Genomic DNA, 57671 nt, shown 5'->3' on the forward strand with positions numbered 1-57671 from the left:
CAGCCACAACGTGGGCCGGAACCGTAAAAGTATTGCCGACGCACTAAAATTAATAACGGCAAATACTTTGGTAATCGGGATAGAAAATGACGTTTTGTTTCCTTTATCAGAGCAAAAATACCTGGCCGATCATATCCCTGGAGCAGAATTTAGTGCCTTACATTCAGATTATGGTCATGATGGATTTTTAATCGAAACAGATGCTTTAACTAATGTAATTGGAAACTTTATTAAGGAAAGCCGTAATAAAAAAATAATCAAATTGCAGCATACCGCTTAAAAAGGTATAAGGTAGACGGTGTAAAGGTTGAAGGTGAAAACTGGATAACAAAATAAAATTTAAAACAAATCACAAAAAATAAGAACAGCTATATCGGTGCAATCCATTTATCTGTGTAATCACTTTAAGAAATGAGTAAGAATTTAAAAATCGGTTTATTTGGTTTTGGTGTTGTAGGACAAGGTTTATTGGATATTATCCAAAGCCAGAACCTAAACCTGGAGATCATTAAAATCGCGATAAAAGACCCAAGAAAGAAGCGTACTCTTAATAAGGATCTATTTACCACTGATCGCAACGAGATACTGAACAATACAGAGATCAATACCATTGTAGAATTAATTAACGATGCCGATGCTGCATACGAAATTGTAACCACTGCATTAAAAAATGGTAAAAATGTAGTTTCTGCCAATAAAAAAATGATCGCCACACACTTAAAAGAACTGGTAGATTTACAACAAGCGCATGGTACTTCCTTATTGTACGAAGGAGCCGTTTGTGGTAGTATTCCAATTATCCGTAACCTGGAAGAATATTACGACAATGAATTATTCCATGCTTTGAGTGGGATTTTTAATGGCTCATCTAATTACATTTTGTCGAAAATATTTAATGAGAACCAAAGTTACGACTCGGCTTTAAAAGAAGCGCAAGATTTAGGTTTCGCAGAAACCGATCCAATTTTAGACGTTGGTGGTTACGATCCGAAATATAAACTGGCCATTGCTACCGCACACGCATATGGTTTATTTGTAAATCCTGATGCCATTTTAAACATCGGTATACAGAACCTTTCTAACCACGACATTAAATATGCGCGTGAGAAAAACTTTAAAATTAAGTTGGTTCCTACAGCACGTAAAGTGAATACAAAAGATATCGTGACTTATGTGTTACCAAAACTGGTAGCCAAAGATGATTTCCTTTACAACGTAGAAAATGAGTACAATGCAGTTGCTGTTCAGGCGGCTTTTGCTGATAAACAATTTTTCTATGGTAAAGGTGCTGGGGGCCACCCTACTGGTGCTGCTGTACTTTCTGACATTGCGGCATTGCGTTACGATTACCGTTACGAGTACAAAAAATACCACTCAGAAAATGGTGTAAAACATACCGAAGAAATTTTATTGGAAATTTACTTACGTTATGCGGATGAAGATCTGATCACTTTATTGGATTTTGATAATATCAGCGAACGTTATGCTGCAAGTAGCTATAAATATGTGGTTGGAACAGTTAAGCTAGAAAGTTTAATTAAGAACCGCGACTTGCTTTTGGAAGAATCTGTTTTTGTGGCCTATACCGGCAGACAGATTTACAAACAAGAGCAATTGAGTGAAAACGTTTTTGCCCAGGAACTGGCAAGCCTATAATTTATTTTTAAGGTTAATTTTTTTATTTGTTTTGTTGTTAAGCACAAAGGTCGGAGCGAGTCCGACCTTTTGCGTTTATGTAAAATTTTCGAGTATCCGTTGCCTATCTTCGTTTTCCTTATCGTTTTTATGGTAAAGTTCAATGAAGACTATCTTTTGTTCTTCTTCATAAAACGCATAAATTAACCTCAAACCAGAGTTTACACCCCGACCTTTTAAAGATTTACAGGCCATCTTTTTTATTTTAATAACACAGTTATTAATACCTAAATTATCTATGGTAAAGCTAAATGGTGGCTGCTGACTTGGCCTAACATTTATAATTGCTTTTACCATTTCCAAGTCGTCATTTAATGTTCTGTACTTTTTTAATAGAAATTTCAAATCCCTATTAAATTCGGTGAGTGAATCGAAGTACATACACTAATTATCCTCTTCATCATATATCCTTACAGAATATGGCAACTCTCTATAAAATGCCAGTTCGTAATTAATATCCTTGCCTTCTTCAGTTACTTCCCATGGTAAATCTTTATGGGAATAGTCGCTTATGGCCGTGGCCGACCAATCGCTCATTTGTTCAATAACTTTATCTATAACATCTTTTTCACTTGCTTTAAGCATCGTTAAATCGGCCTTTTCGAGTGGTAAATAGCGCTTTTGTGGATAGCCTCTGAACTCTGTTTTAATTCGTTGAAGCTGATTTGCGTCTATCATTTGATTGATAATGGAATCTAACTTTTGAGGGACAGGACCATAAGGTAACTTTTTGTACTTTGCGCCAGTTAGATGCTCTTCATACAGCTCATAGTAATTAAAATCAGAAAAATAAAGCAATTTATATAGAACGGTTTCGCCAACATTAGGCTTGCCAGCGCAGCGTTCTAAAATGTAGAGTAAAACGTTTTTTAACTTATTTATATTTAAGGCTGGAACAGAAATGCGTTCTTCTATAACCTCATCATGTGTTTCGATGGATACTTCTAAATTTTGATCGTTCAGAAAATTTCTGGTCATAAAATCATCTAAAGAAAAACTTAGCACCATCGATAATTTTTGCATTTCGCTTAAACTCACCACCCGATTTCCCAACTCTATCTGCGCTAGGGAAGATCTTGATATCGCAATGCTTTTTGACAGATCATCTTGAGAGAGCCCTTTTCTTAAGCGTAGGTTGGCAATACGTTCGCCTATTTCCTTTTTTGATAGTTCATATCCCATAATCCAAAGATACAACATGTTTTAAAACAAAACAACATCTTGATGGATTTAAGAACAATCAGACTTCTCTCTAATAAATTTTCTCCTTTACTTAAATGCAGTTATTAAGTTCGCCAATACGATAGCGCTGTTAACAACTAAAGCTAACATTACTTTAGCTTAATATATTTTTCGATAATTACACGATCTACGCCAGCTTTTTCTACCTTTTCAACGCCTGTCTGAATCAAAGTATCTTTATTAATGGCGAGTTTAAACTTAAAAGTCTTGCCTTCCCAATCTTTGTTTTTATAATATTCTAAATGCTCGGTATAATTGTCTTTATTTAACACAAAACTTCCGCCACCGGCGTCAAAACTGCTTGTATCTTTAGGGTTAAGGCTATGTTTTAAAAATGCAAAATGAGTGTTGTTAAACATCTTGATCATTTTCAGCTTGCCAGAATAATCTGTTGTTTGGCTTGTTCCATTTTCGATGGTTGTAGCCGACAATAACTGCCAGGTGCCCTGAATATCAAGACCTGAATCTTTTTTGCTTCCATCTTTGTTAGCACAAGAAAATAATGAAAGCACTGCAAATAGCATTAAAATGTTTCTCATAAATAGGATGTATATTGGTTATTTTTTTAAATATTTATCCCCTACCAGCCATTTTAATCAGCTTATGGGCGAGGTCTTTTCCTAAGTAACCATCAATTATGGCGTGTACGATATATAAAATCGGGGTCATTAAAATGGCCACAACAAATTTATATGTATAACCCACAAGGCCAATGGCAAAAACCTGTTGCCAGCTATAATGATATTGAGGGTTGATATAAAATGCGATAAAAATGACCACAAAACTGTCAATAAACTGAGAAACTAAAGTAGAGCCTGTTGCGCGTAACCAAAGTGCCCGCTCTCCTGTTATTCTTTTTATTTTATGGAATATCATTACATCAACCATTTGCCCGATAATAAAGGCCGTAATCGATCCTACAATGATCCACATCCCTTGCCCGAATATCCCTGCAAAAGCATTATTCATATTGAGGTCTTCTCCGTTTATATTTTGATGTACCCAGAAATCAGCAGCAGTTAAGTGCATCGAACCCCAAACTACAAGAAAGGCAAAGGAGATTAATATGGCAGTAAGGACAGACAAGAATCTAACTTGTTTAACACCAAAATATTCATTGATGATATCCGTCATAATAAAAATAATCGGCCAGGTTAATACCCCTGCCGACATTACGAAGGATAAATGCGGAACACCCAGTAAGTTTATATCGAACTTTTTAAAGCCCAGCGTTTCTTCAACACTGAACAATTTAACTCCAATAAACTCTGATAATATAGCGTTTGCTACAAAAAAGCTACCCAGAATGAGTAGTAAACGGCTTTCTTTTGTTTTAAAAGTCATAGACTATAAATCTATAAATAAATAGCAGATTTAGCATAGCGATCATCATATTTTTAATAGAGATAACACAAAGATTACGCAGCTTGCCACATTAATGTTCAGCAATAAAAATATGATTTTTACAATCGTTCGACTGTAAAAATAGGTTAGCAACTTAAATCTCCCAATCTTTGCAGAATCAAAATCCGGTAAATCTTCATGGCTAAAAAACAACACTTCTATCTCATACTCATTTTAGGTTCACTTGCGGCACTTGGCCCATTCTCTATCGACATGTACCTGCCTGGTTTTGTTGATATTGCAAAGGATTTAAGGAGTAATGAATCAACTGTAGCCCTATCACTATCAAGCTTTTTTATCGGAATTTCTGCCGGCCAGTTATTGTACGGGCCACTGTTAGATAAATTTGGAAGAAAGAAACCGCTATATTTTGGTTTAGCACTTTATATCCTTTCTTCTTTTCTTTGTTTGGCTGTAACTGATGTTAACCAACTAATTGTTTTACGTTTTGTACAAGCCATTGGAAGTTGTGCCACTGCTGTTGCCTCTGTGGCTATGGTGCGGGATCTGTTTTCTGTAGAAGAAAGCCCAAAGGTTTTTGCTTCCTTAATGCTGGTGATTGCGGTTTCGCCTATGCTTGCCCCCACTGCGGGCGGCTACTTAATTTCGGCCCTGGGCTGGAAATATGTATTTGTTTTTTTAGGATTGATGGCCGTTTTAATGCTCCTGGCTTCCATTTTCAAACTACCGGAGAGTTATAAACCCGATCCGAATTACTCTTTAAAACCAAAGCCAATTTTAACCAATTTCTTTGCGGTTTTAAAAGAACCTCAATTTTACACTTATGCTTTGATCAGTTCAATTACCTTTTCAGGTTTATTCGCCTATGTATCTTCTTCGCCTCAGGTATTTATGAAGATTTATGAGGTAAGTAAAACAGGTTATGGCTGGATTTTCGCACTGCTTTCTGTATCATTTATTGGATCGAGTCAAGTGAACAGCCTGATACTAAAATGGTTTACCAGCAAAAACATTGTAACCTATGCACTTATTGCACAATGTATTTTCAGTTTAATATTTCTGGTTTTCGCCCTAAATAACTGGTTAAATTTATATTCTACCATAGGCTTTATCGCCTTATTTTTGGCCTGCTTAGGTTTAATTAACCCAAATGCGGCAGCCTTATCACTCGCTCCGTTTACCAAAAATGCAGGTAGTGCATCGGCATTAATGGGTGCCTTGCAAATGGGATTAGGCGCTTTGGCCTCGGTAATGGTAAGTTTATTTAGCGAACACTCGGTAGTACCCATGCCTCTGGTAATGACAGCAGCTGCCTTTATTGCTTTGTGTTGTTTGTTAATCGGCAGAAGGTTTATCACCACTGAAGTGGAGGCATCGGCTGATGCTGCTGTTGTAGCGCATTAATATTATACCACAAAGACACCGAGAATACAAAGAGATAATCTAAATGCCCTCAGTGTCTTTGTGGTTAACTTATGGTACAAATAACTTGTAAATCAAATAGCAAACAATTGTACCTACTGCTGCGATGATGAAGCCGCTTAGTCGTTTCTTTTTAATAAAACAGATCAGGATAATTCCTGAGATAGATACCAATGTCATCAGCACTGCCGAAATATCGATAATCCACGACCAGGCCTTACCAGAATCTCTTCCTTTGTGCAAGTCGTTAATCACGGCCACAGCGCCAAATCTGGTTATGGTTAATTCATATTTTCCGGTTTCGCGGTCTATAAAAGAATCGGCCAGGTAACCTGGTCCGTTAAAAGTTAAGCTCAGCTCTCTTTCATCCATCCTAAAATCGCTCAATGCACCTTTAACCTCATGTTTAGTTCTAAAAAACTCAACAATTTGTAACTTATTGATCTTGTTGGTATCAGGTTGGTTTACCCATTTTAAGTTTACTGACCCGGAGTCTTTAGTAACCACTTCCTTGCCAGAAGTAAACCAATCTGCGTGATTTAAGGTTAAACCCGATACCGCAAAGAAGAGCAGAATGGTAAAACTCACCATCGATAAATAAATATGCAGCCAGCGCGATAAACCAGCCAGACGTTTTTTACCCTTAGCCTTTCCGCTATCTTTTTTAACCTGCTTTTTTCCAAGGCCGCTAGGTGCAGCCGTTACCTTATTTTTTTGCGGTTCCGATTTTTCTGTAGTCAAGAGATGCTGAGGTTAGTTCTGTATTTGGCGTTAATGTTATTTTTTTTGCTGAGCCGGTAAATTTCATTTCTTGCGCAATCACCTGATAAGTGCCGTGCTCGCGGGCTACTTCAATAAAAACGGTGTAATTACCTGCTTTTACCAATTTTCCGCTATCGTCTTTTCCATCCCATGATAAACTATATTTACCAGGACCGCGTGTTGCAGAGCTTGTTGAACTCAGTTTTCCTTCTGCCCCTTTTTTAAACTCATCACCATTTGAACGGCTCCATGATTTTAAATCTGGCAACCAACGCGGTTTGTTATACCAGATAGCCAGATTACGTACGGGTGTTTTAGCTGCATCTTCGATCCATACGGCCACAAACGGGCGACGGACACGTTTGCCATCTGTAGATTCGATATTGGCAATTTCTAAGTTTACCACCAACTCATATTTTGTATTCCAAAGTTTGTCAGCTTTGCTTGCTTTTTCTAACACAATAGCCGGTTTATTAAAAGCAAGTTCGTAATTAGCCCATTCTTTGCTTCTAATTTCTTTGCCGTCTTTGGTGATTAACAAGTATGCTAGGTCATTTCTAGTCGCAGTTAATGCCTCAATCTCTGCAATAGAAAGTACATTAAAAGAAGTAGCTAAAGCACCTGCTTCAGTAGCATCAGGGCCAATAACCGTTGCACTAATTATTGCTGAAGCAGGCTTTCCTGTACGTGGATCTACTATATGCGAATACCATTTGCCGTTCACCTTAAAACCTCTGCGGTAATTACCACTGGTTGCCACAGCCATATTCGACACTTTGATTGTTGTTAAGGCTGCATCGTTTTCGGCATCAGCTTTAGGGTTCGCTATTTCAATCGCCTCTGGCTGATTTCCTTTGATAACCATATCGCCACCAATATTTACAACCACGTTTTCAATTCCGGGGCTTTGAACAGCTTTCTCGGCAGCTTTATTAATGATATAACTTTTTGCAAAAGAATTTAATGCCAACGGAGCATCATCTAAACGCGTAACCGTTTTATCTTGCTCATTTAAAATATAATGTTTTTGTTTAACCAATTTAACTGCATCTTGTAGTGCTGTTGCAGACGGTAAACGGTTTTCGGCAGCAGCTTTTTTCCAAACATCACCTATTACTTTAGCTGATGCATCAAGCGCGCCATTGGTTAACACTTTATAATTTTCGAACTGCTTTAAAACCTCAAACAAATCTGCCGAAACTTTGGTGGTTTGTTTACCATTGTTCATCCATTTACTAAACTCGCTATTCGCTTTATATGCACTTAAAATATCATCCAGCCTATCTATTTCGTTTAATGCGCGTGCTTCGGCTAAATCTGCGTCTGCCTGACTGATTGTTTTAAATTTAAATTCCAACGATGTGCCCAATACATTTTCGTAGTTGGAAACAAATGTTCTTAAAGCTCTTTTCGGACTAACAAATGCGGATGCACTTATTACCAGTAAAAAGGCAGCGGTTAAGTGTTTAAACTTCATATTTAATGGATAATTGAGATTTTAAAACGCAAAGAAAGGGGTTTATCTGGAATAATTTTAAATAAGCTGAAATATATTTGAAATAATACAAAATTTCTCGATCTAAAACCCATCAATAGCCACTTGGTTAATGCGTTCGTTATTGACGTTAATTTAGCGCGAGGGTTTAATAGACCTGATAAAGTTTTAATCAATCACAATAATAACCATGCTACTAAGCAGCGGGCTTTGGCATAGGTTTTACGCTTTAAGCTTTTTTTTCCTATTTTCGCTTATAAGATGCTTAATATACAATCTAAACTCCCTGGCGTAAGTACCACCATTTTTTCGGTGATGAGTAAACTTGCTGCAGAACACAATGCCATTAATCTTTCTCAGGGATTTCCTGATTATGCCTGCGATCCAAAACTTGTTGAATTGGTAAATAAAGCCATGCAAGATGGTTTTAATCAATATGCGCCAATGCCTGGTTCTACTTTTTTAAAAGAAACCATTGCAGAGAAAGTAGAAAAACTATATAACATAAATTATAATCCTGAAACAGAAATTACGGTTACAGCAGGTGGAACCCAAGCTATTTTTACCGCATTGGCTGCCATTATCAATGCAGGTGATGAAGTTATCATTTTCGAGCCAGCCTATGATAGTTACGCACCTACCATTAAACTTTTAGGAGGCCTGGTTAAAACGTATGAGCTTGCCCCGCCGAGTTATGCAATTGACTGGGACATGGTTAAGAAATTGTTTACGGCCAAAACCAGGATGATTATCTTAAATACGCCACAAAACCCAACGGGTAGTATTTTATCATCAGATGATATGAAATCGCTTATTAAACTGATTACAGGCACCGATATTCTAATCCTGAGCGACGAAGTTTATGAGCATTTAATTTACGATGAGCAAAAGCACCAAAGTGTAATGCTTTATCCAGAATTAAAGCAAAGAAGTTTTATTGTAGCCTCCTTTGGCAAACTCTTGCACGCTACCGGCTGGAAGCTGGGTTATTGTTTAGCGCCTGAGAAATTAACCAAAGAATTTAGAAAGGTACACCAATTTAATGTTTTCAGCGTTAATAGTCCCATGCAGCAAGCTATTGCCGATTATATTAAAGAACCTAAAAATTATACTGAAATAGGCACGTTCTTTCAACAGAAAAGAGATTATTTCAGAAGCCTTTTGGCCGAAAGCCGTTTTAAGCTTTTACCTTGCAACGGTTCGTATTTTCAATGCGCAAGCTACAGCAGTATCAGCGATGAAAAAGACACCGATTTTAGCATGAGGCTAATCAAGGAATTTGGCGTAGCCACTATTCCTGTTTCTGCATTTTACCAGAAAGCAACCGATCATAAAATTATCAGGTTCTGCTTTGCTAAAGAAAACGCTACACTTGCCTTAGCGGCGGAGAAATTAAAAAACGTTTAACCAGACAAAACCTAAATACAATGGAAGCACCTGTGTACACTCAAATAGAAAATCTGAAAGTAACTGTCTTTCAGGCCTATCTTTTTTGGGAAAACATTGAGAAAAACCTTTTGAATCTGGCACTTAGATTATCGATGGGTGTAAGGGAAAAAACCGATATTATTATTTTACCTGAAATGTTTAACACGGGTTTTAGCATGAATTCTGAAGCCTTGGCCGAAGAAATGGGTGGAAAAACGATGCAGTGGATGCAAAAAATGGCACATCAGTACAACTGCGTAGTTACGGGAAGCATCATTATAAAAGAAAACAATCAATATTTTAACCGTTTGATCTGGATGGAACCAGATGGCAAAAACCAGCATTACGATAAACGCCACTTGTTTGGCATGGGCGATGAAGATCAGCACTTTAGTCCTGGTAAAGAAAAACTTATTGTCGAACTTAAAGGATGGAAAATCAGATTAGCCATTTGTTACGATTTGCGTTTTCCGGTTTGGTTACGCAATGTAGATCAGGAATACGACATCTTACTTTTGGTTGCCAACTGGCCCGATAAGCGATCGGCACATTGGAAAGCATTGATTCCGGCCAGGGCAATAGAAAATCAAAGTTATGTTATTGCCGTAAACCGCGTTGGGCATGATGGAAACCAAATTTACCACAGTGGATTATCCATGTGCCTGGATCCTTACGGTAATACCGTTTATTATAAACCAGAAGACGAAGATTTATATACATTCAGTATCAATTACGAAGAACTGGTTAAAATCAGAAGGCAATTTCCCTTTTTAAAGGATGCGGATAGGTTTACTATTAGTTAAATAATAACCAATATTCAAATTACAATAATCAAACTGGAGCGATCGTTTCAATAATTTAGCAATCTCAACAATGTAACAATTGAAAAATGTTGTGGATTTAGCATTTAACCAGTTAAACAATTAACCATCACAAACAATAAGCGCACACATGTTTAACCGCCGCAAATTTATAAAAGCATCTGCCCTATCGGCCGGATTGCTGGCCATTGATAAAAGTAGTATTGCAAATGTAATTCCGCATGAAGAAACAAAAGCAGAAAATTTCCCAATTGTAATTTCTACCTGGGACTTTGGAATTGCGGCTAATGCTGATGCATGGAAGGTTCTATCAGCCGGTGGACGTGCCTTAGATGCTGTAGAGCAGGGCGTTTGGGTGCCCGAAGCTGATGAAAAGAATCAATCAGTCGGATATGGCGGTTTGCCAGATCGCGATGGCCGTGTTACCCTCGATGCCTGTATTATGGATGAACTCGGTAACTGTGGAGCCGTTTTAGCACTCGAATATATTAAACACCCTATATCGGTTGCACGTAAAGTGATGGAAAAAACACCACATGTGATGTTGGCTGGTGATGGTGCCTTGCAGTTTGCTTTGGAGCAGGGGTTTAAAAAGGAAAACTTACTTACACCCGCAAGCGAAAAAGCCTGGAAAGAGTGGTTAAAGACAGCGAAATATGCGCCAGTAATGAATATCGAAAATAAGCTCTACCAGAAAGCTGCGCCACAAAAACTCCCTGGAAACCAATATAACCACGATACCATTGGTATGCTGGCTATTGATGCTAAAGGAAACATTTCTGGTGCCTGTACCACCAGTGGTATGGCCTATAAATTACATGGGAGAATTGGCGACAGTCCGATTATTGGCGCTGGCCTTTATGTAGACAATGAAGTGGGTGGTGCAACTTCAACTGGTGTAGGTGAAGAGGTGGTAAGAAACGTTGGGTCATTTTTGGTGGTAGAATTAATGCGTCAGGGTTATGCCCCCGAAGCCGCCTGTAAAGAAGCGGTAATGCGTATTATTAAAAAGAAACCCGAAACTGCCAAAAATATACAGGTAGGATTTTTAGCCATCAACAAAAAAGGCGAATATGGTGCTTATGCCATTCAGAAGGGTTTTAGTTATGCCGTTTGCAACGCAGAAAAACAAGATCTTTTAATCAAAGGCAAAAGCTATTATTAATATGTTGAATTTTCCCAAACGATTAACAAAAATGAAACGGTAAATGGGATTATTATCTAAAATTTTCGGAAAGAAAAACGTTGCCGAGCGCGAGGGTGAGCCAGATATGGTTTATGTGCCGAACGAAGACCAACGCATGAACTGGGCGATTGAAAAAGCCAATTTAACCCTGTGGTATTTTGAAGAAAGTTTAAAAAACAAACAACCTTACCAAAACTATTTTTCTGTTAAAGTGCTCATTACAGATGGTGATGAAGGCGAACATATCTGGTTAACAGATCCACACTTTGATGATGAAGGGAACTTATTTGGTACCGTTGGAAACGAACCGGTAAACATTCGCTCCATAAAATTTAATCAAAAAATCGGCATAAAGCGCGATTTAATCTCGGATTGGATGATTATTGAAAACGGAAGATTAATTGGCGGTTATACCATACGGGCCATTAGGGATGGCATTGCAGAAAAAGAGAAAGCAGCGTTTGATAACAGCATAGGTTTATATATTGATGAGGGCGTTGATCATTTCAAAGCTGATCTCGAAACACCAGAAGGCGCCATTCTGGCGATCGAAAAAGCTTACAACAACAAAGATATTGATGCTGCAATAGCCTGTAAAGATTTTTTTGAAGAAGCTAAATCCTTACTTTCTGTGATGAAGATGGAGATTGATCAGGATATCATCAACGAAACCGCTGAAGTACTTAAACTATCTTTCATCAATAATATAGAAGAACATGGCTTCCCTGATTTTTCTACTGTCCAAAATGCTTTTCCCGAACGTAAAAAAGTTGACGAAACGCATTGGGTAATTACAGAAGTATGCTGGTATCCAGATGGCGGAAAATCAGTACAGTTGCTTAATACCTACAAATCGCCAAAGGGATGGGTAGTTTTAGGGCCAGCAGGGCCGCATGAATAATATACATTTAAATCTAATATAATGAGTGAAGTGGCAATGGGTTGCTTAGAAGTATGTGCTAATTCTTATCAATCGGCATTAGCTGCCCAAAATGGCGGAGCGAAAAGAGTAGAGTTTTGTGATAACCTGGCTGAAGGTGGTACCACGCCAAGTTATGCTCAAATTGCTCTGGCTAAGAAAAACCTATCCATTGAAGTTTGGCCAATTATCCGTCCGCGCGGAGGCGATTTTCTGTATTCCGAAATGGAGTTTGAATTAATGAAAGAAGATATAAAAATCTGCAGATCATTAAATTGCGAAGGTATAGTTACCGGAATACTTAAAGCAGATGGCACCATCGATAAAGAACGGTGTGCTGAATTAATTGAGCTGGCCAAACCTATGGAGGTAGCTTTCCACAGGGCATTTGATATGAGTAACGATATGGATCAGGCCCTGGAAGATTTAATTGCACTCAACATAAAAAGGGTACTTACCTCAGGAGGTGCTTCTTCTGCAATCCTGGGGGCAGAAAAACTGGCGCAGCTTGTAAAAAAGGCCAATGGCCGGATTACCATCATGCCCGGCGCTGGCATAAATGAAAGCAATGTAAAAAATCTTATTAATCAAACAGGTGCCACACAATTTCATGCTTCAGCAAAGGAATTTGTGCCAAGTAAAATGGAATTTAGAAATACGGAAGCCAAAATGGGCAGTATTGAGGATGAATATCGTTACGAACTCACCTCCGAAATAAAAGTAAAAGCTTTGGTAGATTGTATTAACAGTACCATAAATAATTAATTTCAATCGTTATTCGACCGCAATAGAAAAATCATAGAACTATACAGAAACTTAAAATAGTACTCGTTTACAATAAGGATTGGTGACTTTTCATACAAGCTCTTGTTCTATAAACCCGGTAGAAGCTGCAGCCTCCGATCTTTTATCGGAGCTATAGCGAATAACGGGACTGCTGTTCCCGAAGCATTACTGGATAAACATTTTCTAATAAAAAATAATTATAATACACTTGTGTTATATTTTATCCGCATTATGGTATAAACTGTTAAGATCATTTTAACAACCAATACTTTGAACAGGATTCACGTTTTGTTATTTATTTAAATAGCTGTTGTATTTTATTCCAGTATGTAAACCCACGAACAAAAACTGTATACATCCAATTAATATTCAAGTAATTAGTTATATTTAATCAAACCAATAAACTAATTATCATGAAGAAATTATCATCCCTCATCATGGCTACCTTACTTTTTGCAGCATGCGAAAATAAGGAAGCTAAAACTACCGATATGGCAGTAGCTGCAGATAGTACAAAGTACCCCTATACTATTAAACAGGTACAAAATTGGGAAATGAACCCCGATACAAAAAATGCGGTAACCGCAATGACCCTTATTAAAACATTCGAAAATTTGGATACAGCCAGTATGAGCAAGGTGCTTGCGGACAGTGTGGCTTTAGAACTGGATGGTTACAAATTTAAAGGGACAAAACCTCAGCTCCTGAAAGAATTACAGGGTGAATTCGACAAAATGAAAGGCTTTAAAATCGAGATGCAAGACATGGAATCGGTTATAAATAAAGATAAAAGTGAAGAATGGGTAAGCTTATGGTACAACCAGGTTTCTACAACAAAAGAAGGTAAAACCGATACAGTAGCTTTGTTTAACGATATTAAATTGAAAAATGGAAAGGTTGTCAGATTATCAGAATATGTTCAGCACCCAATGAAGAAATAGCTAAAAAAGGGCGGGCGGACTATTTAAAATTATCCGCTCTCCTATCTATAATTTATTAATCCCCACTTCCTGGAACATAATGCAGGCCTGGTGTAAGGTAATGAAGTAAAATAACCCTCGAATAACGATAATTAATGGGTGATAACAGTAAAACACCTGTTAAGATTAAACCTACATAATACCACAGGTTTTCATAAACTAAAGGCAAGCCTAAAACATATGATGCTACTCCAATGGTAATAATTTCTGCAACATTCATGGCATAACTTACAAACATCGCTACATAGAAAAATCCTGGCTCACGCTCAAATTTTAAATTGCAATACGGACAGGCAATATTAGTTTTTTGTAATCTGAAAGAATAAGCACTTCCAGTAAAGATATCTCCTTTACGGCAGCGTGGACATTTACACTGTAAAAACGCTTGAAATTTAGATAACTCAGCCATAATCTTCTAATTTAATACCACAAAGGTAAGGCTAAAATTAAAAACTAATTTATGATCTGCATCATGTTTGAGGTATTAGTATATTGGTTCACTAGTTCATTGGTCATTTGTTTATTGTAAATTTGTCATGGGTTCATTAATACTTTCCCAATAAACACTAAACCTTTACTATTTTCCCTTTAATGGTTTTGATTAGGCCTTTTTCGGCCAGTATTTTAGTGCCACGGATAACTGTTTCTACCCTTAAACCGGTCATATCTGCTAATTCCTGTCGCGTTACCTTTAAATTTTCACCTAATGCAATATCGTCGAGAAGGTAATTGATAATCGTTAATAATCTATGCTCAGCCTTTTCACTCGCCAGTTCTTCCAGCATCATCGATTTATAAAAAAGACGGTTACTTAAAGTACGGATCAGCTCCATGCTAAAATCGGGCTCGTTTTTGATCAGATCAAAGAAATCTTCTTTATTTACAGCAATTAGCTGCGAATCTTTATTGGTGATGGTAAAAGCTAAATAAGGCCTGTTGATTAATAATGCAGGTTCGCCAAAATACTGGCCCGTTTTAAAAACCCCTTGAATAAATTCCTTTCCTTCATCGCTAACAGTAACCATTCTTACCTCACCTGATTTAATAAAGTACACATAGCGCGGCTGCTTACCAGGCTCGTAAATAACCGAATCTTTAGGATAGCTTTTAACTTTTAAGCCTTTATCAATCAGTTTTTGGAAGTTCATCGTCATTTAGGCTTTTTCGGAATAGTGGGTATTTGGGTGATAAAAAATATTAGAAGATCTTGCGTCATTCCCGTGAAAACGGGAATCTTAAGGCTTCACAAACGACTCACTAACCTTTCTATTGTATTAAGATTGCCAGTCAACCTGGCAATGACGGTCAATGCTAATGGAATTTCAAAAGATGTGTCCACACGGTAGGTGCATATGAAAATCTTAAGGCTATGGTTCCAATAGCTAACTAATACAATAAAGATTTACAACGCGCGCTATTCCCTAAATTATTGTGTTTTTACTATCGGGTTCTAACAATGATCAGGTTTATGAAGACTAACCTAATGTTTCTTTCATTAAACGGGTATAAAACTCTTTCAGTGTAATGCCCATTGCCGCTACCTGTTGTGGAATAAAACTGGTTGCTGTTTGCCCGGGAATGGTATTGATTTCGATAAAATAAAACTTACCGGTTCCTTCTTCCAGGAAATAATCAACACGTACCACTCCCCTGCAATTTAGCTTCTTATATACATCCTTTACCACCTGCTGCACGCGGCTCACCTCTTCTTCCGTCATTCTACCGGGTGTAATTTCTTCAGTTGCACCGGGCGTATATTTGGCTTCGAAATCAAAAAACTCATTTGCCGGAATCACTTCTGTAGCTGGCAAAACAATAACTTTTCCTTCAGCGCCAAAAATGCCTATCGAAAACTCTCTACCACTAACAAACTCCTCAATTAAAATCTGATCATCTTCTTTAAAAGCTTTTTCTATAGCACTTTCCAGATCATCGGCATGTTTTACCTTACTCATGCCAATACTACTGCCCCCACTATTTGGTTTAACAAAATAAGGCAACCTTAAATCTTGCTTAATTTGATTTAAGTTATAGTTTCCACCTTTAAATATCTGAACAGATTTTGCGGTGTACAGGTTATCAATACCTTCTACAACAGCTTTGGTATAACCTTTATTCATCGTAATTGATGAAGTTAATGCATCGCAGGCAGTGTACCGGATACCTAACATATCGAAATAGCCCTGTAACTTTCCATCCTCACCGGGCGAACCATGGATAGCAATAAAAACACCGTCGAACTTAATTTTTCTTCCTTCGAGCGTTAAGGAAAAATCATTTTTATCTATTTCAATTTTTACAGAATCAGCAGGCTCATAAAACCAGCCCTTTTCGTTCAGCATAATCTTATACACATCGTATAAATCGGGATCGATATTTTGAGCAATGGTGGCTGCGCTTTTCACCGAAACTACCCATTCGCCTGTGGTACCGCCTGTTAACAATGCTATCGTTTTCTTCATGTTAAAAATCCTTTTATAAATAGAAATTGAATATAAATATATCCTCAAAAATATAAATATCTTTGTGCTTTAATAATATTGAAGGAGAGAATTTATTCAATGGTTGAATGAAGGAATTAGAGCATGACGGAATGAGGAAATGGATTCTATAATTCAATCAATCATTAAAATAGTTACATTTGAGCTTGTACGCATAACCCAAATTAAGATTCATGTCTAAATTTATAGATTATTTAAAAACCAAATCGTTTAGAAACAATATTTTAGCTGCAATAGTAACGGTTGTGGTGCTTCTATTGGTCGCTTTTTTTAGTTTAAGATATTATACCAAACACGGACAAGGCCTAAATGTGCCTATGGTAAAAGGCTTATCTTTTGAGCAGGCAGTTAAGAAACTCGAAGATGCCGGATTAAAATATGAAGTAGATTCTGTTTTTATTATGGATCAGCCTGCAGGAATTGTAATTGATCAGGATCCTGATCCCAATACTTTTGTTAAAGATAACCGTACCATTTACTTAACCATTAATGCAGGTAAAACACCGAATACAAAATTCCCTGATATAGCGTTTAAGACCTTAAGAGAAGCACAGGCTATTATAGAGAGTTCGAGATTAAAACTTGGAGATACAAGCTATAAACCAGATGTAAGCCGCGACGTGGTTTTAGAAGCCTCCTTTGGTGGTCAGCCCATAGCTGCCGGACAGATTGTGCCTGTTGGCTCGAGAATTAACCTGGTACTGGGCGATGGACGTGGAAACGAAGAAGTAGATATTCCACAACTAATGGGATTAACAATGGATGAAGCGAAATTTAGCCTAAGAGGCTCGAACCTGAGTTTAGGGACTATTATTTACGATGGGCCCATTACCGATAGTGCTGCCGCTATTATTATTAAACAAGATCCTATGCTGGTTGATTCGTTAACCAAAGTGGCTATAGGCACAAAAATTAACATTACCCTATCTAACAAACAACAATAAAACACGTATCATATTACAGATGACTGAAGTAGAAAAAAAGAACATGAGTACAGGCAAAAAAGTGGCAATCGTTATTGCAATTGTTGTTATTTTAATTGCTGGTTACTTTGCGTTAAATATTTACAGGCTTTACTTTGCCCCTAACGTTACCGAAAATCAAAAATATCTATATATCAAAACCGGAAGCAGCTACGATGATCTGATCGCAGAAATTAAAAAGAAAGATCTGGTAAAAAGCATCTCTTCTTTTACTGCAGCTGCCGGAAAAATGAATTTAGCTACAAGTGTTAAACCCGGACGTTACCGTTTAACCAAAGGAATGACCAACCGCAGTTTGATTAACTTAATTAAAGCAGGAAATCAGGATCCGGTTAAATTGAAATTTCACAACATCCGCAAGAAAGAAAATTTTGCTGCATATCTGGCCAGCAACCTGGAAGCCGATTCATTAAGTTTTATCAATGTTTTAGATTCTACTGCACTGATTAGCAAATATGGTTTTAACCAGGATAATGTTTACGCGATGTTTATCCCGAATACTTACGAAATGTACTGGAATATTTCGCCGGTTGATTTTTTTGAACGCATGCACAAGGAATATGATAAATTCTGGACAGCCGAGCGGAAACAAAAAGCAGCAAGTTTAAACCTGACTCCAGTACAGGTATATACCCTGGCTTCTATTGTTGATGCAGAGGCACTTTACGACAAAGAAATGCCCATTATAGCGGGTTTGTATTTAAACCGTTTGAATAAAGGCATATTGTTACAGGCTGATCCGACGGTGATTTTTGCAAACAACGATTTTACGGTTAAAAGGGTAACCGGAAAATTATTACAGGTACAATCGCTTTACAACACTTATAAGTACGCTGGTTTGCCTCCGGGACCGATTATGATGCCAAGTATTAATGCAATTGATGCTGTATTAAACCGCGACAACAACAATTATATTTACATGTGTGCCAAAGAAGATTTTTCTGGCTACCATAATTTTGCTGAAAATAAAGCGCAGCACGAAATCAATGCAAAGAAATATCGTGAAGCTTTAAACAAAAGAAACATTTTTAAATAATGTATAGCCACAGTACAAAAATCAGGGTTCGGTATGGCGAAACCGATCAGATGGGCTATATGTATTATGGCAATTATGCACAATACTACGAAGTAGGCCGGGTAGAAATGTTGCGCAGTTTGGGTATGAGCTATAGCTCGATGGAGGCTGACGGAATTATGATGCCTGTTTTGGAATTAAAGTGCAAATACATTAAACCTGCCCTTTACGACCAGGAAATTACCGTAAAAACAATCATCAAAACCTTGCCAGGCATCAGGATCTTTTTCGAGTATGAGTTGTATAACGAAAAAGAAGAGCTCATAAACATTGGGACCACTACACTGGTTTTTGTTGATATGAAGAAAAATAAACCTACAAATCCACCCGAAAATTTTATGGAAAAACTATCGGTGTTTTTTAATTAATAAATACAATGGAATGGTTACATAGGCAATTGTTACATCTTAAACTCTATTCTAGATTTATCGAATGGACGAAGGGATGCGTTTTGCCTGGTTTTAGCCCACTTCCATTGTACACTGTAGCTACATTTTTCTTTCGTGAAATTGGCAAAGATGCTTTGGTAAACAAGTCATCATCTTTAGCTTACAGTTTTATGCTGGCTATCTTCCCTGGCATTATCTTCCTGTTTACCTTAATTCCCTTTATTCCAATCAAAGGTTTCCAGGATCAACTGCTAAACTTAATACAGCTTGTACTGCCGCATAATGCTTTTGATGCCTTTGAAACCACATTAAAAGACATTATTAAAAACCAGAACAGAGGCTTACTATCTTTCGGTTTTTTATCGGCCATATTTTTTGCCACCAATGGGGTTAAAAATTTAATGAAGGCTTTTAACAAATCATCATTGATTATCGAAACCAGGGGCTGGTTAAAACAACGCTTAATTGCACTCGTTTTAACAATCATTATCTGCTTTTCGATCATCATCTGCATCAGCGCCATGACTCTGGGAGAAGTTTTACTGAATAAGATCACAAACGAACTCCACATTAAAGGTAGTTTCCTGGCCTTTGCCGTACAGTTTACCCAGTGGGCACTACTGGCTATTTTATATTTTTTAACGGTATCTATCTTATATCGATACGGGCCGGCACATTCTAAAAAATGGCGTTTCTTTAGTGCAGGTTCCTGGCTGGCTACCATTTTAGCTTTCCTTACTATTTGGGGTTTTTCTTTTTACATTAACCATTTTGCTTCCTACAACAAAGTATATGGTTCTATCGGAACATTAATTGTAGTGATGATCTGGCTTTACCTTAATTCTTTGATTTTATTGATCGGTTTTGAGCTCAATGCCAGTGTTGATGTGAGCAAAAGAAGTGTAAAAATTATCCGCCCTACCTTTAATTTGTTCAAAAAATCGGAGCCAATTGAAGAAAATATCCAGAAGAAATAATTTTTTCTCCCTCTGTGTTAAGTAATTATCAAGTTTATATAAAAAAAAAGCATTCATAGTTTGCAGATTTAACCGGAGTTCGTACTTTTGCCTCCGGAAAGCTGGCAGAGTGGTCGAATGCGGCAGTCTTGAAAACTGTTGACTGTAACAGGTCCGGGGGTTCGAATCCCTCGCTTTCCGCCAAATGAAAAAACGGGTCTTAATAGACCCGTTTTTTTTATGTCTAAAAAAATTGCTAAGTCATATACTATATTAACTTGAATATTTCCCCCCCTTGGAATTCAGGAAGTCTTTAAATTAAAAAGTTATTTTAAGTCTTCTTAATTTCAGTTAAGTTTTATTTACATGACTGAAAGTTTCTGAAAACAGAAGGCTGTTTCTTTTAAAAGGCCTGAATGCAGTTTAAAATCGGGGTATTATTCAAACCAGTAATGAATGAACCCTCAAACTGTCCGTTCGAAGGTTCATAGGTAAAAGCACGTTTTCGTTTTCTCTCCTATTTCATCAGGCTGATATTGGTGAGACCACCGTCGGAAAGAATTTCCGTACCCACTATAAAGGATGAATCATCAGATGCCAGAAATACAGCAGCATTTCCGATATCCGAAGGCAATCCTTGCCTACCAACTGGTGTAATATCGATCCACATCTGCTTCACTTGATCCAATTGCTCTTCGGGGACGATCTTTCCGAAAACCGGGGTATCAATAGATCCGGGCGAAAGCGTATTCACCCTTATTTTTCTGGGTAGTAAATCCAAAGATAAACCTTTGGCAAGCGATATGACAGCTGCTTTTGCCGCTCCGTAAATGGTCATCCCGGGTGCAGCCCGATGAGCAGCGCTAGATCCTATCAAGATAACCGATGCACCGTCATTTAGGTAAGGCAGGGATTTTTGGACGGTGAAATAGGTGCTTTTCAGATTGAGGTCCATATAACTGTCATAGTTTTCCTCAGTAACATCATTGATTGCGGCCATCGGCATACCATCAACAATACCTCCGGCATTTACTACGAGGACATCGATCTTGCCAAACCGCTCAATGGTTTTCCTGAAAATGTTTTCCAGATCTTTGTTAACGGTTACATCTCCTGTTACCCCCACAAAATCTTCGCCTAGTTCCGCGACCGAACGGTCCAAAGTAGCCTTATTTCTGCCGGTAATTACACCTACTGCTCCTTCATTTTTGAAAGCTTCCGCAATTCCAAAACCAATCCCACTGTTGCCGCCGGTAATAACAGCGACCTTATTTTTTAATTTATTCATCTTTAGTTATCTGTTATATTCCGTAAATACCTCCTGAAACCGAAATTTTTTCTCCTGTTATCCATGCCGCCTCGTCGGAGGCAAGAAATACGGCCACTTTTGCTATATCTTCCGGCTGCCCGGTACGTCCAAGCGGTGTGGTGGCAACTAATCTGGCTTCAAATTCACTCCCAATAAATCCTGCACTGTGCGAACCCTCTGTTTCCACAACACCGGGCAAAATAGAATTGATACGGATATTTCTGCCACTAAACTCCTTCGATAAAGCAATGGTTACGGCATCCAATGCTGCCTTGGTTGCAGAATATACACTCCCTGTTGGTAAAGGGGTATTACTTGCACCTGAACTGATATTGATGATATTCCCACCCTTATTGCCGAACAGCTTTAAAGCTCCCTGAATGGTAAAAACAGAACCTAAAACATTAATATTGAACTGCTGATGAAAAGATTCCTCTGATACCTGTTCAATAGGTAAGTATTGGTAAATACCTGCATTATTTACCAGGATATCCAATGTACCGAAAGCTTCTTTTGTTTCTTCAAATAACTTGCTTACATCAGCCTGATTTGATATATCGCCCTGTATAGCAATAGCAGTTCCACCGTTAGCTGTAATCGTTTTAACAACTTTATCGGCGTCTTCTTTGCTTGATGCATAATTTACAACCACTTTCGCACCCTCTGCGGCGAAATGACGGGCTATGGCGGCACCTATTCCTTTTGATGCCCCGGTAACAATAGCCACCCTATTTTTTAATCTACTCATTTTATTGCTTATTGAATTATTGAGCAACAAAGTTATGCTATGTTAATATATTTTAGTTACTTTGTTTCAAAAAGTAACAGTAACCTAGAGGTAACAAAGTAACATATGGAGTGCAAACCAATAGATCAAAATGATCGTAAAAAAGAGATGATGGCCATCCATGATTCGATGGATGTTTTAAGTGGAAAATGGAAAATCTACATCATTTCATCGATATGCCATTATAATAAACGGAGATTTTCCGACATTTTAAATGATGTTATCGGAATTTCAAATAAAATGCTCAGTAAGGAATTGAAAGAATTGGAGATAAACAAATTGGTCAAAAGAACAGTTTTAGACACGCATCCTGTCACCATTCAATACGAGCTTACCAAGCATGGTAAAACGCTACAGACCATAATCAACAATCTGACGGACTGGGGAATTCAGCACCGAAAGGAAATTGTTGGATGAAAGCCATTCGAGGCCTGTAGGTAGGTTCAACCCTGAGGGATAACTCCTGGTATGGAAGGGCTATAAGATTATATTACTTTATCCAAAATTTCCGGAATCTATGGATGGAAAATGGATCATAAATTTAGGGCCAACAATAATTTCAGTTTTCAGGCTGCTCAACAAGCTGTATTTTATTTTGATACGCAATTAACCAAGGTTTTAATAGCTTTGTAATATTTATTCGTAAGGGCGAAGGTAGAGCGTAAAGATATGTTTTTAAGTGTTGCCAATCATTACGTCAAGGATTTTAACCGATTTATACTGAAAATACACCTCTATGTGTAATGCGCATTTTCGATGTAATAATAAGACATCCTTAATACTTATATTCGATGCGGCTTACATATGTAATAATGGAACATGATCCTTCAGTAGGATATAGATATTCAATAGAAAGTTTGTTACACTTGGGAAGTAGTTTATATGGATTTACGGTTTTGCTTAGTTATGAAGAACTTAATCATACAGACTATTCGGGATATATAATTTCTGGACCTATACTGGAGGAAGAGTTTCTTTCATGGGCATTGGATCAGAAGTTCAATCATCTAGGGTTGTAAGCGCGACAAAAATGTTCAAAGCGGTGGAAAGGCAATTAATGAATTTTAATGATTAAAATAATCTACCTAACGATAAGCATGTTTTTTGTTTCAAAGAGCGTGCTTGCACAAAAAAATGATCTCAAGCTACAAGGTCTTTATGTACACACCATCTATTTTGGCAGCAATAAGAACAATTCTATGACAATTTATAAGCAGGATACCTTGTTTGTGAACAACTCAATGGTACTGGAACTTCTTAAAACTATAAGTGATACCGACTTTCTTAACAAACAAAGTAGAAAAATCGTTGCAAGTGGCTATAATATCATTGATTTTAACAATAAGAAGTACGCAACTATAGAAAATTTAAGTAAAAAGACAAATCTTAAATTTTTACCATTTCAGAGTAAAGTGAATGGTTTCGAAATTAACTTCAAGTATTATAACGGGGAAAAATTTGATGAATCAGAAATTAAGCTGGATGGTTTGACATTAAAGAAAATTGTCTTCACTCCTAACACCGGACAAATGAAAGGGCAAATATTTACAGCATATTTAAGAAAGCCATACACAGCTTCAGAACCGTCATTTGCACCAAACCTAGAATCAAAATTTGGTGGCCGTATTTACCAACTTGAACTTGAAACGCCCTCTGGTGAAGAGAAAATTGTTAGAAAACTGATCTTTAAACCTCTAATAAAGGATCCAAATTTGACATTTTTAAAATCATTTAAAAATTAATATTCCCGACCAAATTATTTAGTGGCCGTCTCATAAATAGATTCTACTAAATAGTCGTGAAAGAACGCTTTGAATTAATTTTTAGTTATACCTAAGTGGGTAATATTTAATAAATAATTACCCACTTAAAATTTGAATTATGTGTTTGATCTCCTTCGGGCATTTGGAAAAGAATTGCTTTGGTGTCAGAATATTCTATGTGATTCTTCGTGCCTTTCAAAAAGCAAAGAAATGAAACTTACTCACTGTGAAAATAATTCTAAAACATTTAGCCGCTTAGCCAGATTCAGCAAATCAACCGATCGTTATAGTTGTAATTACGCTACTTTTTGTTGCTTTTTAGCAACTGTAAGTTGTATTTAAACCACAAGCGAATTTCTAAAAGCTTTAAGGCTTAATCCTCTCTGCGATTTAAAAAATTTATTCAAATGGCTTTCGTCTGTAAAGCCCAACTCATAGGCAATTTCATTGATCCGCATGTTACTGAAACGTAACCGTGCCTCAACCAGTTTAATCCTTAAATTGGCTATATATTGCTGAAGCGTTTCGTTGGTATGTTTCTTGAAATACTTACCAAAGTAATTCTCAGATATACCAAACCGGCTGCTCAGTTTTTCGGCCCTTAATTTCTCCGGGTTATAAATATTCGCCTGGATATAGTTTAGTAAGGCCAGGGTTTTCCCTTCGGCATCTTCTTTAATGGCAGCTGGCAGGTATTTGGCAATATTTCGGGCTACCACAACAATCATCGTATCTACCATTTTCGCAATTAACTCTTTGTTATATAGATCGCGGTTTACATATTCGGCCATCATTGCATCAATAAGCGACCGGATAAAAGGTTTATCTGAAAAATTTTTTAGGATACAGCCTGGTTGATGACTGGCATTCTGCAGGATATACTCCATCCGTTGTACATCATCGGTACGAAAATCCTTCGAGCGGATGTATACATTTCCGAAACGTAGAAAGAAAAATTCGGTAGTGGTTTCTATCTCAAACGAATGGCAATCTTCTGGCGTAATCAGAAACATATGGCCGGCATAATAATCAAATTTATTGTTATTGATGCATTGCTTTCCTGTGCCCGATAAAATATATATCAGTTCAAAAAATAAATGTTTATGGCCTTCTTTCGGACATTCGTCTAGCTTTTTATAAACAATTTCAAAAGGTTCGTATAAAGTTTCTCTATTCATTTTGTGCTAACCAATAGCGCAAATTTACCAATTAAAAGCAAATTTATACTGAATAATAACACTATATCAGTTTATATTTGCCTTACAGAAATTATAAAATTGTATATTAATATAAAGACATCATGAAAGCTATAGGATTTAAAACCTCATTACCCATTTCGGCAGAAGAAAGTTTTATCGAATTTGAAACAGCTGTTCCACAACCTAGCGGACGCGATATACTGGTTAAGATAAATGCAATCAGTGTAAATCCGGTAGATTATAAGGTTCGCCAGAACAGTGCTAAAGATACCGTGCTGGAAACACCGAAAGTGATTGGCTGGGATGCGACCGGAACGGTAGAAGCAGTTGGAGAAGCAGTTACTTTTTTTAAGCCTGGTGATGCGGTTTATTATGCTGGCGACCTTACGCGCAGTGGAAGCAATGCCGAATATCAATTAATAGATGAGCGTATTGTAGGCTTAAAGCCAAGTACACTTAGCAATACCGAAGCTGCTGCTATGCCCTTAACTGCACTTACAGCATGGGAATCATTATACGATCGTATCCGCATCAGCGAGCAAAAAGATAAAGGAAAAAGTATACTTATTATTGGGGGTGCCGGTGGCGTAGGTTCAATTGCCATACAGCTCGCAAAAAAAATAAGCGGACTAAAGGTAATTACCACAGCTTCGCGTACAGAAACCAAAGAATGGTGCCTGGCTATGGGAGCCGATTTGGTAGTAGACCATAAAAACCTGGTTGAAGAAATACGTTCAGCAGGTTGTCAGGAAGTAGACTTTATCCTAGATTTTGTTGATTTAAATGGCTATTGGGATGCCATAGTAGAATTGATCAAACCACAAGGCCATATTGTTTCCATTACCGGTTCAGCCACTCCTATTGCACTGAATAAATTAAAAAACAAAAGTGTTACTTTTTCATGGGAATTGATGTACACCCGTTCGATGTATCAAACCGATGATATGGAAGCGCAACACCATATTTTAAATAAACTCGCCGAACTTTTTGACAATGGCACGCTTAAAACAACGTTAAATAGCATACTGAAAGGATTTACAGCAGAAAACCTAAAAGAAGCACACCGCTTATTAGAAAGCGGAAAAACTATTGGTAAGGTTGTAATCGAATATTAATCAGCTAACGGTCATTTGCAGATAGTATGTTGCCGTATTACCGTATTGCAATTGCCGTAAAACAAGAAAAGGCTACTCCTTTCGGAGCAACCTTCCCGTATTTTTGATCGATAAAATAGATTGGGCGGGTTATTTTTTCCCGCTCATATCCAGAAAAATAGATTTAATTCCTTCTAACAGCTCTTTTCTTTCACTTGCCAATACCAAAGGAAACCATTCGTCGGTGTGTAATTCTACAACGTGCTCATGAATCAGGTAATGCCTGCCAGATCTAACCCTTCGCCGATTGCCTGGAATGATGGTCCCAGATAACATTTTGATTATAATTTTCGTAATCATCCTAATGTATTTCGGAGAATCCTCATATTTACAGTCAATAAAAAGGATCCACAATCCGTTCAACGTATTGTATTGTATACTTGCTTTCATTTATGAAGCTTATTAAAGATGACTACTAAGGAATACCCGTTTATAAACTGAAGCCCCAGGCGATTCTGAAGCCAACAAAGTTGTTCGTATGGTCGCAGTGATAGAATTTGCCATTGCTTTCATAGCGTAATCCTGCATCGATGTAATTATTGTTGTGCAGATAAAATATCATTCCTGCCTGCGGTGCGTATACAAATGCTGCTTTTTTGCCCTCCACACAATTTGTTTTATTTAAGAGGAAGGAGAAACCTATTTCCGACTGCAGATAAAGATTACTTCTGTAGAAATATTTTAAGCCCGCTTTAACCGGCACAAGCTGTAAATCATCAACCAAGCGGGAGTAATTGCCCGATACAAAAATATTATTGAATCCGGTATTTACCGAGGCATATAAGATGCTTTCGGTGATGGGAAATTCTGCCTGAACGGAAACGCCAAGCGGTGCTTCGTACTTTTTGGCCAAATAGCCAGTAGCCAAACCTGTTTCGATGCCAACTGAGTACCGAATACCTGTACCACCATAAACCTGCGATTGTGCTTTGGCGACCTGAAAGGCAAACAATGGTAACAGTAGAGTTAATGCGTTAATTGTTTTCATGATTTCGAAATTTTAGTGAATAGAAATCCATCACCATAGAGCGTGCTCATGGCGAATTATTTAGAGAGATACTATAAAAAAGGGAGTGTTCACCGGATGGTAAACCCTAAGAAGATATCGGTTTAAAACAAATTAGAATACCGGCAATGACTTAAGAAATAGACCGATTGTTATTTCTTGGCATAGTATGATGTGCAACCGTTTCAGAAACATTCTTTTCTATGTTGTTATTGCTTAATATTTCGTTGTATTTTTCAAGTAACTTGATGTATTTATTCATCCAGAAGTATACAGAATTCGCATCACCTTTGGTTTGATCACCTGTATGTGCATCAAAGGCCTCATGGATATAGTTACTGTTTTTAGCAAAAGTTTCGGGTAATTCAACAGAAAAATCGTGACCGATGACGGTACCTACTTTCCAAATAATTTCAGGGTTTAGACTTTTCTGATCAAACCAATTGTAAATAGTTCTTCTACTTACATTTAATTTCCGGGATAATTCACTTATTCCCATTCTGTCTCTGCGTACAACACGCTCAAGAACCTGGCCTACATTTAAACTCATAGCAGTTAATTTAATTTAAAATAAATATTTAAATTCGATCAACAATCTGGGACGACTATTACTATTTAATGCAATTTAATAATTATTTCAAGAACAAAAGTAAAATAATTACATTAGGGTATTTTTACGGTGATCAATTGGCAACCAACAGGTCTAACTCTTCAAATCTTGAATTATTACTGATGTAATCGGGTATAATTTCTTTCATTTTCTTCACCATATTCAAATCGTTGCCATCGTTATTGAGTACAATCAGATCTTTAATAATTTGATTAACGTACAAATAATTGTAAGCTACTTTTTGTGATATTTTAATTTTTGGATGATGTGTGGGTATAATTTCTTCATCGATAAGCAAAAGTTCTTCATACAGCTTCTCTCCTGGCCTTAAGCCGGTAAACACAATATCGACATCCACATAAGGCGTTAAACCCGCTAATTTGATCATATTTACAGCTAAATCGACAATCTTAACTGGCTTACCCATATCGAAAAGGTATATCTCTCCTCCTTTGCCCATTGCTCCGGCTTCCATTACCAATTGAACGGCTTCCGGAATCGTCATAAAGTACCGGGTAATTTCTGGATCTGTTACTGTGATAGGACCTCTTTTTTCTATCTGGCTTTTAAATCTTGGAATAACAGAGCCATTTGAGCCCAAAACATTTCCGAAACGGGTAGTTACAAAACGGGTGCGCGAAGTTTGTGTGGTAATTTCGCCAGTTGATATAATCTCCGGACTGTTTAGTGACTGAATATAAATTTCGGCCAAACGTTTAGATGCCCCCATTACATTGGTTGGCTTAACAGCTTTATCTGTAGAAATCATTACAAACTTCTCTACGCCAAATTCCATTGATATATCGGCCATGTTTTTAGTGCCCAGCACATTGGTTAAAATGGCTTCAGCTGGATTATTCTCCATCATAGGAACATGTTTGTAAGCCGCAGCATGGAAAACAATTTCAGGTTTATAGAGCTCGAATAATGTTCTGATCCGGTTTAAATTCTGCACATTGGCCATAAATATCTTCACGTTCGCATCCTGGAAGTTGTCTTCCAGTTCGAGTTTTAAATCATGAAGCGGTGTTTCTGCCTGGTCGCAGAGAATTACAGATTTAGGATTGTACTGTAAGGCCTGCCTAACAATCTCCGATCCGATGGAACCCGCAGCACCTGTAACCAAAATACATTTTCCACTTAAATCTTTCAGGATATTCTTTTTATTGAGCTTAATCGGTTCACGCTCCAGCAAATCTTCAATTTTCAGGTCGCGTAATTGGTGCGAATCCAACTTGCCGTACAACCATTTATCTGATGGTGGCACCATAATTACTTTCATACCTTCGTTAACACAGATATCGATAATTTTCTTTTTGTTTAAAGTGTTTAGTGCATCTTCTGCAAAAAGTATCTTTTTTATATTGTGTTTTTCTTTTAATAACGCTACTGAGCAAGAGTGGTATACTTTTTTCTGCTCGAGGTATTTATCAACCCGATCTCTGTTGTCATCAATAAAGCCAATGATGCTTAGGTTAGAATCTCCATTCTGTTCTATTGCTTTTTTGATCAGGATTGCTTTTTTTTCGGATCCATAAATCAGAATATTCTCTTTGGTTTCTGATTTAAGTTCTTTAAAAAACAAAAACACTCCTTTTACCAAAATTCGCATAAGAATAAGCAGCGATGAGGAGATAAAAAAGTTCAATATTAATGCTTTATCCATTTGGTGCCAAAGCAGTTGAAAACGTTGCGAGAGTATTTTATTTACACAAACGAAGAGTAAACTGGTTACAAAAACCGCAAGGAAAACCCTCAAAATATCTTCGGTATTGGAATAGCGGATAATACCGGTGTGTATTCTTAATGAAATGAAAACACCTGCAGCGATGAAACAATAAAGTGCCACATATACAGCATTGCCTGAGTTAAAAACGTCGGCGTAGTTTAAAGTATTGGTTAATACGATGGATATAAACAATGTCCATACAACGATCATCTGATCAATCAATAAAATTAACCACCTTGAGTGTGCTCGGTCTGGAAAAAAGAAATTTTTCATAATTGAGAATCATTAAATATTTGTTTAAAGTTTATTGAGGTATCATTCTATAAAGAGGGAAAAAGTCAACATCTGTATGTATTTGGTTACCCGATTTTTCAACTAACTGGTTGTAAACAGCCTTATTGGCAACAAAACGCCAACTGTAGTAATCTAAAACCATATTTGAAAAACCAAGCTTCCATTCAAAGAGCGAATCTTCTTTAAAACCAAGTCCGCCGCCTAAATGATAGTATTTCATTTTCCATTTGCGGCCTAACTCACTAATTTCATCAACCAAAAATTTAGCTGGAGAATTTTTAAGATAATTGGCATTAGTGGCAATCAAGTGGCCCTCTATAATGCCTTTGGTACACATAATGATACTGCCACAAACTAAATCATCGTTCGAATAAACCAGGATTAACTTACAGTCGAATTCTGTAGCCTGAACAAGCTTGGTAAAGTACTCTTCGGTAAAAAGATAAAAATCAGTAGCACTAATACGGTTCATATTAGATTGATAGAGCTTCGTGAAAGCAGCAATATCTTCTTGAGCGGTAGCTTCTACGGCAACATAACCAAACTTTCTACATTTCTTAATGCTATCTCTCGTTGTTTGCCTATACTGTTTCCGTTGCTCTTCTATACCTTGTTGTAAGTTAATAGCAACTGTTTTTCCATTTTCATACATGCCATCAGTTTTTTGCAACAGTATATTCTGATCAAAAAAAGGGTGAAGCCTGGAAAAAACAGAAACGTAGCTGCCATTATATAAGAATGCGGAAAAAGTACTTAGAAAATTCTCTTTCAAACTGTCGCTCATATCGGTAAATTTCAGGTTAGAAACAGGGCCTGAATAACCGTAAACGCAATGCAGATCGTAATATGGTGTATCCTGGATTGCACGTTCCAATAAAGGGATAGCGATAAAATTATTGACTTCGCAATACACAAACAAAATGGGCCTTCCGTTTGTCGCCATAGCATGGTAATGCCATGTATGATAAAAATCATAATCAGCAGCTAAGCTAATATACTTTACCCAATCATCCTTCTGTTTTAAAGTTAATTGCAAAGTAGTGCCTTTAGCATTATTTTCAATCAGCATATCCATTTCATTAAAAGAAATAATAATTAATTACGAAGCAATTACAGGACTACGGTAGAGTGGAAAAAAATCAACAGTCGAAAAAGGATCAAGCGATCTTTCGTTTAAAAGTGTATTGTATAATTCGTTATTGGCAATATACCGCCAGCTATTAAATTCGAAGCATAAATTAGAAAAACCCATCTTCCAGCCAAAAAGGTTGTCCTCTTTAAAATTAACACCCCCACCCAGGTTAAAATATTTATATCCTAGTTGTCTACCAATTATGGTAATTTCATCAGTCAATAGTTTAGCTGGCGATTCGAACAGGTAAGCGGTTCTGGTAGCCAAAAGGTGCACCTGCATAATTTCTTTGGTACAAACTACTATGGCGCCAGATATGGCTATTCCATCTTTATACACCAAAAAAAGCTTGCTATCAAATTCATCAGAAGAAAGTAGCGCAACGAAATAGGCATTATTAAAAAGGTAAAGGTCTTTTGCGCCTATCCGAATCATATTTTCGGTATATATTTCAGAAAAAATGCTTGTGTCGTTAATATCGGTCGAAATTCGGACTTCATAATTACGCTTTCTCAACCGTCTGATTTTTTCTTTTACGCTTTTTCGGTAGCCCGCCCGTTGATTTTCAATGGTTGTGGTTAAATCGATTGCCACTGTTTTCCCATTGGCATATACTCCTGAAAACTTCTCCATTAACCTTTCCTGATTAAAAAACGGATGCAATCTGGAAAAAACAGTTACATTCTGGCCAGTTTCAAGAAACGCTATGAATGTATTTTTAAAGCGTTCCATAAAATCATCGTCCAAAGCATTGAAGTCCATATTTGAAATGGGCCCTGTATATCCATAAACCGATGTAAAGTCAAAAAAATCGGAACCGGGAATGTTTCTCTTCAAAAGTGGGAAGGCAATATAATTCTCTCCTTCTTCATACACAAACAATATAGGGAAACCACTTTTATCTAAAGCGTGATAATACCAGGTGTGATAAAAATCGTAATGCAAAGCACGTTTTACATATGCAGACCATTCTTGTTTATCGTCAATTGTAATAATCTTTCTCATTTTAAGCTATTAAATTAGGGTAGATTTAAAGTAAGCAGTTCATTTTTAGGTAAGTAAAACAGAAGAATTAATTACCATTTTTATGAAATCTTCCTGTTGTGAAACAGGCTGAAAACCTACTTTTTTATAAATAGAGTAAGCAGCCAGGTTATCTGAATGTACTTCTAAGAAAATATGTTTAAGGTTAAGGTTATAAAAGGCATACTTTAACAACATCAAAGAAGCGTTATAGCCTATACCCTTTCCCCAGTATTTCTTTTCGCCGATAAAGAGGTGAAATTCTGCGCTCTCGTTTTCGATGTCGAGCAGTTGGATATTACCTATATATTCATTCGTATTTTTTACGCAGATGGCAAAACGTTTTTCATTGGCCAGATTTAGTTTATTTAACAACCATTGTTTTTCAACCTCTGCCGTAATGGGATCTTTTAACACAAATTTGGTATACGACCATACTTCAGGGTCGTTTCTCCACTTGTACGACACATCAGCATCTTTTAACGCTAACGGCCTTAAGTAAATTTGAGTGTTCATATGAGCGGTTTTAAGGCTTTAACAATTACTTTCATATCCGCTATGCTGTAGCGGTGATCAATTGGTAACGAAACAAGATGTTTAGTCAGAAAGTATTCATAACTATCAACGTGTGCCCATTCGTAAACATTAGGCCAATAGGTGGCTACAAATATTTTTTGATTGATGAGCTGTTGTTTGATAGACGGATCTTCCACCAGGAGCGGGTAAACCATCGGTACATCTTCTCCTGAAAAATTTAGCCTCAAGATATTTTCCTGCCCCAGGTGCTGATCCAGATAAGCAAAGTTTTTTCTTCTGATATCTGCGCACTTATCGTAATCAATGCTGGAAAGAATGTTTTTAGTTAATACCGACATCTGTTTGATTTCGTTATTGCATAGTTGCTTGTTGTTTTCTATGTAATCTGCATATCCTTCTTCAATATTGATATCGATACTTTTAATCAGGTGAGCGAAGCGATCTGTTGATTGATCCTGTTTTAAATTTAAACCCAATGTGTTAGAGATATTAAGATAGGCACCATCGGGTACGCCGAAAAACTTGCGGCATGAGTAGAAGGTATCGCAATTGTTTACCGGTTTAGAAAAAAATGCCTGCGCATTATCGATAATCAGGTTCTTGATTTTTTTAGCTAGCTTTTTAACAGTTTCCGATTTAACTCCGAAGTAATTGGTGTAAAGTAAGCAGGAATGTTCGCCTATTTCAAAATCTATCACCGGATCTAAATCTTCGTCTATATGGTAAAAGTGATAGGGTATATTTAGTTTTTGGAGCGGTTCTAACAAAACCTCACAGGTATAGTATGGAAGATATATGGAGGAATATTTTCTTGTCCTTAACACATACTCGAGTGCATTTCTGCCTGTATTAAGTGCAATTAAATCAGGGTAATAAAGCTCCCCTTTTGATAATTCGAGGGGGATGTAGCCGCCAATAGTTTTGGGTGAGTGCGTTTCTCTTTCCATCGTTTTATTCTCTACCCTTGGTCTGCTTTATACATTCTGTTTTCTACAGGTCTGTAATATTCCTGTAAACTGGCCGGTACCCTGGCATTGTAACCAATAATCTGCCTTAAATCGCTATCTATTTTTTCGCCAAATTCATATCCTAAAAATCTGGGGTAATCGAATTGTTGTTTAATGTAAGGCTTTGTAAAACCTAGGGTTAAGGCTCTGCGCTGCTTGCGGGTGAAGTTGATACCACCTGCATGCCAGATGTTGGAATCGAATAATATAATGCTTCCCTTTTTGGCAATAGCTTGTTTAGCGAAAGCTTTAAAGTGTTTTTCCTCGGGTTTGATATCCAATTTATGAGAGCCCGACAAAAAATGTGTGGCGCCATTAAATATGGTAAAATCATCAAGTACTATAATCATCTGGATCATAAATTTAGATTCAGCGGAAAATGTGCGTACATCGCGATGGATATCCTGGATATAAGATTTAGTCTTCTTGCTGTTAATCACTCCATTTATTCCGTTAAGAATATAGTTTCCGCCCAAAAAATCACGGATTTCCCTGTGGCAGTACAATTTACTCAAAAGCTCAATAGCGAAATTATCTTTCTCAAGCAAATGATGTAATGTTCCCTCCATATTTTCTTCAATTCCATTTAAAACCTGTATTTCTCTTCTTAACAGATAAGAAGTTTCAAAACCAGTGGTTATTTCTGAAATTAATTTCTGATTGATTGCTTTTTCATATACAACCCATCCATATTCATCAATAGCTTCCCTAAAGTCGGCTAAAGTGGCTCGTTTGTAGATAAATGTATTGTTCACAATTTTAGGTTTAGTTTATTTATTGGTTAGTTACCGATGTGCAAAGGTTGGTTAAGCCTGTAAATGCATAATCTTAAAGAGTGCTGCATTAACGATATCCACATCAAATTTTGTTTTTGCAAATTCATGTCCTTTGTTTCCAAAAGCAATAATATCATCACTATTATTAATAAAGTATTCCATTTTATTGGCTAGTGCGCCAGCATCTTTAACTGGGATAAGAAATCCATTGGCCTGCTTAGGGTCGTTATTAATGGTTTCACGGCATCCTACAGAGTCGCAGGTAATCACCGCCCTGCCTATGGCCATTCCTTCGAGCACGCAGCGTGGAACGCCTTCTCCATAATAAGAAGGGAGCACCATTACCGAAGAGCGCTCAATATCTGGCCGCACATCATCAACCTGCCCTATGTATTGAATCGTATCTCCACTCGCAATTTTCTGGTACAGCTCGGGTGCAATGGCGTCAATGTTCGGATCATATGGTCCAATGAGTTTAAAAACGGCTTGTGGAAAACGTTGTTTAATCAATTTAGCGGCATCGTAATATTCTTTAATGCCTTTTGCATTAATGAGCCTTGATACCATTAAAAAGGTTATGGGCGAGGTACTTGGTTTGGAGTAGTGATAATGACTTAAGTCTACACCCGATCCGTTTACCACATAAACCTGGTGTTTTTTATTCAGGATCTTCAGATCGATTAAACGCTGAGAATCATCTTTGTTCTGAAAAATTATATTTAAACGTGGATTGGGCTTCAGGCTCAACTTTAGTAATAACCTGGTTATTTTAACAATTAGTTTATTACTGGAAGAATTATCGGTAAAGTTATAACCCAAGCCAGTAAGCATGGGGGCAATTAATTTAACCTTGCATAATTTGGCTAAAAAAGAGCCGTAAATAACAGGTTTAAAGGTGTAAGGGAAAAAAATATCAGGTTTTATTTGCCTGATGAGTTTATACAACGAAAAGATAAACCTTAAATCGGATAAGATAGAAACATTACTACCATCTAATTTACTTTCGTAGGTAATTACATTCAGCTTTTTCAGTTTACTTCGAACCGATTCTTGTTCAATTTTAGGCGTAAACACATAAACCTGGTTATGTTGCTGCATTTTTTCGATCAGCTTGCCTCTAAAATCGAGCAGGGATCTGGAAGAGTCGCAGACGATAAAAATCTTTTTCCTAGTTGTATTCATCATGTCAAAATTTTGATTTAAACTGCAAAGCCACCTATCCAGGTGGCTTATTGCAGAAAAAATATGAAGGTTTTGCTTTACCTACCTGGCACCTGCATTCGCCGTTACGATTGCAGGCACACTCGCTGCATCATTAAGGAATGATTTGTACTCATACTCTGGAACCCAGGTAGAAACTGCCGTCGTTATATTGTTTGCACCACATTTATCGTAAATATTGGTGGTAATACCGCTAAAATATCCTTCCGGATCACTTGCCACTTTTGTAGTTAATGGTTTAACACAATTTGAGAAATACTCATTATCTGTTCTTACTATACCCCCTGCTCTTGTACCAATAGAGTAACCAGAGTTGTTAAGGTGATAGTTGTTAAACATGTGCACACTTCCATAGTTCATTGATGGCTCTCTTTCGGTAATATTGTACCACATGTTGTGGTGCATGGTTACATGTAGTTTACCTTTATCAGCTTCGTGACCTTCGATACCACCACTAATTAATACTGATAGGTTGGTATCGTGGAATTTACTCCAAGAAACCGTTACATAATCAGATTCTCTGGTAATGGTAATGTCTTTACCCCAATATTCCCAACCATGCGTACGATCTGTAGAGAAATCGCAATGATCTACCCAGATATGATGAGCAGCTTCTTTAATTTGTACTGCAGCCTGTTCTACGTAGTTTTTAAAAGTAATGTTCTGGATTATAATATTGCTTACTGTATAAATAAATAAATTCACACCTTCAATAACAGCACCAGATCTACCAATAATAGATTTGTTTGATTTTACATAAACAATATCTTTACCAGCGCCTTTAATGGTACCACTCACATAAATAGTACGTGTAATGTTATCACCAACAGCTGCTCTTAGTTGATCAAGTGTGGTTACTGTAGTTTCTACGCCACCCTGGCCGCCTGTTGTTTTACCATTTACAAGAGCATAACCTACCAAGGCTGCATTAATGGTTATATTTGCGGGCGGAGTTACCGTTTCTGTTGGAGGTAGAATGGCACTTGTACCACCCATTACATAAGTATAAGAACGACCGTTAGTTCTGGGGTCGGTATTGTCAGACGCTGAAAATATTACCGTAGTTCCCCAATGGCTAAACCTTCCCTTACCTAAATTCCTAATGTCATCGTGTACGCTATGTGCAGGACCTAGTTCTACTCCGTTTTCAAACAATCTTAAAATCGACTGTTCTTTTGAAGTAGCATTGTCACCACCAGAAATGGATTGTGAAATTTTATATGCATACCCTCCTTCAGACTTTACTCCTATAAGGCTTAGCTTACCTGTACTGCCACTTACAGCAGCTAACACTGAGGTAGAATCGCTTGAAAACAATTCTGTACTGTCGACTAATGTGTCATTAGCATTTACACTTTTTTTACAATTACTAAAGAAGATAATTGTCGTTAACATTAAACCAATTAAACTCACTTTTTTAAACAATTTTGTCATTCTCTGCATTTTTTATTTTTTTAAATTTACAACTTAACGCTATATGCGATAAATGAGTACATCTAATAAAATGCAGTTAAAACGCTGATAATTAAATAATAGGCTTAATATTCGACATTACTTATACTGTAAACCAATTGCTTACAGATAGTAAAATGACAGTTTAATAATTCAGTTTAATAAAATTTATAATACACCTAGTTTACACAAACATGACAAACTAAATTGCAACAACAGCTGTTTTCGGCTTCAACTGTAAATTTGGGTGATAAAATGTTGTAAACCAGTTCACAAAATTCTTTACACCTTTTTGCACAGAAACAGATGGTTCATAATTTAACAAGTTTTTTAAGTCATCGATATCTGCCGATGTTTCTGCCACATCGCCATCTTGCATGGGCATGAATATTTTTTGGGCCGTTATTCCGGTCTCTTTTTCGATTTCTTCGACAAAATCTAACAAGTTAACCGGTGCTCCTCTACCGATATTAAATACGGCAAAAGGTGCTGCAGATGTAGCCGGATCAGGGTTTTGGTTATTCCAGTTTGGATTTGCCTGTGCCGGTTGATCAAAAACTCTTACAATACCTTCGATAATATCGTCTACGTAGGTAAAATCTCTTTTCATTTCCCCGTTATTAAAAACTTCGATGGGCTTGCCTTCTAAAATTGCTTTTGTAAACAAGAACAAAGCCATATCTGGTCGGCCCCAAGGACCGTAAACTGTGAAGAAACGTAAACCAGTGGTTGGTAGATTAAATAAATGGCTATAAGCATGTGCCATTAATTCGTTACTTTTTTTAGAAGCTGCGTACAATGAAACCGGGTGATCTACATTATCATGAGCAGAAAATGGCATTTTTTTATTTAATCCATATACGCTCGAAGAGCTGGCATACAATAAATGGCCAACTTTAAAATGACGGCTACATTCCAGGATATTTAAGAAACCTTTAATGTTGGCTTCGATATAGGCATCCGGATTGGTTAAACTATACCGTACACCTGCCTGAGCGGCCAAATTACAAACCGCATCGAACTTATAGGTTTTAAAACAGTTTTCTAAACTTTCTTTATCGCAGATATCCAACTTTATGAAAGTGTAATTTTCATATCTATTACTTACCTGAGGGATTCCGTAAACCAAATCGGTATGATTAATACCAGTTTGAGCCAAGCGGGCATGTTTTAAGTTCACATCATAATAATCGTTGATGTTATCAATGCCAACAACAACATCTCCTCTTTCCAATAAGCGTTTTGCCAAATGGAAGCCAATAAATCCGGCTGTACCGGTAATTAAAATTTTCATAAAATTTAAGTTTGAGAAACAGTTAAGAATGGCCTCGAAAAAGGCTTGATTGTTTGTTTTTAGGATACAGCAAAGCATCCCATCAAAAAAATGCGGTAATGGTTTGTTTGTATTTTGGGTTTTAGTTTTGCTGGTGTAAAGCGTTTAAAATAGATTGAGCAAATATTTCTGGCCTACGGCTGTACAGATACTGCATCGCCCTTTCGGCATCCGGATTTTGGTTATGTTTCAATTTTTCGGCCATCGCTTTGGCAAGGGCTTCTACATTGTTTACTTCAACTTTGGCAATAGCCGGGATTTCGCCGATGCCACCTGCACAAAGTGTAGATACGACTGCGCTGTTTACCGACATCATTTCTAAGAGCACATTTGGAAAACCTTCTTTTATAGACGATACTACGCAAAGTTTGGCCTGTTTAAAATAAGGAGCCGGATTATCTATCTGTCCTTTTAAAAAAACCGAATCGCTTAAGTTATTATCCTGAATAATATTAATTAACGATGCTCTTTCTTTTCCCTCTCCCAGTACCAGTAATTTCAGTTTGGGGTGCTCATGTTTGATCAGTTTAAAAGCTTTGATCAGAATCGGAAATCCTTTTTCTGGGATCAACCTCCCTGCAGAGCAGATAAAATCGAGTTTGGCATCACCATTAATTAGAGGCTGATCAGATTTAGCGATAATCTTATTAAAATCGACGGGATTGGGTTGAACCAATATTTTGCGCTCCGATAAAAATCTATTATAATCAAGCAGTTGTATTTTCATTATCGCAGTTTGGCAAACCACTAAATCTACAGCCGGATAACCCATGCGGTAAATGATCTGATAAATGCGTTTTTTAATTCCGGTAAAACGGGTAAAAACAGAAGTGCACTCGCGGACAATTAACTTCGATCTGAGATAACCAATCCGTTTTAAAAAGCCCAAAAAAGCATTTAGGTACGGGTGCGTGCTCATGATCACATCATCCTTTTTATATTTTCGGAGTAAGGGTATCAGTTTTACAAAACCCCAAAAAATTGTTTTTTTAGCTAAATATTTTTTGGAAATCCCTTCAGAAATTTTAAGCCCGGTAAAAGCATGTTTCTTTAAAAAGTACATTTCGCCGTTAACAGCGGCCGCCATCATCAGCAACACATTTTCAGCACCATTGGGGGCGTCGGTTAACGAAATGAAAATCATTCTTTTTTCTACTGTGGTCATTTCGAATGGCGATTTATTTCCTTTTAAGGTTTCGGATAATTTTTTTGAATGGCATCATCCAGCTTAATACTTTCCGCTTGCCATCTATTACAATAATATTATTGGCGAAACTGATGTTATGGAGCCCTTTACTGTAAGGTTTATCTGGTAATATTTCGAATTTATAGGCAGTTTTAAATTCTTTTTCGTTGAGTATTTCAATTTCATTGATGATAATTGAGCCTCCGTAGCGGTTAATAGGGTTTTGTGTTGGTCGATACAATGATTTGCCAACTTTAAATAAACTCCCTGCAGCCCTGCAGAATTCTTTTTCTACTGGAATTGGGTTCTGATAATGCCCGGTATATTGACCGTTTAAAGTTTTTGAATGATAAATGTACAGGCAATTGTGATCTCCCGATACACTGGTAAAAAGCCAATATCTGTTTTCATGATAAATAATCGAGCTATCTACAAAAGCTTTTCCACTAACCAACACTTTTATTTTGGTTAATTGGCTGGGGTTTTCTTTATTAACCTGATAAAGTGCTATTTCTTTCGCTTCTGACGTTTCCGGGATGCAGTATAAACAATCATTTTCTTCTAGAAGATAAGGATAAGATAAATGGATCGCATCGGGCTTTATGCCCTGCACTTTCTTCTTGTTTTTGAAGTCGAACTCATCAATCATCATAATCTCGCCCTTCCCTTTCCAAAAATCCAGTTCTTCGTAATAGATTCTTGGTGCATCATTTATGCTCACTACGAAAGGATCAGCAGCATAATCGATATTATCTTCTTGCAACCAGTTTATAGCCGCACCCAGCTTTTTTGTGCTGATCAGCTCTTCTGGCGTTTGATAAACAAAACCAATGTTCCATTTATCAGCCGCGAATATTTTATTAAAGAGGTTAACTGTTGCATTCATCTTATCACGCTACTAATGAAACTTTATCTGCGATCGATTTATTTTTAATTAACCATTGAGAAAGTACAAGCAATTTCCAGATCTGAGGATACCTGTTCCACTTTCCGGTCATATGTTCATTGATAATTTCTTGTGTTCTTTTCAAATGGATGCCAGGGATGTTTTTTAGGTTTTCGATCGATAAATTATCCATCACATAATCTTTCAATTCATTTCTGAACCAGTGTTGAAATGGCATGGTAAAGCCAGCTTTTGGCCTATCGAACATGTGTGCAGGCACACAATCGAACAATAAATCTTTTAATATCCGTTTTTGGTTTCCATTGGTGTATTTAAATGCTGTGGGCAGACTTCTAGAAAACTCTATTACTCTGTAATCCATTAAAGGTGATCGCGATTCAAGCGAAAAAGCCATTGAAGCTCGATCCACTTTTGTATTGATATCTCCATTTAAATAGGTTTTAATATCAAAATCAGAAATCCGTTCTAACAAAGGTTTAGCTGGATTGGTTAAAATATGCATCAATGGATTATATTTGGCCAGATCGGGTTGTTTTACCCACGAATTTTCCATGTTGCCAAACATCTTTACATATAGTTTTTCTACATCTTCCATAGATATGCCCATGGCAATTAATTTATGGCGATAGCTCGGCGATTGATTAATTAAGCCAGCCAATGCTTTCCGAATGCCATGTGGCGCATAGAACAGACCGTTTACCTGTTTAATCCATTTGTAACGGTGGTACCCTAAAAAAGCTTCGTCGCCAGCATCGCCACTTAAGGCAACGGTTACATGTTTCCTGGTATTTTTACTGAGCAACATGGTAGGTATTGCACTCGAATCGGCAAAAGGCTCGTCGTAAAAACGGTTAAAGTTTTCAATTAAGTCAATGCCATCATTGTAATTACACTCAATAGTATAATGGTCGGTACCTAGGTGGTTAGCAACCTGATTGGCATAAGCACTTTCATCGAAACCCTTTTCATTAAATTTTATAGAGAATGTTTTAACCTGGTCGATTTCTTTTGTGGCCATAGCCGCAATTAGCGATGAATCTATACCACCGGATAAAAACACACCCAATGGTACATCAGCATTCATCCTGATTTTAACCGCATCGGCCAAAATAAATGCTAAAGCCTCTTTAGCTTCTTCGTAACTCCCTTCAAACTTGTTCTTCCAACCATAATCTAAGGTCCAGTATTCCGTAATTTTAAGCTTATGAGATTTAAGGTCGTATTTAAAATAATTGGCTGCCGGCAATTGTTTTACCGCTGCATAAATAGACTGAGGCTCTGGCACATAACCCCAAATCAAGTATTGATTAATGGCTTCTTCGTTAACACTTAGGTTCCTGGCAATATTAATTTGTGAGGGTTGGCTTGCAAATTCGAACGATGAATGATCGTGTGCATAATAAAAAGGTTTTTTACCAAAGCGATCCCTGGCACCAAACAGTTCGTTTTTATAGGTATCATAAATTACAAAAGCAAACATCCCGTTAAAGCGGGTTAAGCAATCGGCACCATATTCAAGATAAGCTGCACATATTACTTCGGTATCAGAACTGGTGTTAAACTGGTAGTTTTTCCGTTCGAGATCTTTCCTAATATCTTTGTAATTGTATATTTCTCCGTTAAAAACAATATGGAGGTGCAAATACGAAAAGGGCTGATTGGAGCGTGCGTCCAGATCGATAATGGCCAATCTATTGTGCGCAAAAATAACCTGATCGTAACGTTGAACGCCTGTATAATCTGGGCCTCGAAAATTGATTCTTGCCATTTTCTCACGGATAGTTCCGTTCGAGTAAGGTATGGTTGTGCCGTATATTCCACACATAGCGATATATTTTAGATTGTTAACTGATTAATTCTTCATATTGAGCGCTGATTTTATCAAGCGCACATTTCTGATATACATTTCTCCTAATCTCAGCCGGGTTCCATTGGCCTTGAGTGCAGGCCTGGATAATTCGCCGCCTAAAGCCTGCCAGATCATCCTGTTCTAAAACAAAACCGTTAAAGCCATCGATAATTAATCCCGGAATGCCGCTCACTCTAAAGGTTACCACCGGCAAGCCTACGGTAAGCGCTTCTAAAACCACGTTGGGGAAACCTTCTGTATAAGAGCTCAACACCATTAAATCGTGCTGAATCATCACTTCGTGAATGTTTTTAATTTCTCCTAAAATTTTGAGCCTGTGATCGAGCTGCAGCTTCTTAATTTTGGAGTTAATCTGATCTTTTAGTACTCCTGTTCCCACGAAATCGAGGTGATAATTTTCGGGCAAATGTGCCATAATATCAACCAGTCGCTCCAAACCTTTTTCCAGCGCAAAACGGGCCACAACTAATAATCTATATACCTTATCAGGTGCTTTAACCTCTTTTAATTTATTGGTTTTCAATACTGGATTGGCAATTACCTTAATCAGCTTCTGATTAACATTATAAGTATCAATCAATGATTGTTTCATTTCTTCCGACTGGCAAACGATCTGTTTGTAACCCCGATAACTTGCGCTGGCAAAAAGCTCGTAAAACCTCGACTTAAATCCTTCAAACAATCTTTGTTCGTGTGGAATATTAGAAGCCCTGGCAATAAGCATCGGGATTTTTAAAAACCGCCCAACCAGTGAGACTAATATATTGATGTGATCGGTAGTGGAAAAAACTGCATAAGGCGCTTCTTTTTTTAGCAAGCTATAAAGTGAAAAAAAAGATTTAGAGGCTTTTTTGGTTTTTAGATCAATAAAACGAACAGCTTCCAGGTCCATCGAGAAACAATTCACGGTCGAATCTAAAATCACAATGGTGACATCGAACTTATCTTTGTTAAATCCCTGGGCCAAATTCCAGAACACCCGTTCTGAGCCGCCCGAAGTTAATGAGCTGAGTACAAAGAAAACTTTCTTTTTAAGCTTAACTTCTTCTTTAATAGTTTTTTGTGGAGCGTACATGTTATATTAGTTGATGACAATCCGATTAATCGTTAACCAAATAATTTTGAAATCGGTAAGGATATCGTTGTGATTGATATACCTCATGTTCTGTTTAATTTTTGCGGGGATAATCCTTTCGATGTAATAAGTTTCGGGATCTTCTGCATGTTTTAGCAGCTCATTTTCATTGCAGAACTCAACCGATGCCCAATCAGTAATACCCGGTTTAACGGATAAAACGTAACGTTGTTCCTCATTGTAAAGATTCACGTATTTTCTAACTTCTGGTCTTGGTCCAACAAAACTCATCTGCCCTTTTAAAACATTCAATAGCTGGGGCAATTCATCTAACTTGTATTTCCGTAACCAATACCCTAACCTTGTAATGCGGTTATCTCTGTTCCCGATGGTAAGTAAGCTATTGTTGCTCTGTGTAACATACATGGTTCGAAACTTTGCCAAATGAAAATCTTTCATGTTCCGTCCAACCCTGATCTGTTTAAAAATAACAGGACCTTTCGAGTCGAGCTTGATTAGGATAGCAATCAAGATTAAAATCGGACTGAACAACACTAAACAAAGCGTTGCAAAAACCACATCGAATATTCTTTTCTTATTTATTTTCATGATGCTACTGCCATTTGTTTATGTCCTGAAAAGCCACCTTCTTCAATTTCTAAATGGCTATTTAATTGAATATGCACACAGCTGATTACCGAAGTGATGATAAATTCTACTTCTGTACCTGTTAATTGCGGATAAATGGGCAGAGAAATCTCACAGGCATAATTCTGATAGGCCATTGGATAATCTTCAATTTTATAACCCAGGTTTTTAAAGAGCGTAAGCATTGGCATCGGGATAAAATGAACATTGCTCGCAATCCCCAGAGATGCCAGGTCATCAATGATCTGATCTCGCTGTATCTCGGTTAAACCTTTAACCCTTAAGGGAAAAAGATGGTAACAGGATTCGCGTTGCGTACTCACTAAAGGTGGTGCAATAAACCAATCTTCGTGCTGAAAGCCATCACAGTAATGCTGTGCAATTTTCTTACGCTGAGGTAAAAGATCCTGATTATATTTCCTAATCTGTGCTAAACCAATTGCAGCGCAGATATCAGGCATATTGATCTTTAGTCCCTGAAACAGGATATCGTACCGCCAGCCAGCACCTCTTGATTTAGAAAGCGCATCTTTGTCCTGACCATTAAGCGTATACATTTTTAAGTAGCTGTATTCTTCCTGAGGATTAAATGCAGCCGGGAGATTTAAGCAGATTGCCCCTCCTTCGGCTGTTGTAATATTTTTAACAGCATGAAACGAAAATATCGTTACATCGCACATCTGTGCAGCCGGTTTATCGTAATATAAACTGCCTATTGAATGGGCAGCATCCGAAATCAGTAATATTCTTTTAAGCAAAGATTGTTTATCTGACTGGCATTTAAATTTTTTCTTAATATCAACACGATTAATTAATTCTTTTAGAGCAGTATAATCACACGGCCAGCCGGCAATATCTACTGCGATTATCGCTTTGGTTTTTGAAGTAATTGCCGCCTGAACCTTTTCAGGATCGATATTAAAATCTTCAAGCACATCAACCATAACCGGAGTTGCACCGCAATGAAGAACAGCTAATGCCGTGGCACTATAGGTATATGCCGGTACAATTACTTCGTCGCCGGCTTTAACACCAAACCACTTTAACATTAAAATGGCACCTGATGTCCAGGAATTTACACAGATCACCTCATCAGTTCCAGTTGTCGCCTTAATTTCATATTCAAGGGCTTTCACTTTTGGCCCTGTGGTAATCCATTTGTCGTTAAGTGTTTCCAATACCTGATCAACCACAGTTTGATCGATAAAAGGCGGAGAGAATGGGATATTCATATTCGTCAATTTAATTGTGTTAATTATATTCAACCAAAATGGGGTCTTCCATTTTAATTTTGGAGAGTTGTAGAATGGCAAAGTATAGGAATAATGTTGGGCCACTCGTTGCCAGAAGCCATTCGTTATGAAAAAATGAGTTGATGGAAATGGCTAGAAAAGAACAGCTTAAACAGACGAGGAGTGCATTTTTCTTATCTTTGATGTGCAAAAAAGCATAAAAAATGATCTTCCCTACTTTTCGATATAATAAAATAAGCAAAATAAAACCCAGCAAAGGCCCCAAATAAGTAATAAACATTAAATAGGCATTATGGGATGTAATAACGATAGGCCCTTTTTTGTAAACAAAGTTGTGTTGCACGACATCGTTCCAGGTTTTTCCATAAAACAGTAGTCCAAGAGGATATTCGCTTATAATTTGGATGTTCTCTCCCATTAAATCGCCTCGCTCTTCCTTACCTCTTGCATTTTCTGCACTTTTATTTAAAATATTCTGTTGCTTTTTACCTTCAGAAAATTGTTCAATTGAGCTTTGTGCGATAAAAAATATTGCGCAAAACACACCAAATATTAAAATGGACTTGGCTTTATAATAGCTTAAAAAAAATAATCCGGTTACAACTGCAAAAGCGACCAAAACCGACCGTTGCATACCAAAGAAGATAAGAGAGAGCGATAAACCAAATAAAAGAAGATTAATTAGCCAGCTTCTTTTAAACAGGATGGCATTAATCACAAGAAAAGGTGTTAAAGCAGCCATCTGGTAGCCGAAAGTAAAAATAGTGGTCGATATGCCTGCTGGTGCCTGCAATACGTCTTCCTGTACTAAAAGCGACCGGACAGGCGCCATATTGTACTCATGATCGATAAACATGATGATTCCCGAGAGCAACAATATGCCGAAGAAAAATCCAATTGCGATATTCATTCGCTTTAAATTGGTACCGATAACGTAGTTGAATAATAAAGCAAAGCAAGCCGCGACAATTAATAAGGCAAAAAAACCAGTAACATCTGCCTGACCTATAAGGTAAAAAAACAGGGCTGCAATAAAGAAAACAAATAATTCTTTTCCATATAGGAACCCTGTTTCTTCAGTCCGATAGAAATAGATTAACGGCACCAGGAAAACTATTGGTGCCGGAATTCTGAAAACCCCGGTCATGAAGATGTTGAATGTTGTTGCATAAACATAGGCAAACAACAAAAAGAGAAACATTATTTTCTTAATCATGACATGATGAGTTGCTCCCAGTTGGCAGAAATGCGTTCAATAGAATTTGTTTCGTTGATCGACCTTGCTTTTTCTGAAAATTTACTTTTTAAATCACTGTTATTAAGTATTTTATCAATAGATAATGAAAGTCCTACTATATCTTTATCAGCAACCAGAAGTCCGTTAATTCCATGTTCGATAATCTCTGAAGGGCCAAACTCACAGTTCATTGCCACACAGGCACAGCCCATTCCCATGGCCTCTACCAGTACATTGGGATAACCTTCATTTCTGGAGGAAAGCACAAACACCTCGGCCTGTGTATAATAGTCTTGCAGATTGGATTTAAAACCGATCAGCTTAACTTTATCTGTTAGGTTTAAATCGGCAATTTGCCTTTCGAGATTTGCTCTGTCTGGCCCTTCTCCAGAAATTAAAAGATCAACATCAGCCAATTCCAGTTTGCTATAAGCCTCAATAAGATGATCGAAGCCTTTTTCATAACATAGCCTGCCAACCGAGAGTATAAATCGTTTACCATGAACAGCGCCTGCGTTTGAACGAGAAAAGTGATGGATTGGATTATGTATTGTTTTAAAGTTATCCAGCTTTTCGAATTGCTTAATTCTTTTAAATCCTTTAAACATCCCAAAAGCTGGTAGCACAATGGCTTTTGATTTTCTATAAATATGAAATATAAACCACTGTAGTAATTTGTTGTATTGTTGTATGGTACTATTTAGGGCGGTTCTTTCAGAAACCAGATAAGGCAAACCTAAAATCATACAACATAAACCTGCCCAAATGTTAGCCGATGTCATAAAACAAATGGTACAATCTGGTTTTTCTTTCTTTAACAGAAAAAGCAACCTGTAAAAAGTCAAGTAAGCATACCTAACCCTGTTTAAGAGGTTTTGACTATCTTTTCTTTCTACCAGATTTACAATTTTAATCTGTTTATTAATCTGATATTTAACTTTAGCTGTATTAAGGCAAATCATTGTAACACTGCAATCTTTATCGCTAAAGTGGTTAGCCAGGTTACTAATTACCCGCTCAGCACCACCTCCTTCTAAACTGTTGATTACGAAGCATAATTTAGTAGCCATTTCGAATTAATTTACAATCGTTTTAATGGTCTGGAAAGCGTTTCCAAAGGTTTTATATTTCACTTCGAAAAGGAAGTATTTTCTGAGGTAGAAGTTTAAAAGTTTAACTTTCTGTAAACCAGTATATGTGAAAATTTTAATGATGATATAGAAATCGCTCAATTGCATCTTCTTTAATGGAACATAAGCAACCGGACTCCAAATACCTCCGGGGTGACGCCTGTAACAACTCATTACTTCGGGTAAAACGTATATTTTTTTACCTGTTACCCAAGTGCAATAGAGTTTCAACAGTTTATCGCAGGCATAACACTTTAGAAACCAATCGTTTTTATAAAGATTTTTAATGGCTTCAATGTTGCGGTAAACAATAGTTGCAGTACAGGTTTCTACTTGCCTGTTTACAATCAGATCGCTAAAGCTATACTGCAGGGGAACGGGATTAAAGTCCATGTAAAACAGCTCAGTATCGTCAAAATTTATTTCGCGTGTATAATGGCAGCACATTACATATTCTGGATTATTCTCCAAGAAATCTACCTGTTTCTGGAGTTTATATGGGTCTAACCAATAATCATCACCATCGCATGTGGCCACATATTTACCTTTAGTTTCTAGCGCAACCCGAATTACATTTTGGGTAGCACCAATATTCTTTGGTGCTTTTAAACGCTTAATTTTATCAGGATGTTTGGCAACATATTCATCAATAATCTCTGTGGTGCCATCGGTAGAGCAATCGTCGCCAATAATAATTTCTGTATTAAAATTGCATTTCTGCATCAGAAATCCATCCAGCGCTTTCGCAATAAATTTACTGTGGTTATAAGTGATGCAAAAAATGCTAACCATTATACCCGGATCGTCTTGTTTCATAATAGAAGCTAATATTAATTGCCGTTAACCACCATGCCTATATTGCCATTAACCATGGTACCGTAATCAGCAAGTTTAAGCACTTGTTTTTTGCGGTAATTCTGAGTTCTCAAAATAATCCTGACCACTAAATCCTGATCGGCACTGGTTAAAGTATGGTAAAGGGGCAAACACATAATGCGTTTAGAAATGGAATCACAGATCGGCATATTTACCTTAGCGATGTATGGCAAGGCCGATAACGATGGGTAAAAGTACCGCCTGCAATACACCTGAACCAATTCTAACTGTTTCATACAATCAAGCATCACCTCTTCGGATTGAAATATTACGGGATAGTATGCATAATTAAATTCCGTATCGGCTTGAATAACCTGAAACTGGGCTTCAATTTTATTCAGGCGCATCTCGTAATGCTGTGACAGTTCTTTGCGTTTACTCAAGATCTGATCGATATGTTTTAGGTTGCAAAGCCCCATTGCAGCATGAAATTCAGAATTTTTTGCATTGGTTCCGATCTCTGAAAAAGTATCTACCCCACTATAACCGAAATTACGCATCAGCGCCATTCTCTTTAAGGTTTCCGGATTTTGGGTAAAAACTGCCCCGCCTTCAATAGTATGAAACAGTTTAGTGGCATGGAAGCTTGTTGTACTTACATCGCCATAGGCGAAGATCGATTTACCTTTATATTTTGTACCAAAACAATGGGCAGCATCGTAAATTACCTTTAGTCCATGTTTTTTTGCAATACGGTCTATCGCTTCAATATCACAAGGATTTCCAAAAACGTGTGTAGCTAAAATTGCTGAGGTATTAGGCGTTATGGCCGCTTCAATTTTATTGGGATCTATGTTAAGGGTATCTTCATCTATATCAACAAAAACAGGTTTGCAGCCCTGCCAAACAATACTGCTGGTGGTAGCCACAAAGGAAAATGGTGTGGTAATAATTTCGCCTTTCACTTCTAACGCCTGTATGGCCAGTTGTAATGCGATAGTACCATTGGTTACGTATAACAAATGTGGCAGCGCTAAGTATTGCTGTAACTTTAACTCCAGCTCATTTACTAACGGACCATTATTGGTGAGCCACTGTCTGGCCCAAATGCTACTTACATAGCTTTTAAAATCTGCCTGTTTTGGCAAAAAGGGTTTAGTTACAGGTATCATTGTTTGAGGATTAATTGTTTAAAATCAAGGAGTGCAGCGAGTTTGATGCTGCTACTTATGCCGAGGTAAAAACTGCCATAGATGACGCTTATACCAGCAATACGCAAAATATTGTTGATGTGATAATGTGTTAAACACCAGGTATCCAGACAATAACATGCTACACCTAATAGGCTAGATAACATCAGAATAGGTACTATATCATGAAGTTGTTCTTTAAGTGGATAATTGATTAATTTGCCACTATAGGTTGAATTGATATAGTAGGCAAAAACAGTAAAGAAGAGCTGAAAATATAGAAGCCCCATAATGCCAAATGGAATAACACAGATAATTCCGATTACACTTAGCACCTTTTTTATAATTTCTAATTTCAAAAACTGCCCGCTACGACCTTTAACTTTTAAAATATTCAGGTTGTATGCGTGTACGGGATATAGGATACCAGCAATACATAAAATCTGAAAATAAGGTACAGAAGGCAGCCATTTATCGGTTAATAGCAAAGAGATTAAAGGTTGGGCAATAAGTGCTAAAAAAATCAGGATGGGTGCATTCCAGAATAACACCTGCTGCATTAACCTTCGGTAAACCATTTTAAGCTTTACATCATCATTGCTGATGTTCGAAAACATAGGATAGGTTACTTTACTAATTGCCGTAGAAATAATCCCAATGGGCAATTGACTTAAACTATCTGCCCTGGCATAAAAGCCCAATTGGGCTGCTGCGTAAAAGCGCCCTATAATAACGGTGTATAAATTTTGATAAATGGTATCCAACAGCCCAGAAAGCGTCATCTTGTAGCCAAAATGAAAGTGCTTTCTAAAACTTTTTTTATTAAAAATCAGTCTTGGTCGCCAATCTGAGTAAAACCAATGCAAGATGGTAGAAACACTTGCACTCAGCAAGCTCATCCAAACCAAACTCCAGGTTCCATAACCGCTTTTCGCTAGATAAATACCCAAACAACCACCCAGTATTACTGCAGGTATCTGAATGACCGTTTGCAGTTTAAATTTCATTTCCTTAGTTAATAAAGTACTCTGAATACTGAAAAAGGCATTTATTAAAAAGGTTAATCCGTAAACCCTTACAATACCGGTAAGTGTTGGCTGCCTGTAAAAACTGGCAATTAGCGGTGCTGCAAAGAACAGAACACCATATACAAAGAGGCTTCCAAACAAGTTAAAAAAAAATATGGTAGAAAAATCCTTTTGCCCCGCCATTCTTGTACGGATCAGCGACGAGGTTAAGCCACTATCCATCAACGAATTGCCAACAGCGATAAAAATAGAGAGCATTGCGATTAAGCCAAATTCTGCGGGGCTTAATAAGCGGGCCAATATGACGGTAACAAACAGGTTTATGAATTTAACACTAAACTGCTGTCCGATCGACCATATAATGCCCGATCGCGCTTTATATGTTAAACTCATGACCTTACAATCGAACCGTTTCTATTGATTGTGGCAATACGGCTTTTATATCATATACCACGCATGCTGGTTTACGCAATGCTGTAATATTTAAACTATTGAAAGCTTCGTGCGCTACTGCCAGTATAATTCCATCGTACTTTCTGGTTTTTGACGAGCCATTTTCGCAGATAATACCATAGTTATGGTTAGCCTGATCTGCATTTGCCCAGGGATCGTGAATGGTTACTTTGACTTTGTATTCTTCCAAACGCCTTACAATATCGATTACTTTGGTATTGCGGACATCAGGACAGTTTTCTTTAAAGGTAAAGCCCAACACTAACACTTCTGCTCCCACAATATGAATGTTTTTAGCGATCATTTTTTTGATAACCTGATCAGCCACATATTTACCCATTCCATCGTTTACACGTCGTCCGGCCAAAATAATTTCAGGGTGGTAGCCAGCTTCCTGTGCTTTTTGAGCTAAATAATAAGGGTCTACGCCAATACAATGTCCACCAACTAAACCCGGTTTAAAATTCAGGAAATTCCATTTGGTCCCGGCTGCCGCTAAAACCTCAGAAGTATCGATACCGATCTGGTTAAAAATCATCGCTAGTTCATTTACAAAAGCAATATTGATGTCGCGCTGGGCGTTTTCAATCACTTTTGCCGCTTCCGCCACTTTAATAGACGAAGCTTTATAAGTTCCGGCCGTAATTACCGAACGGTACAGTGCATCTATTTTTTCTGCAGCTTCGGGAGTAGAACCTGATGTGATTTTTAAGATGTTGGCAACGGTGTGTTGTTTATCTCCCGGATTAATACGCTCTGGAGAATAACCAGCAAAAAAATCTTTATTGAAAACCAAACCAGACCCTTTTTCTAAAACGGGCACACATTCGTCTTCAGTTACGCCAGGATATACAGTTGATTCATAAACCACTATGTCTCCTTTCTTTAACACTTTAGCAACAACTGCACTCGCTTTAATTAAAGGTGATAAATCTGGCCTGTTGTTTTTATCAACAGGCGTTGGTACTGTAACAATGTAAACCGACGAGCTGCGTAATTTTTCGATTTCATTGGTACAGTACAGGCCTTTTAAAGTTGTGCATTCGAAGGTTAAAACCTTATTCAATTCAGATTCATTAACTTCCAATGTATTGTCGTATCCGGCTTTTAATTCTGCTATCCTACTCTGGTTAATATCAAAGCCAAATACCTTATATTTTTTTGCAAATTCCACTGCCAGCGGTAGGCCAACGTAGCCAAGGCCAATTACCGCCATCTTCAGGTTATCTTTAGCGTTATACATAATGTTGTTGCGTATTTACGGTTAATGTTAAGTTGCTTATTGGCACCCTGGTAACTAAAGCACAGTCTAAATGATCGAATGACATTAAAACATGTTTGCCCTGAATCTGGATCACCTCTCCTTCCTGATTATGAAAGAGACCATTACTGATCCGAACACGGTCGCCTTTGGAAATACCGGTTAAACTCACTACATCTACATCACTGTAGGTATCCATTATGTGCTTTAACTTTTCAATCTCACTATCCCGAACTACAGCAGGTTTACCCATGTAGTTAATAAAGTTTAAAACACCCAGTGTATACCTGATTTTATAACCTTCCCGTTCATCTATTTTCACAAATACATATCCGGTAAAAAGCGGAAGGCTAACTATTTTCTTTCTATCGGCCCATTGATTTTCTACAGTACGAACAGGGCAAAAAGATTCGAAACCTTGCTCTTGCAGCAAACGGTCAACTTTTTTCTCCCAACGTGGACGAGTATAGATCACAAACCATTTTTTTGCGAACGAGGGCCTGATGTTAATTGTAGATTCCATTTTAGTTTTATGAGGGATAATTAATTTAATTTTTTAGCTGGCTTGATAAAGCTTCGCTATATCACTTACATGATAGGTATCGGTTAATTTTTTAAATTGTACGCTTAAAAGCCTTACTCAGTCGGCTGGATACAGCTTCGCTATATCACTTACATGACAATTTTATTTTTAAATCTTATTTTGCTTTTTGGGCAAATGGGCAATCTAATTAAGAGTTGTTTGCAAGCTGATAATGCCTTAAATCGATGCGCAGTTTAAGCATCTCGGCCTTATTGTTTGTAAACAGGATTAAATCGTTTGGGGACGTTTATTTTGTAAAGGGCAAAGTATTCTCTTTTAAAACAAGGTAGATTTAGTTTGCCATGGCATAACCGTAACCTCCGTAGCTATATTTTTGGCTTTTCTCCCGTTTGGCATCGTTAAAAACAACCATCGGATTTTTAAGCTTATTGTTTTCGCAAATGTCTTTTAATATGGCCAATTGGTATTTATTAGTATAGTTATATCGCACCAGGTAAATGCTTACATCGGCATATTCTGCCAAACTAAAAGCATCAGCCACCTGGCCAACTGGCGAGGTATCGATAATAATGTAATCGAACCTCTCTTTCAGCTCATCAAACAACAGATCCATTTTAGGACTCATCATTACTTCTGCAGGGTTTTCAGGTGATTGACCGCATCCAATAACCCATATATTATCTGAGACACTGGTGGGTTTAATTATATCATCCAACACAGACTCACCAATTAAATAGTCGGTTAACCCATTAGTTTGCTTTAAGCCAACTTTATTCAGGAGGTCAGGTTTTCTTAGATCGAACTCCAGCACCACAACTTTTTTATCAAGCATACCTAATGTAGTAGCCAGATTTACGCTAAAGAATGTTTTACCCTCCCCTTTCATACTTGAGGTAACCAACATTACCTTGTTTTCGATATTGTTAGACATTAGTCCTAAATTCATTCTGATGTACCTAAACAACTCTGATATAGTAGAACGGTTGTCTTTTTGAAAAACGATAGTGCTTTTATCGAGGTTATGAGAAAGTTCGCCAAGCATTTTGGCACCGGTTAATTCAATAGCGCTGGCATCTTGTACCTTATTGTTAAAAAATCCTTTGCCATAAATTACTCCAGCTGGTACCAAAAACCCAAAAATGAATCCGCACAGATATAAAAGTGGTTGCTTAGGGCTATTAGGTGTGGTGTTGTAAGCCGGTTTATCTACCACTTGCGAAGTTGGAACGGTTGCAGAAAGCGATAAAGCAGTTTCCTCTCTTTTTTGGAGCAAATATTTATATAAACCCGATTTTACACTTTGTTCACGGCTTCTTTCTAATAAGCCACGCTCTATAGTAGGTACAGATTTTATTTTATTGTCGAATTGAGCGTAGTTGGCGCTCAGGTTGTTTCTTTCGATAACAAAGCCTTGTTTAATACTGGATAAGTTTTCTAAAATATTGGTTTTTAAGGTCGCTATCTGCTCGTTAAGGTTTAGTACCAAAGGATTTTCTGCATTAGCGGTACGTAACATCCTATTTCTTTCCAATTGAAGATCGTTAAATTTTGAAATCAATGAATTCAAAATCGGGTCTTTTAAGCCCATTGCACTTGGAGCCAGGTTATATTGACTTTGTTTACCTCTGAAATAATTTTCGATAGACCGTAATAACCTCAGTTGTACGGACGATTCTTCCAATAACTGATTGTACTGCCCTGAGCGTGCAGCATTCATCTGCGCATCCATATTAACATCAGTAACACGGTTTTGCTGTTTGTAGCTCTCTACATCCTCCTCGGTACCAGAAAGATCTGCAACCAGGTATTTTAGGCGGTTATCGATAAATTTAATGGTGTTACGGGCAATGGTATTTTTATTATTAACGTTATTGATGTTATAAGTTTCAATCAAGTCGTTAAGTATATCTATTCCCCGTTGCGGAACCACATCGTTTAAACTAATGGTAATGGTATTGGCATCTTTAACAACCGGAACTATCTTTAATGAAGTCAGGTTATAAGCCTCTGTCATTTTATATAGATTTTTAAACTGAAGTCTGATTTTGCCAAATTCAGTTTTATATGCCGGTCCTTTGTCTATTTTAATTGCGTAGTTTTTATTATTAATGGTATCGCCATACTTTACAATATTTGTTTTTAGGCTGTCCTGAATGATATATGAGATTTCATCCAGATAAGAAACATTAATTTTTCTTCCGTAAGCACCATTCTTAAAACTAATAGCGGTGACTACAAGTGGGGAAGTTTTTCCATAAAGCTCTTTTTCTCTAATCCCCTCTTTTTTAAAGTAAGCAGTTTCTAGATTTAGTTTTTTTAATACTTTAAAAATCAAATCTCTCGACCGTAAGATCTCAATTTCATTATCAACCGTTTTAACCGTTTGAAACATATTAAGATCGCTGAAAGCGGTACTATTAGACATTGCTGCGCCATTTTTATCATCAGAGATTAAAAGTGTACTGCTCACTTTATATTTTGGTGGGGTAACGTATATAAAAGCATATACTGCAGCCATTGAAATAATGATACTGATTAAGAAATAGTGCCAGTTTCTGGCAAATCTTGTCATAGTTTCTGCAAAATCTTTTGCGCCACCATTTATACTTTGTTTAAGCATGATATCATGTTTTAAGAGACGTTTATCGACGAAGAACAGCTGTGATCAATACTGCTACTGCAGATATTGATGCAATTACCACTGGCATAATGCGTGTATTCGGACTGTATTCAATTGCTTTTGATTTATCTGGTTCTACATACACTACATCGTTTTGTTTCAGGTAAAAGAATGGGGAATCCATCACATCCTGATTGTTTAGGTTGAGTCTTTTCATTACCCTTTGACCATCCTGCTGCCTGATTACTAAAATATTTTCCCTTTTGCCATAAACGGTCATATCGCCCGCCATTCCCAATGCTTCTAAGAGGTTAATGTTATCTCCCTGTACAGTAAAGGTTGATGGTCGGTTTACTTCGCCAATAACTGTTACTTTAAAATTGACCAATTGAACATCAACTACCGGCTTTTTAACATACTTATCCAATTCTTTCGAAATGGTAGCTTGCGCCTGCTCAATGGTTAAACCTTCCAGTCGAACGTTACCTACAACAGGCAGATTAATCATTCCGTCTTTACTTACACGGTAACCATCTACTTTATAATTGTTTTCAGAACCTGCATTTCGGGTATTAACAGCAAATAAAACATTCGACTCTTGATTTAAGCTGTTTATACTTACGCTTAAAAGGTCGTTTTGCTGAATTTTAACTTCCTGACCTTGGAGCTTCACTTCGCTAGTTTGTTTAGCCAGGTTACTAAAGTATACAAGATCTCTTCTGGGAGCGCATCCGGTGATAATGCTTGTATATATTGCGATAAATAATATTACTTTCTTCATAGCTTAAGTAATGTTTAGTTTTTTATTTCGATTTATTGAGAACTAAGCTATGCAATTAAGCATCAATGTTTTATAGTCGGATGGGGGTTGTATTTAAATTGTATAAAATATGACCAGCATGCACAGCATCTTCGCTACTGTGCTCATAAATTGCACATCATTTGTAAATTTTACAACGCAGAACATGTATAATATTTTGGCGGTATTTTCACTCAAAAATGCCTGGTTTTTGGCGAGATCTTAATCGGTAAAACTCAAAAAACATCAGAAAATGTTTTAACATTTCAAAAAGCTATTTAATACTACAATTTATAGGGGGGTATAAAATGATTTTTATAAAATTTCAACGCAAAACCGCTGATCACCAAACTTAAATTAGTGGATCAATGGATTATTTTTCCTTAATCAGCAGCCAATACGTTGCGCTTCGCATCTTTCTGTGCAACTTATTTTACAATATATTTTTAATGAACTCCAACTAACATTTTACCTCGCAGTATTGAGATTTCATCTGCAGTTGTTCGCCGGTAGCCATCCGCACAGATAAAACGATTAACATAAAAGCCATATCCCTTTAAATCGGGTTAAAAAGCAAGAAAATGCGCAACTGTGAATGCTGTAAACCTGGATTAGCAAAATGTGTACAGTATGCTTTTAAAGGGTTTAAAAGCCTGTTTTATGTATAAATTCGTAACTAACCTAAAAACAAAGAATGAAATATGAAAGTTATTATTTATGGAACTGGAAAAATGGCTGAATTTATCTGTTATTCTTTTATGAATGACAGCGATTACAACGTTGTTGCCTTTTGTGTTGACGATGCCTATGTGCCCCCTGCGGGCAACACACTACTGGGCTTACCCATCTTAAGCTTCGCACAGGTGATTAAAGATTTCCCTCCAGAAACCCATAAAATACATGTTGCCATTGGTAGAAACAGCACCAGAGAAAATGTATATCATAGGGTAAGCGAATCTGGCTATAGTTTTGCAAATTATATTTCTTCAAAAGCCAATATATGGTCTGACCTGGTATTTGGACACAATACTTTTATCGATCAGTGCTGTGATATACAGCCTTTTGTAACCATAGGCAATAATTGTATGCTTATCGGCGCACGGATTGGCCACCACTCTACCTTAGGAGATAATGTTTTGCTATCTGGTAATATATTAGCGGGCAATGTAACTGTTGGTAATAATTCTTTTTTAGGAATTAATTCTGCGGTTAAGGAAGATATTATCATTGGAGGCCACAACATTATTGGTGCTGGCGTTTTTATTAACAAAAATACAGAAGATTACGCTATTGTATCTAACGGCGCAGTGCCACAAC

Annotated in this window: 56 protein-coding genes and 1 tRNA gene (2 of these 57 running past the window's edge); 18 read left to right on the plus strand and 39 right to left on the minus strand. The window is 37.2% G+C overall.

The features are described from left to right. Together AC1RJ8_RS00440 and AC1RJ8_RS00445 are read left to right on the plus strand one after the other, a co-directional pair. Nucleotides 1–280: the 3' portion of a homoserine O-acetyltransferase family protein gene (locus AC1RJ8_RS00440; protein WP_492952295.1), read on the plus strand. 818 nt of this gene lie to the left of the window's left edge; the window shows 280 of its 1098 coding nt (coding positions 819–1098); the start codon falls outside the window, past its left edge; its stop codon occupies nucleotides 278–280. A 131-nt stretch (nucleotides 281–411) separates the two neighbouring features. Next, a complete protein-coding gene (locus AC1RJ8_RS00445; RefSeq protein WP_492952294.1) occupies nucleotides 412–1656 on the plus strand; it encodes a homoserine dehydrogenase in 1245 nt (414 codons plus the stop codon). Between the two features lie 75 nt (nucleotides 1657–1731). On the opposite strand, the gene AC1RJ8_RS00450 is transcribed toward AC1RJ8_RS00445, so the two are convergent. From AC1RJ8_RS00450 to AC1RJ8_RS00465, 4 genes are all read right to left on the minus strand, one after another. Further along, the gene (locus tag AC1RJ8_RS00450) at nucleotides 1732–1992 is read right to left on the minus strand and encodes a hypothetical protein (RefSeq protein ID WP_493008021.1); all 261 of its coding nucleotides are present in this window, start codon (nucleotides 1990–1992) and stop codon (nucleotides 1732–1734) included. Nucleotides 1993–2079: 87 nt separating this feature from the next. Beyond that, nucleotides 2080–2895 (minus strand): type II toxin-antitoxin system antitoxin SocA domain-containing protein, encoded by an 816-nt coding sequence (locus AC1RJ8_RS00455; protein ID WP_492952292.1) that lies wholly within the window; start codon nucleotides 2893–2895, stop codon nucleotides 2080–2082. A gap of 131 nt (nucleotides 2896–3026) precedes the next feature. Beyond that, the gene (locus tag AC1RJ8_RS00460; RefSeq protein ID WP_492952291.1) at nucleotides 3027–3476 is read right to left on the minus strand and encodes a DUF4488 domain-containing protein; all 450 of its coding nucleotides are present in this window, start codon (nucleotides 3474–3476) and stop codon (nucleotides 3027–3029) included. Nucleotides 3477–3510: 34 nt separating this feature from the next. Next, nucleotides 3511–4281, minus strand: coding sequence for a queuosine precursor transporter (locus tag AC1RJ8_RS00465; RefSeq protein WP_492952290.1), 771 nt, complete (start codon nucleotides 4279–4281; stop codon nucleotides 3511–3513). 198 nt (nucleotides 4282–4479) lie between these two features. Here AC1RJ8_RS00465 and AC1RJ8_RS00470 point away from each other — a divergent pair, with 198 nt between their 5' ends. Further along, nucleotides 4480–5706, plus strand: a complete 1227-nt coding sequence (locus AC1RJ8_RS00470; protein WP_492952289.1) for a multidrug effflux MFS transporter — start codon at nucleotides 4480–4482, stop codon at nucleotides 5704–5706. A gap of 69 nt (nucleotides 5707–5775) precedes the next feature. On the opposite strand, the gene AC1RJ8_RS00475 is transcribed toward AC1RJ8_RS00470, so the two are convergent. Continuing rightward, nucleotides 5776–6465 (minus strand): PepSY-associated TM helix domain-containing protein, encoded by a 690-nt coding sequence (locus AC1RJ8_RS00475; RefSeq protein WP_492952288.1) that lies wholly within the window; start codon nucleotides 6463–6465, stop codon nucleotides 5776–5778. Next, nucleotides 6431–7963: a DUF2271 domain-containing protein gene (locus AC1RJ8_RS00480; protein WP_492952287.1), complete on the minus strand. Its 1533-nt coding sequence runs from the start codon at nucleotides 7961–7963 to the stop codon at nucleotides 6431–6433. Before AC1RJ8_RS00480 ends, AC1RJ8_RS00475 begins: the two co-directional genes overlap by 35 nt. Before the next feature lie 279 nt (nucleotides 7964–8242). Between AC1RJ8_RS00480 and AC1RJ8_RS00485 the strand changes: the two genes are divergently transcribed. From AC1RJ8_RS00485 to AC1RJ8_RS00510, 6 genes are all read left to right on the plus strand, one after another. Further along, nucleotides 8243–9388 (plus strand): methionine aminotransferase, encoded by a 1146-nt coding sequence (locus tag AC1RJ8_RS00485; protein ID WP_492952286.1) that lies wholly within the window; start codon nucleotides 8243–8245, stop codon nucleotides 9386–9388. 20 nt (nucleotides 9389–9408) lie between these two features. Next, nucleotides 9409–10212, plus strand: coding sequence for an amidohydrolase (locus tag AC1RJ8_RS00490; RefSeq protein ID WP_492952285.1), 804 nt, complete (start codon nucleotides 9409–9411; stop codon nucleotides 10210–10212). Between the two features lie 148 nt (nucleotides 10213–10360). After that, nucleotides 10361–11395 carry a glycosylasparaginase gene (locus AC1RJ8_RS00495; RefSeq protein WP_492952284.1) on the plus strand — a complete coding sequence of 345 codons (1035 nt, stop codon included), beginning with the start codon at nucleotides 10361–10363 and terminating at the stop codon, nucleotides 11393–11395. Between the two features lie 43 nt (nucleotides 11396–11438). Further along, on the plus strand, nucleotides 11439–12317 hold the full coding sequence (locus tag AC1RJ8_RS00500; protein ID WP_492952283.1) for a YegJ family protein: 879 nt from the start codon (nucleotides 11439–11441) through the stop codon (nucleotides 12315–12317). Between the two features lie 21 nt (nucleotides 12318–12338). Beyond that, the gene (locus AC1RJ8_RS00505) at nucleotides 12339–13100 is read left to right on the plus strand and encodes a copper homeostasis protein CutC (protein ID WP_492952282.1); all 762 of its coding nucleotides are present in this window, start codon (nucleotides 12339–12341) and stop codon (nucleotides 13098–13100) included. 434 nt (nucleotides 13101–13534) lie between these two features. Next, nucleotides 13535–14062 (plus strand): hypothetical protein, encoded by a 528-nt coding sequence (locus AC1RJ8_RS00510; protein WP_492952281.1) that lies wholly within the window; start codon nucleotides 13535–13537, stop codon nucleotides 14060–14062. Nucleotides 14063–14117: 55 nt separating this feature from the next. Here AC1RJ8_RS00510 and AC1RJ8_RS00515 read toward each other — a convergent pair whose 3' ends face one another. The 3 genes from AC1RJ8_RS00515 to AC1RJ8_RS00525 form a co-directional block, all read right to left on the minus strand. Next, the gene (locus tag AC1RJ8_RS00515; protein ID WP_492952280.1) at nucleotides 14118–14510 is read right to left on the minus strand and encodes a DUF983 domain-containing protein; all 393 of its coding nucleotides are present in this window, start codon (nucleotides 14508–14510) and stop codon (nucleotides 14118–14120) included. Nucleotides 14511–14667: 157 nt separating this feature from the next. Further along, nucleotides 14668–15249: a Crp/Fnr family transcriptional regulator gene (locus AC1RJ8_RS00520; RefSeq protein ID WP_492952279.1), complete on the minus strand. Its 582-nt coding sequence runs from the start codon at nucleotides 15247–15249 to the stop codon at nucleotides 14668–14670. A gap of 327 nt (nucleotides 15250–15576) precedes the next feature. Continuing rightward, entirely contained in the window at nucleotides 15577–16563 is a 987-nt protein-coding gene (locus AC1RJ8_RS00525; RefSeq protein ID WP_492952278.1) for a D-alanine--D-alanine ligase, read from the minus strand. 212 nt (nucleotides 16564–16775) lie between these two features. On the opposite strand from AC1RJ8_RS00525, the gene AC1RJ8_RS00530 reads away from it, so the two are divergent. The 5 genes from AC1RJ8_RS00530 to AC1RJ8_RS00550 all read left to right on the plus strand — a co-directional run bounded on the left by AC1RJ8_RS00530 (nucleotide 16776) and on the right by AC1RJ8_RS00550 (nucleotide 20209). After that, nucleotides 16776–17546: a PASTA domain-containing protein gene (locus AC1RJ8_RS00530; RefSeq protein WP_492952277.1), complete on the plus strand. Its 771-nt coding sequence runs from the start codon at nucleotides 16776–16778 to the stop codon at nucleotides 17544–17546. Nucleotides 17547–17565: 19 nt separating this feature from the next. Next, nucleotides 17566–18621 carry an endolytic transglycosylase MltG gene (mltG, locus tag AC1RJ8_RS00535; protein ID WP_492952276.1) on the plus strand — a complete coding sequence of 352 codons (1056 nt, stop codon included), beginning with the start codon at nucleotides 17566–17568 and terminating at the stop codon, nucleotides 18619–18621. Beyond that, nucleotides 18621–19028: an acyl-CoA thioesterase gene (locus tag AC1RJ8_RS00540; protein WP_492952275.1), complete on the plus strand. Its 408-nt coding sequence runs from the start codon at nucleotides 18621–18623 to the stop codon at nucleotides 19026–19028. The genes mltG and AC1RJ8_RS00540 overlap by 1 nt, the downstream gene beginning before the upstream one ends. 8 nt (nucleotides 19029–19036) lie before the next feature. Beyond that, nucleotides 19037–20026 carry a YihY/virulence factor BrkB family protein gene (locus AC1RJ8_RS00545; protein ID WP_492952274.1) on the plus strand — a complete coding sequence of 330 codons (990 nt, stop codon included), beginning with the start codon at nucleotides 19037–19039 and terminating at the stop codon, nucleotides 20024–20026. A 95-nt stretch (nucleotides 20027–20121) separates the two neighbouring features. After that, nucleotides 20122–20209, plus strand: a tRNA-Ser gene (locus AC1RJ8_RS00550). A 313-nt stretch (nucleotides 20210–20522) separates the two neighbouring features. On the opposite strand, the gene AC1RJ8_RS00555 is transcribed toward AC1RJ8_RS00550, so the two are convergent. Then, on the minus strand, nucleotides 20523–21293 hold the full coding sequence (locus AC1RJ8_RS00555) for a glucose 1-dehydrogenase (RefSeq protein ID WP_492952273.1): 771 nt from the start codon (nucleotides 21291–21293) through the stop codon (nucleotides 20523–20525). A 13-nt stretch (nucleotides 21294–21306) separates the two neighbouring features. Further along, nucleotides 21307–22062, minus strand: coding sequence for an SDR family NAD(P)-dependent oxidoreductase (locus tag AC1RJ8_RS00560; protein WP_492952272.1), 756 nt, complete (start codon nucleotides 22060–22062; stop codon nucleotides 21307–21309). Between the two features lie 105 nt (nucleotides 22063–22167). On the opposite strand from AC1RJ8_RS00560, the gene AC1RJ8_RS00565 reads away from it, so the two are divergent. Further along, nucleotides 22168–22518 carry a winged helix-turn-helix transcriptional regulator gene (locus tag AC1RJ8_RS00565; protein ID WP_057934749.1) on the plus strand — a complete coding sequence of 117 codons (351 nt, stop codon included), beginning with the start codon at nucleotides 22168–22170 and terminating at the stop codon, nucleotides 22516–22518. Between the two features lie 650 nt (nucleotides 22519–23168). After that, on the plus strand, nucleotides 23169–23843 hold the full coding sequence (locus AC1RJ8_RS00570) for a hypothetical protein (protein WP_492952271.1): 675 nt from the start codon (nucleotides 23169–23171) through the stop codon (nucleotides 23841–23843). A gap of 359 nt (nucleotides 23844–24202) precedes the next feature. On the opposite strand, the gene AC1RJ8_RS00575 is transcribed toward AC1RJ8_RS00570, so the two are convergent. After that, nucleotides 24203–25042: an AraC family transcriptional regulator gene (locus AC1RJ8_RS00575; RefSeq protein ID WP_492952270.1), complete on the minus strand. Its 840-nt coding sequence runs from the start codon at nucleotides 25040–25042 to the stop codon at nucleotides 24203–24205. A gap of 122 nt (nucleotides 25043–25164) precedes the next feature. On the opposite strand from AC1RJ8_RS00575, the gene AC1RJ8_RS00580 reads away from it, so the two are divergent. Continuing rightward, nucleotides 25165–26178 (plus strand): zinc-binding alcohol dehydrogenase family protein, encoded by a 1014-nt coding sequence (locus tag AC1RJ8_RS00580; protein WP_492952269.1) that lies wholly within the window; start codon nucleotides 25165–25167, stop codon nucleotides 26176–26178. Nucleotides 26179–26307: 129 nt separating this feature from the next. Here the strand turns inward: AC1RJ8_RS00580 and AC1RJ8_RS00585 are convergent, their stop codons facing one another. The 27 genes from AC1RJ8_RS00585 to AC1RJ8_RS00715 form a co-directional block, all read right to left on the minus strand. After that, complete coding sequence (locus AC1RJ8_RS00585) at nucleotides 26308–26607, minus strand: hypothetical protein (protein ID WP_492952268.1); 300 nt, start codon at nucleotides 26605–26607, stop codon at nucleotides 26308–26310. 40 nt (nucleotides 26608–26647) lie between these two features. Next, a complete protein-coding gene (locus AC1RJ8_RS00590; RefSeq protein ID WP_492952267.1) occupies nucleotides 26648–27205 on the minus strand; it encodes a hypothetical protein in 558 nt (185 codons plus the stop codon). 151 nt (nucleotides 27206–27356) lie between these two features. Further along, entirely contained in the window at nucleotides 27357–27773 is a 417-nt protein-coding gene (locus AC1RJ8_RS00595) for a helix-turn-helix domain-containing protein (protein WP_492952266.1), read from the minus strand. Between the two features lie 133 nt (nucleotides 27774–27906). Further along, nucleotides 27907–29835: a polysaccharide biosynthesis protein gene (locus AC1RJ8_RS00600; protein WP_492952265.1), complete on the minus strand. Its 1929-nt coding sequence runs from the start codon at nucleotides 29833–29835 to the stop codon at nucleotides 27907–27909. Between the two features lie 31 nt (nucleotides 29836–29866). After that, the gene (locus AC1RJ8_RS00605; protein WP_492952264.1) at nucleotides 29867–30925 is read right to left on the minus strand and encodes a GNAT family N-acetyltransferase; all 1059 of its coding nucleotides are present in this window, start codon (nucleotides 30923–30925) and stop codon (nucleotides 29867–29869) included. A gap of 30 nt (nucleotides 30926–30955) precedes the next feature. Beyond that, nucleotides 30956–31993 carry a GNAT family N-acetyltransferase gene (locus AC1RJ8_RS00610; protein WP_492952263.1) on the minus strand — a complete coding sequence of 346 codons (1038 nt, stop codon included), beginning with the start codon at nucleotides 31991–31993 and terminating at the stop codon, nucleotides 30956–30958. A 45-nt stretch (nucleotides 31994–32038) separates the two neighbouring features. After that, nucleotides 32039–32527: a GNAT family N-acetyltransferase gene (locus AC1RJ8_RS00615; RefSeq protein ID WP_492952262.1), complete on the minus strand. Its 489-nt coding sequence runs from the start codon at nucleotides 32525–32527 to the stop codon at nucleotides 32039–32041. Beyond that, nucleotides 32524–33495 (minus strand): hypothetical protein, encoded by a 972-nt coding sequence (locus AC1RJ8_RS00620; protein ID WP_492952261.1) that lies wholly within the window; start codon nucleotides 33493–33495, stop codon nucleotides 32524–32526. The genes AC1RJ8_RS00615 and AC1RJ8_RS00620 overlap by 4 nt, the downstream gene beginning before the upstream one ends. 11 nt (nucleotides 33496–33506) lie before the next feature. After that, entirely contained in the window at nucleotides 33507–34310 is an 804-nt protein-coding gene (locus AC1RJ8_RS00625) for a phytanoyl-CoA dioxygenase family protein (RefSeq protein WP_492952260.1), read from the minus strand. 51 nt (nucleotides 34311–34361) lie between these two features. Further along, the gene (locus tag AC1RJ8_RS00630) at nucleotides 34362–35516 is read right to left on the minus strand and encodes a glycosyltransferase family 4 protein (protein WP_492952259.1); all 1155 of its coding nucleotides are present in this window, start codon (nucleotides 35514–35516) and stop codon (nucleotides 34362–34364) included. A 78-nt stretch (nucleotides 35517–35594) separates the two neighbouring features. After that, nucleotides 35595–36986: a pectate lyase family protein gene (locus tag AC1RJ8_RS00635; RefSeq protein ID WP_492952258.1), complete on the minus strand. Its 1392-nt coding sequence runs from the start codon at nucleotides 36984–36986 to the stop codon at nucleotides 35595–35597. A gap of 220 nt (nucleotides 36987–37206) precedes the next feature. Then, nucleotides 37207–38298 carry an NAD-dependent epimerase gene (locus AC1RJ8_RS00640; RefSeq protein WP_492952257.1) on the minus strand — a complete coding sequence of 364 codons (1092 nt, stop codon included), beginning with the start codon at nucleotides 38296–38298 and terminating at the stop codon, nucleotides 37207–37209. Between the two features lie 121 nt (nucleotides 38299–38419). Continuing rightward, complete coding sequence (locus tag AC1RJ8_RS00645) at nucleotides 38420–39502, minus strand: glycosyltransferase (protein ID WP_492952256.1); 1083 nt, start codon at nucleotides 39500–39502, stop codon at nucleotides 38420–38422. A gap of 13 nt (nucleotides 39503–39515) precedes the next feature. After that, the gene (locus AC1RJ8_RS00650) at nucleotides 39516–40409 is read right to left on the minus strand and encodes a glucosamine inositolphosphorylceramide transferase family protein (RefSeq protein WP_492952255.1); all 894 of its coding nucleotides are present in this window, start codon (nucleotides 40407–40409) and stop codon (nucleotides 39516–39518) included. 4 nt (nucleotides 40410–40413) lie between these two features. After that, entirely contained in the window at nucleotides 40414–42255 is a 1842-nt protein-coding gene (gene asnB / locus AC1RJ8_RS00655) for an asparagine synthase (glutamine-hydrolyzing) (protein WP_492952254.1), read from the minus strand. 19 nt (nucleotides 42256–42274) lie between these two features. Then, on the minus strand, nucleotides 42275–43375 hold the full coding sequence (locus AC1RJ8_RS00660) for a glycosyltransferase (protein WP_492952253.1): 1101 nt from the start codon (nucleotides 43373–43375) through the stop codon (nucleotides 42275–42277). A gap of 6 nt (nucleotides 43376–43381) precedes the next feature. Next, nucleotides 43382–43984 (minus strand): sugar transferase, encoded by a 603-nt coding sequence (locus AC1RJ8_RS00665; RefSeq protein WP_492952252.1) that lies wholly within the window; start codon nucleotides 43982–43984, stop codon nucleotides 43382–43384. Next, entirely contained in the window at nucleotides 43981–45255 is a 1275-nt protein-coding gene (locus AC1RJ8_RS00670) for a DegT/DnrJ/EryC1/StrS family aminotransferase (protein WP_492952251.1), read from the minus strand. The genes AC1RJ8_RS00665 and AC1RJ8_RS00670 overlap by 4 nt, the downstream gene beginning before the upstream one ends. A gap of 19 nt (nucleotides 45256–45274) precedes the next feature. Beyond that, a complete protein-coding gene (locus AC1RJ8_RS00675) occupies nucleotides 45275–46492 on the minus strand; it encodes a hypothetical protein (RefSeq protein WP_492952250.1) in 1218 nt (405 codons plus the stop codon). Beyond that, complete coding sequence (locus AC1RJ8_RS00680) at nucleotides 46489–47583, minus strand: glycosyltransferase family 4 protein (protein ID WP_492952249.1); 1095 nt, start codon at nucleotides 47581–47583, stop codon at nucleotides 46489–46491. The genes AC1RJ8_RS00675 and AC1RJ8_RS00680 overlap by 4 nt, the downstream gene beginning before the upstream one ends. 6 nt (nucleotides 47584–47589) lie before the next feature. Next, a complete protein-coding gene (locus AC1RJ8_RS00685; RefSeq protein WP_492952248.1) occupies nucleotides 47590–48459 on the minus strand; it encodes a glycosyltransferase in 870 nt (289 codons plus the stop codon). Nucleotides 48460–48473: 14 nt separating this feature from the next. Then, complete coding sequence (locus AC1RJ8_RS00690; protein ID WP_492952247.1) at nucleotides 48474–49631, minus strand: DegT/DnrJ/EryC1/StrS family aminotransferase; 1158 nt, start codon at nucleotides 49629–49631, stop codon at nucleotides 48474–48476. Next, on the minus strand, nucleotides 49628–51070 hold the full coding sequence (locus AC1RJ8_RS00695; RefSeq protein ID WP_492952246.1) for a lipopolysaccharide biosynthesis protein: 1443 nt from the start codon (nucleotides 51068–51070) through the stop codon (nucleotides 49628–49630). Before AC1RJ8_RS00695 ends, AC1RJ8_RS00690 begins: the two co-directional genes overlap by 4 nt. A gap of 4 nt (nucleotides 51071–51074) precedes the next feature. Further along, nucleotides 51075–52373, minus strand: a complete 1299-nt coding sequence (locus tag AC1RJ8_RS00700) for a nucleotide sugar dehydrogenase (protein WP_492952245.1) — start codon at nucleotides 52371–52373, stop codon at nucleotides 51075–51077. Next, entirely contained in the window at nucleotides 52366–52914 is a 549-nt protein-coding gene (locus tag AC1RJ8_RS00705; RefSeq protein WP_492952244.1) for a UpxY family transcription antiterminator, read from the minus strand. Before AC1RJ8_RS00705 ends, AC1RJ8_RS00700 begins: the two co-directional genes overlap by 8 nt. Before the next feature lie 352 nt (nucleotides 52915–53266). Then, on the minus strand, nucleotides 53267–55555 hold the full coding sequence (locus AC1RJ8_RS00710) for a GumC family protein (RefSeq protein ID WP_492952243.1): 2289 nt from the start codon (nucleotides 55553–55555) through the stop codon (nucleotides 53267–53269). A gap of 22 nt (nucleotides 55556–55577) precedes the next feature. Beyond that, nucleotides 55578–56336 carry a polysaccharide biosynthesis/export family protein gene (locus AC1RJ8_RS00715; protein ID WP_492952242.1) on the minus strand — a complete coding sequence of 253 codons (759 nt, stop codon included), beginning with the start codon at nucleotides 56334–56336 and terminating at the stop codon, nucleotides 55578–55580. A gap of 719 nt (nucleotides 56337–57055) precedes the next feature. Between AC1RJ8_RS00715 and AC1RJ8_RS00720 the strand changes: the two genes are divergently transcribed. Then, nucleotides 57056–57671, plus strand: the 5' portion of a protein-coding gene (locus AC1RJ8_RS00720; RefSeq protein ID WP_492952241.1) for a PglD-related sugar-binding protein. The gene runs 62 nt beyond the window's last position; 616 of the gene's 678 nt are visible here — the first part of the coding sequence; the start codon lies at nucleotides 57056–57058; its stop codon lies off the right edge, out of view.

It is taken from the genome of Pedobacter sp. GW822-FHT03F06, assembly GCF_058801365.1.

Bases quoted from the DNA above. Each gene is read 5' to 3' on its own strand.
- AC1RJ8_RS00520 (WP_492952279.1), bottom strand. From the start codon at position 15,249: ATGAACTTCCAAAAACTGATTGATAAAGGCTTAAAAGTTAAAAGCTAT.
- AC1RJ8_RS00595 (WP_492952266.1), bottom strand. From the start codon at position 27,773: ATGAGTTTAAATGTAGGCCAGGTTCTTGAGCGTGTTGTACGCAGAGAC.
- AC1RJ8_RS00560 (WP_492952272.1), bottom strand. From the start codon at position 22,062: ATGAGTAGATTAAAAAATAGGGTGGCTATTGTTACCGGGGCATCAAAA.
- AC1RJ8_RS00460 (WP_492952291.1), bottom strand. From the start codon at position 3,476: ATGAGAAACATTTTAATGCTATTTGCAGTGCTTTCATTATTTTCTTGT.
- AC1RJ8_RS00465 (WP_492952290.1), bottom strand. From the start codon at position 4,281: ATGACTTTTAAAACAAAAGAAAGCCGTTTACTACTCATTCTGGGTAGC.
- AC1RJ8_RS00545 (WP_492952274.1), top strand. From the start codon at position 19,037: ATGGAATGGTTACATAGGCAATTGTTACATCTTAAACTCTATTCTAGA.
- AC1RJ8_RS00605 (WP_492952264.1), bottom strand. From the start codon at position 30,925: ATGCTGATTGAAAATAATGCTAAAGGCACTACTTTGCAATTAACTTTA.
- AC1RJ8_RS00525 (WP_492952278.1), bottom strand. From the start codon at position 16,563: ATGAAGAAAACGATAGCATTGTTAACAGGCGGTACCACAGGCGAATGG.
- AC1RJ8_RS00590 (WP_492952267.1), bottom strand. From the start codon at position 27,205: ATGAAAACAATTAACGCATTAACTCTACTGTTACCATTGTTTGCCTTT.
- AC1RJ8_RS00510 (WP_492952281.1), top strand. From the start codon at position 13,535: ATGAAGAAATTATCATCCCTCATCATGGCTACCTTACTTTTTGCAGCA.
- AC1RJ8_RS00680 (WP_492952249.1), bottom strand. From the start codon at position 47,583: ATGGCTACTAAATTATGCTTCGTAATCAACAGTTTAGAAGGAGGTGGT.
- AC1RJ8_RS00660 (WP_492952253.1), bottom strand. From the start codon at position 43,375: ATGTACGCTCCACAAAAAACTATTAAAGAAGAAGTTAAGCTTAAAAAG.
- AC1RJ8_RS00515 (WP_492952280.1), bottom strand. From the start codon at position 14,510: ATGGCTGAGTTATCTAAATTTCAAGCGTTTTTACAGTGTAAATGTCCA.
- AC1RJ8_RS00645 (WP_492952256.1), bottom strand. From the start codon at position 39,502: ATGACCACAGTAGAAAAAAGAATGATTTTCATTTCGTTAACCGACGCC.
- AC1RJ8_RS00490 (WP_492952285.1), top strand. From the start codon at position 9,409: ATGGAAGCACCTGTGTACACTCAAATAGAAAATCTGAAAGTAACTGTC.
- AC1RJ8_RS00445 (WP_492952294.1), top strand. From the start codon at position 412: ATGAGTAAGAATTTAAAAATCGGTTTATTTGGTTTTGGTGTTGTAGGA.
- AC1RJ8_RS00495 (WP_492952284.1), top strand. From the start codon at position 10,361: ATGTTTAACCGCCGCAAATTTATAAAAGCATCTGCCCTATCGGCCGGA.
- mltG (WP_492952276.1), top strand. From the start codon at position 17,566: ATGACTGAAGTAGAAAAAAAGAACATGAGTACAGGCAAAAAAGTGGCA.
- AC1RJ8_RS00705 (WP_492952244.1), bottom strand. From the start codon at position 52,914: ATGGAATCTACAATTAACATCAGGCCCTCGTTCGCAAAAAAATGGTTT.
- AC1RJ8_RS00500 (WP_492952283.1), top strand. From the start codon at position 11,439: ATGGGATTATTATCTAAAATTTTCGGAAAGAAAAACGTTGCCGAGCGC.
- AC1RJ8_RS00675 (WP_492952250.1), bottom strand. From the start codon at position 46,492: ATGATTAAGAAAATAATGTTTCTCTTTTTGTTGTTTGCCTATGTTTAT.
- AC1RJ8_RS00690 (WP_492952247.1), bottom strand. From the start codon at position 49,631: ATGATACCTGTAACTAAACCCTTTTTGCCAAAACAGGCAGATTTTAAA.
- AC1RJ8_RS00570 (WP_492952271.1), top strand. From the start codon at position 23,169: ATGATTAAAATAATCTACCTAACGATAAGCATGTTTTTTGTTTCAAAG.
- AC1RJ8_RS00455 (WP_492952292.1), bottom strand. From the start codon at position 2,895: ATGTTGTATCTTTGGATTATGGGATATGAACTATCAAAAAAGGAAATA.
- AC1RJ8_RS00650 (WP_492952255.1), bottom strand. From the start codon at position 40,409: ATGAATGCAACAGTTAACCTCTTTAATAAAATATTCGCGGCTGATAAA.
- AC1RJ8_RS00505 (WP_492952282.1), top strand. From the start codon at position 12,339: ATGAGTGAAGTGGCAATGGGTTGCTTAGAAGTATGTGCTAATTCTTAT.
- AC1RJ8_RS00575 (WP_492952270.1), bottom strand. From the start codon at position 25,042: ATGAATAGAGAAACTTTATACGAACCTTTTGAAATTGTTTATAAAAAG.
- AC1RJ8_RS00585 (WP_492952268.1), bottom strand. From the start codon at position 26,607: ATGAAAGCAAGTATACAATACAATACGTTGAACGGATTGTGGATCCTT.
- AC1RJ8_RS00610 (WP_492952263.1), bottom strand. From the start codon at position 31,993: ATGAGAAAGATTATTACAATTGACGATAAACAAGAATGGTCTGCATAT.
- AC1RJ8_RS00710 (WP_492952243.1), bottom strand. From the start codon at position 55,555: ATGCTTAAACAAAGTATAAATGGTGGCGCAAAAGATTTTGCAGAAACT.
- AC1RJ8_RS00600 (WP_492952265.1), bottom strand. From the start codon at position 29,835: ATGAAAAATTTCTTTTTTCCAGACCGAGCACACTCAAGGTGGTTAATT.
- AC1RJ8_RS00700 (WP_492952245.1), bottom strand. From the start codon at position 52,373: ATGTATAACGCTAAAGATAACCTGAAGATGGCGGTAATTGGCCTTGGC.
- AC1RJ8_RS00530 (WP_492952277.1), top strand. From the start codon at position 16,776: ATGTCTAAATTTATAGATTATTTAAAAACCAAATCGTTTAGAAACAAT.
- asnB (WP_492952254.1), bottom strand. From the start codon at position 42,255: ATGTGTGGAATATACGGCACAACCATACCTTACTCGAACGGAACTATC.
- AC1RJ8_RS00695 (WP_492952246.1), bottom strand. From the start codon at position 51,070: ATGAGTTTAACATATAAAGCGCGATCGGGCATTATATGGTCGATCGGA.
- AC1RJ8_RS00715 (WP_492952242.1), bottom strand. From the start codon at position 56,336: ATGAAGAAAGTAATATTATTTATCGCAATATATACAAGCATTATCACC.
- AC1RJ8_RS00620 (WP_492952261.1), bottom strand. From the start codon at position 33,495: ATGGAAAGAGAAACGCACTCACCCAAAACTATTGGCGGCTACATCCCC.
- AC1RJ8_RS00555 (WP_492952273.1), bottom strand. From the start codon at position 21,293: ATGAATAAATTAAAAAATAAGGTCGCTGTTATTACCGGCGGCAACAGT.
- AC1RJ8_RS00450 (WP_493008021.1), bottom strand. From the start codon at position 1,992: ATGGTAAAAGCAATTATAAATGTTAGGCCAAGTCAGCAGCCACCATTT.
- AC1RJ8_RS00565 (WP_057934749.1), top strand. From the start codon at position 22,168: ATGGAGTGCAAACCAATAGATCAAAATGATCGTAAAAAAGAGATGATG.
- AC1RJ8_RS00685 (WP_492952248.1), bottom strand. From the start codon at position 48,459: ATGAAACAAGACGATCCGGGTATAATGGTTAGCATTTTTTGCATCACT.
- AC1RJ8_RS00635 (WP_492952258.1), bottom strand. From the start codon at position 36,986: ATGACAAAATTGTTTAAAAAAGTGAGTTTAATTGGTTTAATGTTAACG.
- AC1RJ8_RS00470 (WP_492952289.1), top strand. From the start codon at position 4,480: ATGGCTAAAAAACAACACTTCTATCTCATACTCATTTTAGGTTCACTT.
- AC1RJ8_RS00640 (WP_492952257.1), bottom strand. From the start codon at position 38,298: ATGAAAATTTTAATTACCGGTACAGCCGGATTTATTGGCTTCCATTTG.
- AC1RJ8_RS00665 (WP_492952252.1), bottom strand. From the start codon at position 43,984: ATGAAAATAAATAAGAAAAGAATATTCGATGTGGTTTTTGCAACGCTT.
- AC1RJ8_RS00670 (WP_492952251.1), bottom strand. From the start codon at position 45,255: ATGAATATCCCATTCTCTCCGCCTTTTATCGATCAAACTGTGGTTGAT.
- AC1RJ8_RS00540 (WP_492952275.1), top strand. From the start codon at position 18,621: ATGTATAGCCACAGTACAAAAATCAGGGTTCGGTATGGCGAAACCGAT.
- AC1RJ8_RS00580 (WP_492952269.1), top strand. From the start codon at position 25,165: ATGAAAGCTATAGGATTTAAAACCTCATTACCCATTTCGGCAGAAGAA.
- AC1RJ8_RS00630 (WP_492952259.1), bottom strand. From the start codon at position 35,516: ATGATGAATACAACTAGGAAAAAGATTTTTATCGTCTGCGACTCTTCC.
- AC1RJ8_RS00480 (WP_492952287.1), bottom strand. From the start codon at position 7,963: ATGAAGTTTAAACACTTAACCGCTGCCTTTTTACTGGTAATAAGTGCA.
- AC1RJ8_RS00615 (WP_492952262.1), bottom strand. From the start codon at position 32,527: ATGAACACTCAAATTTACTTAAGGCCGTTAGCGTTAAAAGATGCTGAT.
- AC1RJ8_RS00485 (WP_492952286.1), top strand. From the start codon at position 8,243: ATGCTTAATATACAATCTAAACTCCCTGGCGTAAGTACCACCATTTTT.